This window comes from Cupriavidus sp. 05N39 (assembly GCF_056397325.1).
This window is the reverse complement of record NZ_JBFTNE010000050.1, coordinates 1-57,226: the sequence shown is the minus strand read 5'-3', so window position 1 is coordinate 57,226 and position 57,226 is coordinate 1. Positions and strand designations below refer to the sequence as shown.

Below are 57,226 nucleotides of genomic sequence, written 5' to 3'. Positions count from 1 at the left end.
ACGTGGCAATCCGCATGGGGGAATCCGAAAGCTCGCAGTTGATCGCACGCACGCTGGCCTCGCTCACGCCATACCTCTATGCCTCGCCGGGCTACCTGGAGCGATCGGGCGAGCCAGCCAATCCCGCCGACCTGGCACGGCATGAGTGCCTGGGCATCCTGAAGGCGGGATCATGGACATTGCACGATGGCGAGCGCGCCACCACGGTGTCGGTGGGTAGCCGCTTCACGCTCAACAGCGTTGGCATGATCCGCCGGCTGGCGACGCTCGACATGGGCATCATCCTGATGCCCGAGGAAATCGTTGCCGATGACCTGGCCAGCGGGAAGCTGCGGCGCATCATGCGGGCATGGCACGGCATGCCAATGCCGGTCTATGCCATCACCGAGACCCGCCTGCTTCCCGCGAAGACTCAGCGCTTCATTGAGTTCCTGCGGGAGAGATTGGGGCGATAGCTCGGCAGGGTCCAATAGTCGCCGAGCATCGGGATGATTCGGCCCTCAAGCGCAATGGGGATCAGTCCCGAAGAAAGACCGCTTAAACCATGGTCAAACCGCAAGACTTCTCGCGTTCGATCCACCCAAGGCGTGGTTCCTCAGCCATTTCCCTCCATGCAATGGCGAATGTCCGTAGCTCGGTGCCATAACCGCCGTTCAACCGCGCGCGCACAACGGCCGTGATGGGTCAACCGGCCATTGAGCGAGCCACACGACGCGCGGTGGAGCGACCGCCTTGCTCCCCAAACTGTCGAGATGTCAGCAAATGCTAGGCAAGCAACCGCAAGGCATCAGCGAGCGAGAGCACCGTTGTGCGCGAATCGAACGCCGTTGAAAAAAGATGATCGTGCACGACCTGATCCGGGTCGTAGCAGCAATCCTTGACCGTGAATAAACGGAAGTCCGCATCGCTCGCGTACGCGACCGACGACAGCACCACACCGGTCGAAGCAATGCCCACCATGAGCAGGGTATTGATACCCTGCGCGGAAAGCCGTACCTGCAGGTCGGTACCAAAGAACACGCTGGCGCGATGCGCGACGATGAGTGGCTCGGTGGCCTGTTGGCCGAGTTCCGGCGAGATCTGGTCGTCGACGAAAAGACCCAGTTGCTTGATTCCCTGCCCATTCCTGTTCAACGGACTGACTTCCGGATAGCCTGGACGGAAGTGGATCTTGGCGAAATAGACGCTGACGCCCCTGGCCCGCGCAGCGTCACACAGCTTGCGCGTATTGGAGAGCAAAGTGGGTGCGACCGATGGAAATAACGCCAGGATGTCGGTCTGATAGTGCATGACCACCAGAGCGGCTTGCGCTGGAACAATTGCCGGAATCCGCATGGTCACACTATGTGCATCAGCGGCGCTTTCCATGCCCTGTCGATGGTCTGCTGAACCGACGGGTCCACGTTCAACGGGTGGCGGCATAAGGCTACGCGATCAAGAATGATGATCGACTCTACCACGACCAATCGGTTGACCGTTCAGGGTCGGGGACGGACAGCCAGCAGGGATCTCACAATGCCTGCGCCCGGCCAATAGGGGACCGTCAGCTCTCGGTCCAACTGGCCGCTTGAGCGTCCGTAACGACGCTTCAAGCGGACACAGGCTGGCAACGCTGATGCCGCTTCATCGACCTCAAAGGCAAGGACCGCACGGCGACCTGTAAGGCGGCGGCAGTGATGCCTGTGGCACGCGTTTCACCACCGTCAAGCTTTCTCGGCTCGTCCCGGCGAATTCTCGGATACGTTGAACCAACCTGGCGTTGCATCGATGACAGCCCATAGCTTTTGCGGGATGCCAACCCGCGAAACGTCGCTAGCGGAAACAGAAAGGCGGATGCTTTCATCGCGACCTTCACGCCCCTGCGCCATCCAGTCTGGGTTGATTACGAGGCCCTGACCTACGGCCGCAAGCGCGAGCCCCATCTTTATCCCGGCTTCGGCTTGCTCCGGTGTCCTGATGCCGCCCGCCGCAATTAAGGGGACCCGACCACTAATGTGATCCCGCAGAATGTTGACGATCGACTTGTCAGAATTGGCCATCGCGGGCCTTTGATCCAACGCACTGCCGAGCGAAGCATGGATATAAGTCGCTCCGGTATCGATCAGGCGCGTGACCAACTGGAGGGAATCACTGATGCCCAGTCCTCCGTCTACGCTTTCTTCTACTGATATCCGATAACCAAGCGCGAAGGGACGATCGGCATGATCTGCGATGGTTCGCTTCACAGCCTCTACAACTGCGAGTGGGAACCGCATACGGTTTTCGAGCGAACCGCCCCATCGATCAACGCGTCGATTCGAATGGGGGGAGAAGAAGTTCTGGATCAAAAAACCGTGTGCGCCATGAAGCTCAATGCCATCGAAGCCGGCAGCGATAGCGCGTCGCGTGGCGGCAGCGAACGCCTCAATAACGTCCAGGATTTCCTCTTCCTGAAGCTCCCGCGGCACGAGGGCTGAGGCAAACGGGCCTGCGTCACCTTCAACGTCGCTTGCTGCTACTACGTCGCTGACGAGCGTCGGCAACGTCTTCACGCCAGCGTGAAAAATCTGCAGGATCGCATGGGCACCGCCGCTTTTAGCGGCCTTTGCTGGTTTTTTCAGACTTGGAATGAAGCGATCCTCGTACGCGGCAAATTCTCCAGTGAAACCAACCCCATTCTCTTGCACATGCGTGCAGCCGGTGATGACCAAACCGACGTCCTTCACCCGAAGGCGGTAATAGGCGTCCTCCTCGTCGGAGACGGTGCCATCGTCGTTGCTAGCCCAGGTTGTCATTGGGGCCATCGCTACTCGATTGCGTACGGTCAGGCCAGGTGCCAGCACTATTGGCTCAAAAATCTTGCTGTATTTCACGTAACTTTACTTCGGGTTCTGGTGGCTCGGGGACACAATGGCGGAATGTTGACCACCACCGCGTTATGGAAATCAAACCGTATAGTCGATCTGACTCATGTGTTCTTTGCCCATACGGTCGCCGAAGACAGGGTATTTTGAAAGCTTGGTGTCGATTTCCTGAATGTCAGCGCCCGTAAGTTGGAGGCGCTGGGCACCGAGGTTTTCGAGCAGATGCGCCTCGGTACGCGTACCCGGAATAGGAACGATATTGGATCCTTTCGCAAGCAACCACGCCAGCGAAACCTGCGATGGTGTCGCCCCTTTGGTAGCTGCGTACTCCTTGAGCCATTGGATGATGGGCATATTCAACTTCAAGAATTCCTTCGAGAAGCGAGGGAACCCAGCGCGAAAGTCATTTTTTTCGCCGAACTTCGTGTTCGTATCGAAGGCGCCGGCCAGAAAGCCTTGGCCCAATGGTGACCACGGCACGAAGCCGATTCCGAGTTCTTCACACGTCGCCAGCACACCATTCAGTTCGACGTTGCGGGTCCACAGCGAGTATTCCGTCTGGACTGCGGCAACTGGTTGCACGGCATGCGCGCGACGGATGGTCTTCACACTCGCTTCGGAAAGCCCGAAATGCAGAATCTTTCCCTGGCTGATCAGGTCCTTGATCGCTCCGGCGACATCCTCGATCGGGACACTCGGATCGACGCGGTGCTGGTAATACAGATCGATGCGATCGGTTCGCAGGCGTTTCAGAGACTCCTCAACCACTTTGCGGATATGCTCCGGGCAGCTGTTCAGCGCAATCGTTCCGTCAATAGCAAAGCCAAATTTGGTGGCGATCTGCACCTTGTCACGGAACGGCGCAACCGCTTCGCCAACGAATTCCTCGCTCAGGTACGGTCCGTAGACCTCGGCGGTATCGAAGAATGTGACGCCATGCTCGAAAGCCGTTCGGATTGTCTTTAGAGCTTCGTTTTTCGGGACGGGGGCATTGTAGTTGCCAGCGAAAGTCATGCAGCCTGCGCCGATTTCCGAGACCTGCAGTCCTCCTAACGTGCGCTGTTTCATACCTTGTCCTTGTGTGGGTTGAGTGTCATGTTTGCGTTGGGAATATGCCCTGCCAATACCGAGGGTGAGTTCGGCGGCTGCGACCGCGCCCAGTGCAATCGCGTGCTTTACGAAGGTGCGCCGGCTGTCGCTTCGGAGACTGAGACGATGCGGTGGCTGCTGCGGTAGTCCAGCGTCTTCGTCACTAACAAGCATGGTCATGCCTCGTGGTTTTTGCGGATGTGCGTTCCGCCGGCTGCGTACTGTCAATCTATCACCGTGAAACTCATACGATTAGATGGCACAATCCTCTTGCTGTTATAGGAAGGGGTTATAAATATGAAGGTGAGCCTGGATGACCTTGCCGCGTTCCTCACGGTGGCTTCGAAAAAGAGCTTTACGCGAGCGGCGGCGCAACTGGGGATCTCGCAGCCTGCATTAAGCGCGAAGATGACGTCTCTCGAACAGAGATTGGGCGTCCAGCTTCTGACGCGCACGACTCGCAGCGTCTCCACGACCGAGGCAGGCGAACGGCTGCTCAGATCGATCACGCCTCACTTCGAAGGTATTGCCTCTGGCCTTGCCGATCTGAACGCGCTGCGGGACAAACCAGCCGGGAGCCTGCGGATAACATCTGTCGAGCACGCTTCGCAAAAAATCCTGGTGCCGACGTTGGCAAAGCTGCTGCCTGAATACCCCGATATCAGCGTGGAGGTCATCAACGATTACAGGCTGGTTGACATCGTGGCGGAGCGGTTTGATGCGGGTATTCGTCTTGGCGTGCAGGTAGCGCAAGACATGGTTGCCGTGCGCATTGGCCCAGACTTCGAACAGTGCGTGGTCGGCGCGCCAACGTATCTCCAACGGTATGGCACACCCACGACCCCGGACCACCTGATGGGGCATCGCTGCATTTCCCTGCGCCTGCCGAGTTCCGGCGGCGTCTGGTCGTGGCCGTTCGTAAAGAAAGGGAACGAGCTGAAAGTACGGCCGGGTAGCGAGTTGTCGTTCAACACGATCACGCTACAGCTGGACAGCGCCCTGGCCGGGCTCGGCCTCGCATACTTGCCGGAAGACGTCGTGAGCGACTATGTCGCGGCTGGGAAACTCGTGCGCGTATTGGCCGACTGGTCGATGCCGATGCCCGGTTACCACCTCTACTATCCGAGCCGTCGCCAGCCGAGTCCGGCATTTACTGTTCTCGTTGATGCTTTGAGATTTCGAGCAACAGCAGCCCCGGTGAGATAGACGGGAGAGCCTGTGCGTCGCGCAGGCGCTGAGGGTGCACCCCAATGGGAAAAGGTGTACACCGTCGAATGGTCAATACGGGTAAGGCAGTGGCGGCTTCGCTATATGAGTCGGCGCGTCTTCAGGACGCTTGGCTCACGAACAAATGAAACGGAGCGTCGGTGTTTTCCTACGGCGCAAGCGACCGTCCGTTATAGCTTGAAAGCCGACCTGGATGCGGCGTGTCGCCGATCGTCCCCTGTGGGTCGGGAAGGGACGACCGGGTAGCGGCCGGTCGAGGTCCCTTCCCGGCCAAGTATGGATGTTCCGCCGACACGCGTCGGCGGCCGCGGCAGAATCGAAAACGGCCCATCAAGGGTGCTTGCCGGAATTCGACGTCTCCGCAAGACTGACTTGCATAGGTTGCGTTTCGCAACTATATTGCTTGCGAAGCGCAACTTGTGAGAGCCCGTCATGGATCTTGTCGACATGCCAGCCAAGCCCCGGGAAACTACGATACTGGAGCTCCGGGACTTTTCCCGAAGACTGGTTCGTGAACTCGGTTTCATGCGAACGACGCTGGCCGAGAGTGATCTTGCTCCGTCGGCTGTCCACGCGATCATCGAGATCGGGGCGACGCCGGGCATCAATGCGAAGGATCTGGGCAATATCTTGCGCCTGGACAAGTCGAACACCAGCCGGCAGGTCGCGAGGCTGGAGGCGAGCGGACTTGTGGAGCGCCAGACTGCAAATGAAGATGCGCGTTCGTCCGAGCTGTATCTGACGGACGCAGGGCAGAAGCTCCGGAGAAAGATCGACCGATTCGCGACGGATCAGGTCTCCAACGCGCTTCGACGTATGGTTCCTGCCGACCAGCAAGCCTTGGTCCGCTCTCTCGCGCTGTACGCCGACGCACTTGCAAGGGACAACTCGGCCAAAGCCACTTCCGAAGATGCCTCGCCCACACGGATTCTGGAAGGCTACCAGCCTGGCTGCATTGGCGACGTCGCGAGCTTGCACGCCCGCTTCTACTCGGAGCACTGGGGCTTCGGCGCTTTTTTCGAGAAGAAGGTGGCAACGGAGCTTGCCGAGTTCGCCGGTGCGCTGCCGGCTAGCGGCAAGGCGCTATGGCTCTACGCAGAAAATGGCCGATTTCTCGCCTCGTTGGCAATCGACGGGGATGACAACGCGGGCGTAGCCCATTTGCGATGGTTCATTGTGGACGATTCGTTGCGTGGCTCCGGTATCGGACGGCAACTGATGTCTCGCGCGATGAGATTTGTTGACGAGCGCTTTAGCGAGACATACCTCTGGACGTTCAAAGGTCTGGATGCGGCGCGCCATCTATATGAGTCATTTGGCTTTCGGTTGACCGGCGAATCGGAGGGGGCGCAATGGGGAACGGAGGTCATCGAGCAACGGTTCAGTCGTCGCTCGGCCAGACCCTGACACTAATTCGAAAATGGACGACAGCGAGAGGCCAGCAAGCCATGCGCTTGCGGCAGGGACCAGGCCGCTCATGCCGAGCGGCCTGGTAGTCAGTCTTGCGCAGTGGCCCCGGGAAACCCCTTCCAAAACCGGTCAAAAAATAAACCGTGTATTGATAAACGTGTCGCTGGCGTCGCGGCGTTCGGCAAGTAAGGGCTTTCGCCGCTGCGGGGGGGCCGGCCTATTCGGGCTGGATGCCGGCGATGGCGATCAGGCGTTTCCAGATCTGCTGGTCTTCCATGATCGCCTTGCTGACCTCCGGCCCGGCGGCCGGATACGGCGCGCTGCCGCGGCTGGCGTAGTGCGCGACGGCTTCCGGCGAGTTCACGAACTCCAGCGTCAGGCGGGTGAGCCGGTCCACGATCGCGGGGGGCGTGCCGGCCGGCGCGAACAGGCCCGTCCAGTTGATCATGGTGAGTTCCGGCAGGCCGGATTCCGCGATGGTCGGCACGTCGCCAAGGACCGATACGCGGTTTGGACCGACAACCGCCAGCGCCCGCATCTTGCCGGAGCGGATATGCGGCGCCACGGCGGATGCATCGACGCCGGCGTAGTCGACCACGCCGGCCATGACATCGGTCAGCAGATTGCCTTGCGTCTTGTAGGGGACGTTGACGGTCCGGATCTTTGCTGCTTCCCCGAACGCAGCCATGATCGTCTGGTAGCCGGAACTGCTGGTGCCGTAGTTCAGGCTTCCCGGCCTGGCTTTGGCGGCCGCGGTCAGATCGGCGATGGTGCGCAAGGGCGAAGAACCCGGCACCACGATGGCGGCCGGCAACGCGGACATGCGCGCCACGGGGACGAAGTCCTTGCGCGGGTTGTAGGGCAACTGCTTGTACAGGAACGGATTGGCTGCCATCGCGCCGGAGCCCGCATAGAGCAAGGTGTAGCCGTCCGGCGCGGCTTTCGCCACGTAGTCGGTGCCGATGATCATGCCCGCGCCGGGCCGGTTCTCGATCACGACACTCTGGCCGAGCTTCTGTCCAAGGAACTTCGCCAGCAGGCGGGAGTAGTCGTCCAGGCCGGTGCCGGGGCTGGTGACCGAAACGATCTTGATCACCCGTTCGGGATAATCCCGGGTCTGAGCGCTCGCCGGCAAGCCAAGGCCGTACAGGGTGCCGATGACAGCCAGGCCGATGAGGCGGCGCCTGGCCGGTAAGGGAATCATTGTCATGCTTGTCTCCTGCATTCTTGTTTGTTTTGATGGCAGCATCGAGCCGGCCGTAGCCGGCGTGTCAGGCCGCGCTGGCCTGGGGCTTTGCAATCAGCGCGTCCACCGCGACGACGCCGTCCGCGCTGCAGATGAGCGGATTGACATCGAACTCCGCGATCACCGTGCGTTGGTCGGCGGCAAACTCCGAGAGCCGGACGATGGCGTTGGCGAGCCCATCGATATCGACCGGCGGGGCGCCGCGGAAGCCCTGCAACAACGGATAGCCGCGCAGCTGTTCGAGCAGGCGGTGTGCCTGCTGCGTGGAGCACGGCGCCATGGTGGTGACCGTGTCCTGCATCAGTTCCACCAGGACGCCGCCCATGCCGACCACAAGGAGCGGGCCGAGTTGCGGATCCACCTGCGCGCCGACCAGGATCTCCACGCCGGCCGGGACCTGCCTTTGCACCAGCACGCCTTTGATGGCGGCCTCGCCCGCCACCTTACGCGCGTTCGCCATGATCTCGCGGTATGCCGTCACCACGGCGTCGGCATCGCGCACACCGATGCGGATCACGCCTGCCTCGGACTTGTGCGGGATGTCCGCGCTTTCGACCTTGAGGACCACGGGATAGCCGCAGGCCGACGCCGCCTCGATCGCTGATGCCTCGCTTGTCGCCAGGTGTTCGCCAACCACCGGTACCCCATACAAGGCCAGCACGTTCTTCGATTGCCGCTCGGTCAGTACCCTGGCCGGCGTGGCCTCGATCATCCCGCGCGCATCGCGAATCACGGATTCGTGTGTCAGGCGGGGCGGCCGTTCCTCGTCGCGCTGCGCCAGCCATTGCTCGCGGGCGTGCCAGGCTGCCAGCGCGGCGAAGCAGTCCGACGCCGAGCGGAACAAAGCGAGCCTGGGAAGGTTCTCGGCCATCGCGGCATTTGGCCCTTCCAGCCATTCCGACAGCCACAGCCCGCAGGCCATCTTGTCGTGCCTCGCCGCCAGGTCATTGAACAGTTGCAGCCGCCTGACATTGGGCTCGCCCGTGACCGGCAAGGGCAACACCACCGCGCCATAGGCCGGGTCGCTGAACATGGCTTCGCCGCATTCGACAAAGGAGGTGAAGTTGTTGGCTGCCTCCGCGGTGACGTCGCACGGGTTGCGGGCCGCGCCGAAATCCGGGATGCAGCGCTCCACCACGGCACGTGTCTGTTCGGCGGGCTGGGGCAGGGCCACGTGATGGTGCTCGGCTTCGTCCGCCGCGATGATGCCTGCCCCGCCGGAGATGGACACGATCGCGGTGCCGGCGGCGCTGGGCCGTGGCGCCTTGGCAAAGAACGCGGTCGTGGGAATCAGTTGTTCGAGCGTTTCGACCTGCACCACGCCCGCGTGGCGGAACGCCGCGGCATAGGCGCTGTTGGAGCCTGCCATCGAGCCTGTGTGCGACAGTGCCGCCTCGGCCCCCAGTTTGCCGCGGGCCGTCTTGTAGACCACCAGCGTCTTGCCGGCGTCGGCGCAGGCTTGCGCCGCCTGGACGATGCGGTTTGCGTCGGACAGTCCCTCGAAGATGCAGGCAATCGCGGCGCAGTGCGGATCGCCGGCGAGAAAGGAGATCTGGTCCGCCACGTCGATGTCCCCCGCATTACCGCAGGAAAACACATGGCTGAAAGCCGTACCGTGGTTGACGGCCTCCTGCATGGCGAAGGCGAGCGCGCCGGACTGGCTCACCACGCCGATCGCATGCGCCGGCAGCGGTGTCGTGCGCGGCGCCAGGTCGGCAAAGGAGACGATGGCGTTGTCGACGTAGCTGGCGTAGCCAATGCAGTTCGGTCCGAGCAGCCGTACGCCGCTCTCGCGCGCCAGCCGGATCAGCCTGAGCTGCTCTTCGACGTGTTCGGACTTGCCCGTCTCGGCGTACCCGGAGGCGAACACCACCACGCCGCCGACGCCAAGCGCGCCGCACTGGCGCACGATCGGCTCGACCGTGTCGCGTGCCGTGGCGATCAGGACGCAGTCCGGGGTCTCGGGCAGGTCGGCCAGCGAGGGATAGCAGACTTGCTCCCCGATACGGTCGTACTTCGGATTGACGAACATCCTTTGCCCGCCGAAGCCGCGCAGGTTACCCATGGCGCGGCCGGCGAAGGCGCGTTCGTTGGGCGTCGCGCCGACGATCGCGATGCTGCGGGGATGAAATATGCGCCGCAGATCGGCATGGGTGTACAGCGTGCGTGAAGCCATCGATTTTTCCATGTTCAGAAGGACTCCGGAAGGCCATCGCGCCCGGCAAGGCGGCCGGCGCGGCAGCAGGTCGTTATTGCGCGCCAGCGCGCCGGTGTTCCGGCCACAGCACCTTGACCGCTTCGCCGTCGATGCGGTGGGTGTGGCAGCTGTCGACCAGCGACGGCCGTGGCATCGGGCTCTGCCCGTCGGCAGGCCGGCGGCCGCCGCGCTCGGTGCGCTGCATCGCAAAGAGGGTCTGCATGGCGGTAGTGGCGAGTACGCTGACCAGCTCCGTCAGGTGCGTGCACCCTTGCACGCCGCCCAGACGCGCCTTGACCTCGCGTTTGAAGCCCGGGCCGATCCGCATGCCGCGCAGTGCCGCGTAGGCCGTCTCGATCTCGGGACAAAACTTGGTCGGACCGCTCTCGATGCGCGCCGTCGCAGCCTGGATGACCAGATCGCGGTCCACCGTCAGCACGATGCGCATGTCATGGATAGGCGTGCCCGGCGGCACCGTCTTGAAAATAAGGTCGGTGCCATCCGGACTGATGTCCTGCAACTGTCCTTCGATATCGAACAGTCCATCGCTGCGCGCAAAGCCGGAGGTGGCGATGTGGCGGTAGTGCAGCGGTTTTCTCCAGGCCGGAGTCGATGTGGATTGACTCATGAGTGCTTCGCCCCATATTGGTTGGAATCCGTTGGCGTCCTCCCTTGCCATCCGCGGCCAGGGAGGACGCACGCTGACAGGCACTGGCGTGCCAGGCGGTTCAGGGCAGGCGGCGCATGATCGATTCCGCGACGCAAACCGGCTTGTCCAGGCCCTGGCACTCGACCGTCATCTCGACCTTCATCTGCGCGCCGCCACCGGCAAGCGGATCCCAGGCCAGCAGCTTGAAATGCGCGCGAACGAGGCTGCCGACCCGCACGGGGGCGGGAAAGCGGACCTTGTCGAGCCCATAGTTCACCCCGGTGCGGGCGTCCAGGATCTTGTAGGCGGTCGCGGTAAGGACCGGCAGCAGGCTCAGCGTCAGGAATCCGTGGGCGATGGGGCCGCCAAACGGGCCGCCCTTGGCGCGTTCCGGGTCCACGTGGATCCACTGGTGATCGCCGGTCGCATCGGCAAACAGATTGATGCGCTCCTGCTCCACGGCAAACCAGTCGCTGATGCCGATGCATTCGCCGATGCGGCCTGCGAGATCCGTGATCTTTTCATAGGTCTTCATGTTTATTGTTCCTCCGGCGTCAGCGACGCCTGCAATGCCGCCGCACAGGCAGCTTCGTGCCGGTCGGCGCTGCCGAACAGGAAGTCGGCGACGACGGCACGTTTGTAGTAATGGCCCACGGCGTATTCCTCGGTCATGCCGATGCCGCCGTGCAACTGGATGGCCTGGCCGCACACGGCCTTGGCGGCACGCCCGATCAATGCCTTCGCCTGGGACAAGGCGCGCCGGCGCGCGGCATCGTCGTCGTTGGCGAGGGACGCGAGCAGGGCGTACAGCATCGAGCGGGAGACTTCCATCTCCGTCGCCATGTCCGCGATACGGTGCTGCAATGACTGGAAGGTGCCGATGGGCACGCCGAACTGCTTGCGGATCTTCAGGTAATCCGCGGTGAGTTCGATGGCCTTTTCCATGACGCCGACCAGCTCGGCGCACAACGCAGCGGTGGCGTGTTCCAGGCCATGCCGGAGCGCGGCCGCACCGTTGCCAGGCTCGCCGAGCACGGCGGCCGGGCCCACCTGGACGCCGTCGAAGACCAGTTCCGCCGCGTGGCTGCCATCGTGCAGCCGCATTCCGCGCACGACGAGGCCCGGGCTGTCCGCGTCCACGAGGAACAGGGTCGTCCCGGCATGTCCCGCCAGCGATGCCGACACGATAAAGGTGTCCGCCACGGTGCCGCCCAGCACCAGCGTCTTGGTACCATGCAGCGCATAGCCGTCGGCGCACAGCTCGGCGCGCAGCGCAACCGGCTCTGGAAAACCGCCCGATTGCGCTTCGCTGTACGCCAGGGCGAACCGGCGCCCGCCCTCCGCCACTAGCGGCATCAGCCGGGCCAGTTGCGCGGGGCGGGCGGCCGCCACCAGCGTCTGGGCAGCGAGCACGGCGCAGCCGATATAGGGCTCCACCACCAGCCCCCGGCCCAGCTCGTGGCAGATCAGCGTGGTATCGATGACCGTTCCGCCAAGGCCATCGTGGTCTTCCGGCAAGGCAGCCGCCAGCCAGCCATTGCCGGCAAAGGTGCGCCAGTGGGCCTCGCTGCAGCCGGTGCCGCCCTTGAGCAGCTCGGTGCGCTGTTCGAAGCTGTAACTCCTTTCGACGAAGCGGCGCACGCTGTCCTGCAGGAGTTGCTGCTCGGAATGCAAATTGAAGTTCATGATCGCTCGGTTCTTAGAGTTGGAACAGCGTCTTGGCGATAATGCCGCGCTGGACCTCGCTGGTGCCGCCGTAGATGGTCGAGGCCCGGCGGAAGAACATCTCATTGGCCAGTCCGCGCCCGGGCCACTGCGCCGGCATGCGCGCGCCGTCCGCTTCTTCCTGCGCGCTTGGGAAGGCCACCGCGCCATAGTCGCCGAGCGACTCCACCACGAAGGTGCTCATCCTCTGCTGCAGCTCGGTGCCGCGCACCTTGAGCATCGAGCCCATCGCGTGGGCGCCCGGGCTGTGATCCTGCTCCAGGGTGGCGACGCGCTGGACCATCATCGCAATGGCGCTCACTTCCGCCTCGAAGCGCGCCAGCTGCAAGGCGAACTCGTGCCGGCTCCCCAGCGTGCGCGTGCCGGCGCGCTGGCTGCCCGCGAGCTGCCTGAGCTGCGTCAGGTAGCGCCGCAGGGTCGGCAGATCCGCCGCCGACGCGTGTTCGTTGTTGAGCAGGAACTTGGTGATCTTCCAGCCTTCGCCTTCCTCTCCGATGCGATTCGCGACGGGCACGCGCACGTTGTCGAAGAAGGTTTCATTGAGGTGGTGGCGGTCGTCGATGCTGCGGATCGGCCGCACCGTGATGCCGGGTGTCTTCATGTCGGCCAGCAGGAAGGTGATGCCAGCCTGCTTTTTCACCTCGGTATTGGTCCGCACCAGCAGGAAGATCCAGTCGGCCCGGTGGGCATAGCTGGTCCAGATCTTCTGGCCGTTGATCACATAGTCATCGCCATCGCGCTCCGCGCGGGTGCGCAGCGACGCCAGGTCCGAGCCCGAGCCGGGCTCGGAGAATCCCTGGCACCAGGTGCGATCCGCATTGAAGATCGGCGGCAGGTGCTCGGCCTTCTGCGTCGGTGTGGCGAATTCGTTCAACACCGGCCCGATCAGTTTCTGCGCGGCGCCATCCTGCGACGGTGCGCCGGCGGCCATGCACTCCTCGTCGAAGGCCAGCCGCTGCAGCACCGACCATCCGGTGCCGCCGTGCTCCTTGGCCCAGTAGGGCGCGCCCCAGCCCTTCTGGTTCAAAATGCGCTGCCAGCGCACCAGGTCCGCGTTGGGCGAGCGTGTGCCGCTGCGTACGGGCGCCACCAGGTCGGCCGGCAAGTGATCGCGCAGGAAATCGCGCACCTCCTGCCGGAACGACGCGAGGCCCGGATCGGGTTGAAAATCCATTTCGGTTCCTTCTCATCTGAAATCCATCGCGAAGGCGCATGAACCAGCGCCTTCGCCCGCCGCGCGGCGCGCGGCTCTTCACACCACTCAGACGTGCAGGATGGTGGCGACCGCAGCCGCCCCATCCAGGCCTATCTGGCCGCCGCCGTTCTCGGCCAGGGCGAGCCTGGCATTGTCACGTTGGCGCGGACCGGCTTCGCCACGCAGTTGCTGCGTCAGTTCGACCAGTTGCGCGACGCCGGTGGCGCCGATCGGATGGCCCTTGCTCAGCAGGCCGCCGCTCGGGTTGACGGAGATCTTGCCGTTCAACCCGGTTGCGCCGCTGCGCAGCATGCCAAGGCCATCGCCGGGACGGCACAGCCCCAGGCTTTCGTAGTACATCAGCTCTGAGGGCGCGGAGGCGTCGTGCACTTCCGCCACATGGATGTCGAGCGGATCGACGCCGGCCTGCTCATACACTCCGTACGTCGCGCGCACCGCGCAATGCGCGAGGCTGGCGTCGGGCGTGCCCGAAACCAGTACCGAGCCGCCCACCCAGACCGGGCGCGCGGTGGTCATGCGCTTGAGGTAATCGGGCGAGCACAGCACGACGGCGCAGGCGCCGTCGCCGATCGACGAGCACATCTGCAGGGTCAGCGGGTCGCTGATCATGCGGCTTGCCAGGACCTCTTCGACCGTCGTTTCGGTCCTGAACTGGGCGTAGGGATTGAGCGAGGCGGCCTTGCGGCTCTTGACGACGATCTGCGCGATATCCGCAGCGGTGGCGCCGGTCTCGGCCATATACTTGCGCGTCTTCTCGGCGTAGATGTCCATGAAGATCGAGCCGCTGCCCGATCCGACATGGGCCGGCTTTTCTTCCTCGAGGTCGACCGCCTTGGCCAGCGCGCCGAAGGAAACGCGCTTGTCCTCGTGCGTCATCCGTTCCGCGCCCACCACCAGGGCCACCTGGGCCTGGCCGCTGCGCACCGCGTTCCACGCGAGATGGAAGGCCGTGCTGCCGGTTGCGCAGGCGTTCTCCACATTGAATACCGGCTTTCCCATCAGGCCGGTGAAGCGCAGCGCGGCCTGGCCGCGGATCATTTCCTGGCCGGTGATAAGGCCGGCCACGGCGTTGCCGAAATACACCTGGTCGACGTCCTGCGCCTGCAGGCCGGCGTCGTCAAGCGCGGCCTTGACCGCGCTTGTCGCCAGCATCCGTACCGTCTGGTCGGGGAACTTGCCGAAGCGGGTCATGCCGACGCCGACGATTGCACAAGTCTTTTTCAATTGGATTCTCCACTAAGTGAAACGAAGGTCGTCAGAAGATGTGCCGCATCCCGAGGGTGACGGCGAACTGGCTGTTCTTGCCGGCGCCGAGGTAGTAGCCGGTGCCCAGGCCGCCCACCGAGGTGTCGAAATTCAGGCCGGCGTTCTTCGAGTAGGCGGTGGCGAGATACAGGCTGGTGCGCTTGGTGAAGAAGTACTTCGTCGTGAACATCACCTGCCACGGGTTCTTGATGTCGCCGAGCATGGCCCCGTTCACCGGATTGGTGACCTGCCGCACGTCGTCGTAGTAATAGGCTAGCGTGGATTCAAGTTGCGGCGTGAAGGCGTAGGTGCCGCCGACCCAGTAGTAGTTGTCGCGCAGGGTCTCGACGCCCGCCGGATTCTGGCTGCGGCCCCAGCGGTAGCCCGCCACCAGGCGCACCGGGCCTGACGCATATTTGCCCGCCACCGCGGCGCGTTTCRCCTTGCCCGGGGGGCCGCCGGCCGTCGTGGCGGCGTCGACCTCATCGTAGGCGACGCCGACGCCGAACGCGCCGGCCGCGTAGCTTGCCGCCGCGCCATAGGCAGCACCCGAACGGAAATTCCCCGGCACTTCGCCTGCCGTTGCGGGCACGGTGGTATCGACGCCAAACGACCAGTGCGCGGCGACTTCAAGCGGACCGAAGTTGGCGCCGTACTTGACGACGTTGTCCTCCCGGTAGTACCGGCCCAGGTACGCCACCACCGGCTCGTACTGAGGCTGGTAGAAGCCGGCCTGGTAGTTGGCCAGTACGTCGAAGATGGAGGTGTACTGGCGGCCGAAGGTCAATTTGCCATACGGGCTGTCGAAGCCGACGTAGGCCTGCCGTCCGAACAGCCGGCCGCTGTTGGCCATCTTGCCGTCATCCGAACTGAAGCCGCTTTCCAGCACAAATACGCCCTTGAGCCCGTTGCCGAGATCCTCCACGCCGCGCAAGCCCCAGCGCGACCCGCCGATGCCGCCGGTCAGCATGGCGACGCGATGCGCCGCCGGGCCCGCCGGTATGGTCGCACCGGTGCTCGACTGGTTGTTGACGTACTCGATGTTGGTATCGATCAGGCCGTAGAGGGTCACGGACTGCGCGCTTGCCGTTCCGGCAAGCGCCGCGCCGGCTGCCAGCAGGGCAACCCGGGCGCACTGCATGTGTTTGGTCAGCTTCATGAATGTCTCCATTTCCATTTTTTTATTCACCGCGCCTGACGCTGGTTTGGGTCGGGCTCTGGATCACTGCATGCCGATGCCGGCTGCAACACGGTGCACCCGCATCGCGGCCGGCGCTCAATGGGGGTCAGACCGGATCCCACGGAAAAACGTCACGCGACAGTTCCAGCGGATAGAAGGAACCCTGCAGCATGGGAATGGCGCGCTCGATGCACGACTGCACGGTCCAGCCTTCGCTGGCATGCGCGGTGCGGATCGGGCGCGGTTGCGAGAACAGGTAGATTTCGTTGTTGCGCACGCCAAAGACCTGCCCGGTGATCTGCTTGCCCTGGTTGCTCAGCAGCGCCAGCGTGAACGGCGCGATCTTGCCGGCTTCCAGCGTCATGTTGATCTTCATGCGTTCCGCGGCCTCCGGCGTGTTGGTCGGGATGCTGCCGACCATGCGCGTGAAGGCGAACGGCGCGATGCAGTTCGAGCGGACATTGAACTTCTGCATATCCACGGCGATGGACTTGGACAGGCCGACGATGCCCAGCTTGGCGGCGGCGTAGTTGGCCTGGCCGAAGTTGCCGATCAGGCCCGATGTCGAGGTCATGTGCACGAAGGCGCCGCCTTCCTGCGCCTTGAAGTGCGGCGCCACCGCGCGCGACACGTTCCAGCTGCCCTTGAGGTGCACGCGTACCACCGCGTCGAATTCTTCCTCGCTCATCTTGTGGAAGATGACGTCGCGCAGGTTGCCGGCATTGTTGACCACGGCATCGACGCGCCCGTACAGGTCGAGTGCCTGCTGGGCAATCTTCTGCGCCGAGCTCCATTCCGCCACGCTGTCGGTGTTGGCGCTGGCCTCGCCGCCTGCTGCCTTGATCAGGTCGACGGTCTCCTGGGCCGGGCCGGCGCTGCCGCCGGAGCCGTCCATGTTGACGCCGAGATCGTTGACGATCACGCGGGCACCCTGGCGCGCCGCCTCCAGAGCGATGCCGCGACCGACGCCCGCACCGGCGCCGGTGACGATGATGACTTTCCCTTGAAGCAAACTCATGGTTGAAACTCCTCCAAAAACGAACAAGAAATGGACTGGCCGGCTTTAATGGTTCAGGCCCAGGATGCTCACCGCCGCAATGCCCTGGTAAGGCACGCCGCCCAGGTTGTGCGTCAGGCCCGTGGTGGGATTGGCGAGCTGGCGCTCGCCGGCCCGGTCTTGCAGCTGGTTGTAGATTTCGTAGGCCATGCGCAGGCCGGAGGCCGCGATCGGATGGCCGAAGCATTTCAGGCCGCCATCGACCTGGCACGGCACGCCGTTGCCATCGCGGTCGTAGAAGCCGTCGAGCACGTCGTGCACTGCGCGGCCCGGTTCGGAGATGAACAGGTCTTCCATCGTGACCAGCTCGGTGATCGAGAAGCAGTCGTGCACTTCAATCAGCGACAACTGCTTGCGCGGATCGGTGATGCCGGCTTCCGCGTAGGCGCGCTGGGTGGCCATGCGGGTATTGCGTACGTGGCTGCCATCCCAGGCGTTGGTGGTGGACTCGATGCCCGAGCTGATGCTGAGCTGGATCGCCTTGATGGTGACCATGTCCTTGCGGCCGAGCGCGCGGGCGATCTCCGGCGTGGTGACGATGGCTGCCGCCGCGCCGTCGCTGACGCCGCAGCAGTCGAACAGGCCGAGCGGGTCGGCGATCATCGGCGCGGCCAGGATCTGCTCCATCGACACCGGCTTGCGCAGGTGCGCCTTCGGGCTGAGCGCGCCGTTCTGGTGGCTTTTCCAGGAAACCCGTGCCAGCGCGCGCTTCAGGTCTTCCTTTGAAATGCCATGCTTTGTGCGATAGCCGTCGGCCAGCTGCGCGAAGCCCGCGGGCGCCGATCCCAGCGGCAGCCACAGGTCGTTCATGGTGCCCTTGTACGAGAACGGCAGGCCGCCATAGCCGGTGTCCTTCAGCTTCTCCGCGCCGATCGCCAGGGCGATATCGACGGCGCCGGAGGCAACAGCGTAGGCCGCGCCCCGCAGGGCCTCGGTGCCCGTGGCACACATGTTCTCGGTGCGGGTGAACGGAATGCCGTCGAGCCGCAGCGCCAGCGAAGCGGGAATGGCGGAGTTGCCGATGTTCACCGCGTCCAGGCAGGAGCCGAACCAAGCTGCCTCGATTTCCTTGCGCCCGATGCCGGCATCGAGCAGCGCTTCGTCGAAGGCCTCGGCCAGCAGCTCGTGGGTACCCACGTCCCAGCGCTCGCCGAAGCGCGAGCAGCCCATGCCGATGATGGCGACCTTGTCCTTGATACYGTTTGCCATGATGTTGATTCCCCTTATGCCGACACCGGCGTGGCTTTCCAGAAATAGCGCGGATAGTTGCGCGCCTTGTCGACGTCCTTGATGCGGAACGCCATCCGCAGCGGTGTGCCGACGTCCAGTCCCTGCGGCCCGACATCGACGATTTCCATCAGTACCCGCGCATCGTTGTCGAACTGCACAAAGCCGACGTAGAGGGGCGGCGAGGGGTGATAGGACAGCCAGTCCGCGGTACTGGTCAACACCTTGGCCGGCACGTCGTACAGGTGCGCGCGTGTGAATCCGGCCGCCGGCGCGTTGCAACCTGCCTTGACGCAATAGGCCAGCTGCGGGAACTGCAGCGTGCCGCAATGAGGGCACTTGCCGGCGACAAAGCTGGCGAGCTGGTGCGCGCAGCGGTACTGCTCGGTGAAGGCGGTCTTGACCGGCTTCTCGGCGCGCATGCCCCATTCCAGGTCGATGGCGCCGCCATACGACAGCATGCGCAGGTAGGCGTCGTGGATCTGGCCGTCGGCGATGGCGCAGGCCACGCCGCGGCGCGGCCTGAATCCGAGAATGGCTTCGGTCACGCGCAGCACCAGCACGTCGCAGCCCTGGCCGAAGCCGGCGACCACGATCACCTGGCCTGGCTGCGCGCGCTCCAGCACATCGGCCAGCATCAGGCAGGCGTGCGCCGCGCCGGCATAGCCACAATGCTCGTCCAGGTGTGCGCTGACGGCTTCAGGCGCGAAGCCGCAACGCTTGGCCACCATCGCGGCAGCACCCTTCAGGGCCGATGCCAGGATGAAATGGCTGACGCCCGCGGGCGCGACGTTGGCGTCGGCCAGTGCCTGGGCCACGGTGCCCGGCACGACCTTGCCGTAGCCCTCGTCGCGGATCCAGCGCTCCTCCCAGTAGTAGTCGTACTTCCCGTCGGCGGCGCGGAAGTGGTCCACGAACAGGTTGGTGCAGCTGGCGCTGCCAATCAGGCTGGCCAGGATGTCCTCGCTGCCCAGCGTGAACGCCGCGGCGCCGGCGCCATAGGTCAGCTCTTGCGTGCTGGCAGGCTTGCCGGCAGGGTTGTCGCTCGCGACGAACAGCGCCTTGCCGTCCGCGGCGCGCAGCTGCGCCAGCAAGCCGGACACCCCGGCGCGCTGCGACAGGCCGACGTCCTGCGTGCGGACATTGGCCGGCAGGTCGAGCGCGCCCGCCACGATGCTGGCGCTTTGCAGGTCGCCGAAGGCGGGCCGCGTGGTGGCCAGCGCGAGCGCGGAAAAGTCGTGGCGAGGGCGGTGGTCCAGCGCGTCGCGCGCGGCTTCCACCGCCATGGTCACGCTGTCCTCGTCCCAGTTGCAGAAAGCGCGGTGGCCTTTGGCCAGCGCGGCATTGCCGGGCGCCATCCAGCGGTGAGCCGCGGCGATGGCGGCGCGCTGCATGCGCAGGCGGGGCACATAACCGCCGTATCCGGTGATTCCGTAAGGTGTCGTCGTCTTGGTCATGATGTCGGTGCTGTGGTTGCGGCGCTTGGTGAGTCCCGTTGAGGGTCGCAATTCCTGTGGTCTGGCGTTAGCTGCAAGTAAGCTGGCAAATCAGCGGGCAAATGGCAGCAAGAGCGTGTCGCCCCGCACGACTGCCTGGTGCAGCGAAGCGAGGCTGGCCATGCCGCCTGGCGAGGCGGGCATGGCACGGTCCGCCATGCGCGCGAAGCCCCGATGGCTGAGGGTCGTGGCGCCGGGCTGGCCCGGGCCATCCGGCGCATGCAGCAGCACGGCCGGGTCCGGTCCGCTCGCCACCATGGGCACCGGCCCGATACCTGCGGCCAATGCATCCGCGAAATCGTGCACGACGGCAGGCCGAGCCTTGCCGGGCGCCTTGCCGTGCGCGCTGCCGGAAAGGCCGGACGGCGCCGGGCACGCGGCGACAATGCAGCCACGCAGTCCGCCCTCGCCGAGCAGGGTCGTCACGGCGGCCCGGGCTTCCTGCGCGGCGATGGCAACCCGCGCGCCGGTATCGCTGGCGCAGCGGGCCATGGCCACCGGCGTCATGGCCGGGTTCATCGCCACGACCACGGCATCGCAGCGCAATACGGCATACCAGGCGACCGCGAGCTGCGGGCCGTCCCGCATCGCCAGCAGCACGGGGTCGCCGCGCCGCACCGCAAGGTGCTGCTGCAGATAGCCGGCCAGGCACAGGGCGGCGCGGTGCAGGTCGCCATAGGTGATGCGTTGGCCCTGGTATGCAATCGCGCAGCTGTCGTGGTCGCGCTGCGCGCGGGCCTCGAGGTATCCGAAGAGGTGGCAGTCCCGCGCGCCGGACGCATCTTCGGCGCCGGCGGACGATGCCGCGGGGAAGCAGGAGAGGACGGACATGTCGTTCGCCAGAGTCATCGGGCCGGATCCCGTGATCACTCGGGCTGGATGCCGGCGAGGTTGATCAACCGCTTCCACATCTTCTGGTCCTCGACGACGCTCTTGCCAAGCTCGGGACCGGTGGCCGGGAAGGCCAGGCTGCCGCGCTCCGCATAGTGGGTCTTGGCTTCCGGCGAGCTGACGAATTCGAGGCTCAGGCGCGCCAGCTTGTCGATGATCGGCTGCGGCGTGCCGGCCGGCGCAAACAGGCCGGTCCAGCTCACCATCTGCACGCCCTGCACGCCGGCTTCGGCCAGGGTGGGCGTGTCGGGCAACAGGGCCATGCGGCTCGGGCTCATGACCGCCAGCGCGCGCAGCTTGCGGGCCTGGACTTGCGGCACCGCGGACGCGATATCGGTAAGGCCGTAGTCCATGGTGCCGCCCATGAGGTCGGTCATCATGTTGGCCATGCCCTTGTATGGGACGTTGACCGCCTTGATGCCGGCGGCCTCGTTGAAGGCGGCGACGGCGACCTGGGAGGGCGCGCTGGCCGTGCCGTAGTTCAACTTGCCGGGCTTGGCGCGCGCGCCGGCTATCAGTTCGGCCACGTTGTGATAGGGCGAGCTGGCGGGCACCACGATGGCCACCGGCAGCATCGACAAGCGCGCGATGGGCGCGAAATCCTTGCGGGCATCGTAGGGCAGGTGCTTGAACAGGTTCGGGTTGGCCGCCATGGTGCCGGAGGTGGCCAGCAACAGCGTGTAGCCATCCGGCGCTGCCTTGGCCACGAACTCGCCGGCCATGATCATGTTGGCGCCGGGGCGGTTGTCCACCACGAAGCTCTGCCCGAGCTTCTCTGCCAGGTACTTCGCCAGCAGGCGCGTATAGGCGTCAGCGCCGGTGCCTGCGCTGGAGACGGACACCACCCGCACCATCCGCTCGGGGTAGTGCTGCGCGGTGGYCGGGACAGCCAGTGCCAGCAGGGAGCAGAATGCCGCGATGCGTCGACGGGCGAGTGAGGTGAAGGGGGTCATGCGGGTCTCCTGTCATTCGTTGTTTTGTGGATAGGCGCTGCGGGCAGCGCCGGAACCGGTTCCCGTATCCAGCATGGCGGGGACGACTCTTTCGGCGGAGTCACCGTGTTCTCGTGTTGGCTGAATGATTGCCGTGCCAGGGGGGGAGGGCACTCCCCGGGCCGGGGGGGCGGCGCGTGCGGGGCGCCGTTCGGGTGGCGAGGGTGTTTCGTATGAAACGGCAAGGCGGCCAGGTTTGCACGACGCCGGCAGGCTTGCCGTGCGTCAGGGATGGTGTCGCGGATTCACAGCTGATGTGCTGCCGGCCGCGCGTGAGACGCGCGGATCCCGCAACCGCGGGCCGCCGGCCTGGCGCTTATGTGCGCTGCGCGGGTGGTTGTGTGCCGGCCAGGTCGCGCAGGCGCGCGGCGGCACCGCCACGCCCGGTCACGCCGAGCTTGGCGTAGATGTTCTTCAGATGCCACTTCACCGTCTCCGGCGACAGGTTCAGCACCAGCGCGATCTTCTTGTTCGGCATGGCTTGCGCAACCAGGCTCAGTATCTCGTGCTCGCGCTCGCTGAGTGCTTGCGAGGCTGAGGCCGGCATGCCCTTGCGGGGGCCAGCATCGTGGGGCGCGGCGGCGGCGGCCGATTGCAGGCGCTGCGCATAGAAGGTCAGCACGGGATCCAGCGCTTGCGTGTCGAGGAGCGCGCCCAGAACCCGGGGCAGGTCGCTGGAAACATCGAGCAGGGTGCGCACCAGGCCGAGCCGGTGGCCGATCCGCAGTGCCTGGCGCAAGTGCGGCAGCGCCGCCTGCGCGTTGCCGAGCTGCTGCCGGGCGATGCCCAATTGCAGCCACAATGTGGCGACCCGCACCTGCTGGCCACGTTGCTCGCAGGCGCGGATATAGGGCTCTATGCGGGCCACGGCGCCGGCGAAATCATGGACGTAGAGGCACATCTCGATGCGGGCGCGCTCCACGCCGTAGGTGACGCGCAGGGATTTTCCGGCGTGGCGGGCGCCAAGCGCCTCGAGACGTTGCAGCACGGCACCGGCCTGCACCATCTGGCCCTGGTCCAGGTGGTGCCGCAAGCGCAGCCCGAGCGCGCTCACCAGCAGCCTGTCCAGCCCGAAACGCACGGCATAGGTCTCGAGCCGGTCCAGGCAGGTACCCGCCTCCGCGCGGCGGCCCGTCAGCCATTGCGCCTCCGACAGCACCAGCAGCGCGCGCATCACGGTGTCGGGCAGCGAGACGCGCTCCAGCACGTCAATGCGCGGCTCCAGCAGCCGCAGCGCCCCCTCGAAATCGTTCAGCTCGTATAGCGTATCCGCAAGCAGCCCGGCGGCCATGCACGACAGGCCCGCATAGGGGGCGCCGCGCTCGTCGGCCTCGCGCAGCACCTCGCGCACGATCCGCTCGGCCGGGACGATGCTACCTTCCAGCGTCAGGCTCATGGCGCTGATGCAGCGGCCCAGCAGGCGGCTGCGCGGCGCGCCGGGGCGCTCGCCGGTGTCATCGAGCACCGCCCGCGCGCGATCGTACTGGCCACGGTAGACGTAAGCCCACGCCAGGATGTTGCTGCGGCCGGTCCAGGCAAAATCGCTGGCATCGCGAGGAATGTCGCGCACGGCCTCGAGCAGGGCGTACACCGTATCGGTATCGTCCTGCTGCAGCGCCAGGCCGCAGCGCAGCAGGGTGATGGCGTAGCGCTGGCCAGCGTCAAGCATGGCGTGCTGCGATTCCATCCGTGCCAGGCTTTCCCGCAAGGCGTCGAACTTCCGCGTGTACAACTGCAGGTAAGCCGAGGCGACAAGAATGCCGAAGCGCGCCTGCACCTGCTCGGCCGGCAGCCGGCGCAGCAGGCTGGCCAGCTGGCCGAGCTCGCCCCCGGACAGCAGCTCGTAGGCGCAGGTCTCCACCATGGCGGCGGCCGCGCCCGCGTCGCCCGCGAGCACGGCGTGGCGCACGGCATCGTCGATATGTCCGCGCTCGCCAAACCAGTGCCATGCGTCCACGTGGAGCGCGCGTCGCGCATCGTCGGACCACCCTGCCACGCGCGTCAGCAAGACCTCTCGCAGCAGCGGATGCAGGCGATACCAGGTTTCCCGGTCGTGGCTGCCGATCTGCGTGATGAACAGGTTATCGTTCTCCAGCCGCGCCAGCCGGCCCTCCATCTGTGCGGCGTATTGAGGCTGTCCCAGCACGCTGGCGCACAGTGGGGCGCAGATGCGGTTGCAAACGGCCATGCGCGTCAGCATGTCCAGGTCGTCGGGCGCCAGGCGCACCAGCACTTCCTGCTCGAAATAGCTGGCGAATGTTCGCGCGTCGCGCACCTGGACGAGCGGGTAGGTGCCGCCGCCCCGAGCCCGCAGGTCCACGGCAAACAGCTGCAGGCCCGCAACCCAGCCGTCGGTGAGCGCGTGCAGGGCGGCGGCGTCGCGCTTGCGGATGCCCCCCAGGCGTTCGCACAGGAATTGCTCCGATTCGTCGGCGGTAAAGCGAAGGTCGCGCATGTCGACCTCGGTGAGCTTGCCTTGCGAGCGCAAGCGCTCCAGCGAGAGCGGCAACGCGCTGCGGGAGCTGAGCGCCAGGTGCACATGCGCGGGCACATAGTCCAGCAGCCACTGCAGCGCCTGGTAGATACGCGCGTCGTCGATATGGTGCAGGTCGTCGAGCATCACCACGATTTCGCGTCGATACCGGGCAAGGCCCTGCACCAGGCTGATGACCCAATGCTCGATGGCGGCAGCGTCAGTGTCGCGCCCGATCAGCAAGGCGGTTTCCCGCACAATGGCGGGATCCACTTCGCCGATGCTGGCCAGCAGGCAATCGAAGAAGCGGCCCGGTTCGTTGTCCTCCACCGCCAGGGAAAGCCAGGTGACGTCGTAGTCCAGCGCCAGCAGCGACCTGCGCCAGGCCAGCAGGGTACTGGTCTTGCCACTGCCGGCCTGGCCCTGGACGACGACGCAGCGCTGGCGCCGCGCTTCCTGCAGACGCGCCATCAATGCCTCGCGCGGAATCAGGTTGCGGGCCACGCGGGGCGGCATCACCTTGGTGCTGGCAATGGCCTCCACGGCGCTGCCCGATGCTGGCATGTCCGTGGCTTCTGCTGTCGAATGGCTCCGTGAGGCGTGTTCCTGCTCCGCGGAATCTGCGAGATGTGTTGCGTCGTCACCGGAACTTAAGGCCTGCGCGAAAGCCGCGGCCGGCGTGAGCTCCTGCTCGGGCATCCAGATATACGGCCTGCCGTCGCCGCGCGGAAGGCGCGCGTCGATTGCCTCCAGCAATAGCGGCATGGAGGGCACTCCGGGCCGCCGCGGTTGCGCGGCGGTTGCGCGGAAAAAGCGCTGCAGCATCCGCAGCCATGATGCAGGGTTCGGCGCGAAGTGGGCTTCGATACGAGGGTGCCGTGCCAGCCACTTCAGCACGGCCGCGTGCTGATGCGTCGCGTAGTTGTCGGCGATCAGGTGAAGGCGCGCGCCGGCCGGCGTGCTGCGCTCGAGCTTGCGCAGGAAGGCAAGCCACTCGGTTTCGCGCTGCCGCGTCTGCATTGCCGTCTGGGTCCGCGCCGGGGGCTGCATGTCCTCCTGCATCCCCTTGAGCGCGGCCAGCAAGCGCGCGGCGCTGACAGGCCGGCCGCTGTGCGCGGCCTCTTCGGCCGGTGCTGGCATGGTCTCGCCGCCGGCATGGATCGCCAGGGCATGTTCGGACGGTGCCATATACAGGCCAACGATTTCCAGAGGCTCGCCGGCCAGGCCGAGGTCGGCGGCGACGCCGGGTTTCTGCGCGGCGGGCGGCGCCAGGCCGGCCGCCCGCCAGTGCCGCGAGATGCTTGCGGCACTCACCCCCAGCTGTTCGGCCAGCTTGCGGGTGCTCCAGGGGGCGGGTGAATCCGGCCGGCCCTGGGTGGTCAGCGCTACCAGCCGCGCGATGTCGACCTTTACCGGGGGCGCGCCGCGCGGAAGGCTGGCCTCGATGCCCGCGAGCCGCAGCTTCGCATAGCGCTCGCGCCAGCGCGAAACCTGCACGCGGCCCACGCCGAGCCGTTCGGCGATGTCCTTGTTCTGCATGCCCGCCGCGGCCAGCAGCACCATGTGTGCGCGCTGTGCAAGGCGGGTGGCGCCGCCGTCGGCATCCCGCAATTGTTCCAGTGCGGCGCGCTCGGCGTCGGTGAGAACAATGTCAGGGGCTACTCGCATTCACGCACTCCATCGGGCTTGCCGCGTTCCGAAAATCGAAGCGCAGTAGAACATAACTTCCGTTTTGCGTGCAACTCTCCGTAACCATGATAGCCGCGGAACCGGCGAGGCGGCCGGGTGCCTCCGTCCGGCCCACCCCGAACGAGTAGTGCCAGGGGCGGGGCGGACGATTAGATTGATCCTGCCGAAAGATCAACATCCACATCCACATCCACATCGACATCGACATCGACATCGAGACGGATACCCGTACATATTCCTGGAGACACACATGAGTTTTTCGCAAGCAGTGGTCGGCTCGGTTGGCTGGCTGACCTTGACCCGTCCCGACAAGCTGAACAGCCTGACCCGCGAGATGGTCGAGGGTATGACGGCGCAGTTGCAGGCCTGGCGCGACGATCCCGCCGTGCGCGTCGCGGTGCTCACGGGTACCGGGCGCGCCTTCTGCGCCGGGGCCGACCTCAAGCAAGGCGCGGCGCCGCCCGCACCTGGCGAAAAGGACTCACTCGACATCATCGTGGCTTTTTTCGACACGCTGCGTGCATTTCCCAAGCCCGTGATCGCGGCAGTCAACGGCCTGGCGCTGGCCGGCGGGCTGGAAGTGGTGCTGGCCTGCGACATCGTCCTGGCTGCCGAAAGCGCTCGGCTGGGTGATGCGCACTCGAACTATGGCGTGTTTCCCGGCGGCGGCGGTGCGGCGATCCTGCCGCGCAAGGTGCCGGACAACGTGGCCCGCTACCTGCTGTTTACCGGTGACTCGCTGAGCGCGGCCGAGATGAAGGGCTATGGCCTGGTCAACGAAGTCCTTGCCGATGCCGAACTGTGCGATCGCGCGCAGGCGCTGGGCGACAAGCTGGCCCGGAAGAGCCCGCTGGTGCTTGCGCGAATGAAGCGCGTGGCGGCACAGGCCACCGACAAGACCACGGCGGATGCGCTGCGCCAGGAGGTGCTGGAGCTGCGCGATCACAAGCGCTCGTACGACATCCAGGAAGGCCTGCGCGCCTTTGCCGAGAAGCGCGAGCCTCAGTTCCGGGGCTATTGATCGCATCGCGCCAATCCCGAATGCATTGCCGGCTTCGCCGCCGCGCCAAACCTAAAGCCAAGAGTATCGACCATGACATATCAACTTCCCACCGAAGACCAGACCCTGGCGGTCGAGAGCTTCCGCAAGTTCCTGCAGGCCGAGATCAAGCCCGTCGTCAAGGAGTATCGCGACCGCTTCATCCCCAAGGAAACCATGCGCGAGCTGACCCAGAAGATCGCGCAGTTCGGCTTGCCCGGCTGCACGCTCCCCGTCGAGCATGGCGGCATGGGCTTGTCGTTCACCACGCATTGCATGCTGTTCGAGGAACTGGTTGCCTGTTCGTGCGATATCGCGCTGACCGTGATGATCAACAACGGCATCGCCCGGCGCCTGCTGTCGGCAAAACCGGAGATTCGCGACCGCTACCTGCCGGGCATCCTGGCAGGCAAGCTGTTCGGCTGCGCCGGTATCAGCGAGCCGGACGTCGGCTCCAACGTAGCCGAGATCAAGACCCGCGCGGTGCGCGACGGGGACCACTTCATCATCAACGGTGAGAAGACCTGGATCACAAACGGCTTTTACTCCGACTTCCTGATCTGCACCGTGCGCGGCGAGAACGGGCTCTCGCACATCGTGATCGACCGCGAGGCGCATGGCTACGAGGCGCGCAATATCCAGAAGATCGGGCTGAACTCGCAATCCACCGCGCAGATCTTCATCACCGATGCACGCGTGCCCGCCACCAACCTGATCGACGACGAAGGCGCGGGCCTGAAAAACACCATGAAGATGTTCGAGCACGCTCGCGGCCATGTCGGCATGCTGTCGGTCGGCATCATGCGAGCAGCGCTCGAAGAATCGATCGCCTATGCCAAGGAGCGCAAGCAGTTCGGCAAGATCATCGCCGGCCATCAGCTGATCGCGGCCAAGATCGCGGACATGGCGATGATGCTCGACGCCGCCCGCCTGATGTGCATGCGCGTGTTTGGCATGATGGATGCCGGCGTGCGTTGTGACCTGGAGGCTTCCATGGCCAAGGCATTCGCGACCGAAGCCGCGGTCCAGGTGTGTCGCGACGCCGTCCAGCTGCACGGCGGCAACGGCATCACCAAGGAGTTCAACGTAGAGCGCTATCTGCGCGAAGCCATCATCATCCCGATTCCCGATGGCACCACGGAGATCCAGCGCTTGTTCATCTCGCGCCGGCTGACGGGGATTTCGGCGTTCTGAGAGGGGGAGGCGAGGAAGGCCGGCGCTGGGGGGCGCCGCCTTTTTTCGTTGGGCGTTCATCCGACGGCTATGCCGTCCTCGGCGCAGAAGGCAACCAGCGCTTCGGTAACGCCGAACGTGGGGCTATCCGGATCATGGACCGGCACGGAGAGGCCCAGGTCGATGCCATGGCATCGCGCACGGAACTGGTCATCCCCCCGCAGCACGTGATCGATGAAAGGTGGCCCGGAGGTGGCCGCACCGCGCCACGTCTTGGAATCACTCGGGCTGCAGGCCCGAGACTGCGATCATGCGTTTCCAGATGGCCTGATCGGAAATGACCGTCTTGCCCAGTTCGGCGCTGGTTCCAGGGTTCGGCATGGTGCCATGGGCGGCGTGATGAGCCATGGCGATCGGCGAGGTAGCGAATGCCAGGATCAGCCGTTCCAGATTGCTGACAATCGGCGCTGGCGTGCCCGCCGGCGCGAACAGCCCGACCCAGCTGATCCTTGAAATGGCATCGGCCATCGCGGCGTCCTGCATGCCGGTTTCCGCCAGGGTCGGAACGCCTGGCGCTTGCGGCAGCCGCTTGGCGCTCAGCATGGCAAGCGCGCGCAGTTTGCCGGACTGCAGGTGCGGCAGGATGTAGGAAGCCTCGACGACGCTATAGTCCACGACGCCGCTGATCAGATCGGGCAAAAGGCCGGCGGCGGACTTATAGGGAACATTGACCGATTTGATTCCTGCCGCCTCATTGAAGGCCGACACCATGACCCGATAGCCCGTGCTGACGGTGGCGCAGTTGAGCGAGCCCGGCCTCGCACGCCCCGCGGCAACCAGGTCGGCGACGGTCTTGAAGGGCGAGGTACCGGGCACAAGCAACGCCAGCGAAAGCGAAGAGACGCGAGCCAGCGGCACGAAGTCCTTCACCGGGTCGTAGGGCAGGCGCTTGAACAGGAAGGGATTGGCGGACATCGCGCTGGACGCGGCAAGCAGCAGGGTGTAGCCGTCCGGGGCGGCCTTTGCCACGTAATCGGTAGCGATGATCATGTTGGCTCCGGGGCGGTTCTCGACCACCACGCTCTGCCCAAGCGCCTCGCCAAGGTATTTGGCCAGCTGGCGGCTGTAGTCGTCGAGTACCGTGCCTGGGCTCGTGATCGAGACGATCTTGATATACCGCTCTGGATACTTCTGCGCCTGCGCCCTTGCTGGCGACGCCAGGGTCAGTAGCGCGCCGCCGGCGGCGAAGCCCATGATGCGTCTTCGGGTCCGTGAAACCAGGGTGTCCATGCGTTCTCCTCGTGCGTTGTTGTCATGCGTGATGAAAGCTGTGCGCGTGTTGGGGCATCAGCGGGCCGACATCCGGATGGCGCCATCCAGCCGAATGGTCTCGCCATTGAGCATCGCGTTCTCGATGATGTGCATCGCGGTGGCGGCAAATTCCTCAGGCATGCCGAGCCGCGCGGGATGCGGCACCGACGCGGCGAGCGCGGAGCGTACATGCTCCGGCGCCTTGGCAAAGAGCGGTGTGTCGAACACGCCGGGGGCGATGGTGCAGACGCGGATCAGCCTGTGCGCGAGGTCGCGCGCCGCCACCAGCGTCATGCCGACCACGCCGGCTTTGGCCGAGGCATACGGCGCCTGGCCGATCTGGCCTTCGTACGCCGCGACCGATGCCGTGAGCACGCATACGCCGCGTTCGCCATCGACGGGCTCATTCAGGGCCATGCGCGCCGCTGCCAGCCTCAGCGCATTGAAGGTACCCACCAGGTTGGTGCGAACGATCGACTCGTACTTCTCCAGCGAGCCCGCACTGCCATCCCTTTCGACCACGCGCACCGGACCTCCCGCGCCTGCGCAATGGATCAGCACACGCAGGGCGCCGAGCGAGGCGGCCGTATCGCAGGCGTGCAACATCTGCGCGGCATCGCAAACGTCCGCCCTGACAAAGCGCGCCAATGGCCCCAGTTCGGCCGCCGCGGCAATGCCATGGGATTCGGACAGGTCGGCTATCACCACGGCAACGCCCCGGCTGACCAGCTCGCGGGCGCACGCGAGGCCAAGCCCCGACGCGCCTCCGGTAACGACAGCAGACAATGCCGCAATCTTCATTGCCTTTGCACCATGTCCTGTTGATCGGGTGACTGCCCGGCGGGCCGATGCTTGTGCACCTGTTGGGGGTGATTCTTCAACGCCTCGATCAGGACGCGGTCCTGCGGCTTCTCCGATGCGGTCTTCGGGATCTGTTCCAGCACCTGTACAAAGGACGGCACGAAATTCGTCTCGAGACGCGCGCGGCAACTGGCAAACAGGTCGTCCACGTTGAAGGCCTTGCCGCGAGCCGGTACCACGGCCGCGACGACATCCTTTTCGCCCGGTGCCCCGGAGGCGGCTTTGACACCATAGACATAGACGTCGTCGACCAGTCCGGATTCCGCGATGGCCTTTTCCACGAATGCCGTATTGATGAAATCTCCGTTGCGCCGGATGCCGTTCCCCTTGCGGTGATCAAAGAACAACCAGCCCTGCGCATCCTCATGCACCATGTCGCCCGTGTGCAACCAGCCATCCGCGCACTTGACCGCGGACGCCTCGGGGTGGTTCACGTAGTCGACCCGATAAGGCTGGCCGTCGGCGTGCCGAAGCAGCAGCTCGCCTGACGCGCCGGCCGGTACATCGTGTCCTTGCTCGTCGACGATGCGGTGGATGAAGTTGGGACTCGGTCTGCCGATGCTCCCGACCGGGCCAGCGTCCACCGGGTTGAAAGCCATGCCGCCCTCCGCCTGGCCGTAGAATTCCAGGATCCGTGCGCCGAAGCGTTGCTCGAACGGGCGCCACAGCGCTGCCGGCATGCCCGCCGAGATGACCAGGCGCACGCGGTGATTGCGATCGCCGGGCCTTGGCGGCTCCGCGTACAGCGCCGCCGGCATGCCACCCAATAACGTGAGGGTGGTGCAACCGTATTGCCGGGCAATGTCCCACAGGCGCGATTTGGTGAAGCGGCGGGAGAACACTGCGTGCAAGCCGCCGCACAGTGCCGCTCCCAGCGTCACGGTCTGGGCGTTGCCGTGGGTCAGCGACAGTCCGGAATAGAGCGTATCCGTGCCGGTGTAGCCGAACCGTTCCAGCACCGTCTTMGCTGACGTGCAGTAGCGGCGATGGGTCAGCACAATCCCCTTGGGATCGCCGGTGGTGCCGGAGGTGAAGAGGATCTCCATGGCGCTGTCTGGTTCTGTCCCGTCATGCGGCAACTCATCCTGGCAAGGCAGGCGCAGGGCGTCCATGCCGAGTGCCGACGCCGGCCACGCAGATGGCTCTGGCCCTTCGTCCGTAGCCAGTACGAACACGTGCCTGAGGTCAGGCAGCGCGCACGGGATCTCTGCAATCTGAGGCAGGGCATAGTCCGCCATGACCAGGGCACAGGCTGCCGAATCGCGGATCATGAAGCGAAGCTTTTCGCCACGGGTTCTTGGATCAATGGGGACGACTATCGTCCCCAGGATCGCCGAAGCGATCAACAGTTCGACGACCTCGGCATGGTTGGCCATCAGCGTGGCGATGATATCGCCCCGGCGGTAGCCCATCGAATGCAAACCATGGGCCATTGCCTGCCCGTTACGCCACAGATCGCCGTAAGTCCGGACCTGATCCGGGCGTACCGATGCGCCCTCGAAGGTCAACGCAACCCGATCGGGATCGTGCTTCGCGTGGTCGCGCACCACGCCCGCGATGGTGAGATGGGGGGGAACGTGCATGAGACGGGAGACCCTCAAAGAGTGAAATGCAAAGGCGACATTCTCTTTACGCCTTCCCAACGTCAAGCTACCCGCCGCGTGTGGCCTTTCCAGTACTTCTCCCGCACCTGCCTGCGCTGTACCTTGCCGACGACGCTGACCGGCAACTCGGCGACGAAGGTGATCGCCTTGGGTGCCTTGAACCTGCCAATGCTGCTCTTGACGTGCTCGATAAGCACCGCCTCGCTGACCTCGGCGCTTTGCTTGAGCACGACCTCGGCATGCACGGCCTCGCCCCATTGCTCATGCGGAATGCCCACCACGGCCGAGATGGCAACCGCAGGATGCGAATTCAGCGCGGCTTCGACTTCGATGGCGTAGACGTTGAAGCCGCCGGTAATGATCATGTCCTTCTTGCGGTCCACGATGAACAGGAAGCCGTCTTCATCGACATAGCCGAGGTCGCCGGATTTCCAGAAGCCGTCCTCGAATTCGGCCGCCGTTCCCTCCGGATTGTTGAAGTATCCCGGAATGATCCCGCGGCCCCGCAGCCAGATTTCGCCGGTCTGGCCCGGTGGGAGTTCCTTGCCCGCTTCGTCGGCCACCAGCAGTTCGGTGCCCGCTATCACGCGGCCCGCGGAGCCCAGCCGTTCGTCCGTGGCGGTGGCGTGGTCGGCCTTGGTCAGCGCGCTCACGCGCTGGATGCACTCGGTGGAGCCGTATACCTGCACGAAGATATTGCCGAAGCGCTGCTGCAGCTGCCGCAATTTGACCGGGCTCATCGGCGCCGCGCCATAGAAGAGGGTGCTCAGGCTGGACAGGTCGTAGGCCGACGCCTGCGCCATGTCCAGCAGGCGGTAGAGCAGGGTGGGCACCATCATGCCGATGGTGATCTTCTCGGTTTCGACATTGCGGCACCACTGGTCCAGGTCGGGCATGTTCTGCGTGACCGTGCAGCCGCCGCGGAACAGCGTGGGCAGCATGCCCATGCCCGAGCCGTGGCTGATCGGTGCCATATGCATGTAACGGGTGCCGGCGTCCAGCCAGTGCTCGTCCACCGCATAGAACGAATCGCGGTTGGAGAGCCAGTTGTCCATGGTGTACTGCGCGCACTTGCTCTTGCCGGTGGTGCCGCCGGTGAAGCGGTACACCAGGATGTCGCTGGTGGTGTCGCTTTCGATGCCGGGATCCGTATCCTCGACGCCTTCGAGCAGGTCGCCGAAGCAGGACAGGCCGTCGCGCGCGGTTGCGGGCGGGTCCATGCAGACTACCTGGATGCCGCGCTCGCGCAGCATGTCGAAGTAGCGGTCGAGCAGCGCGTTCTCAAGGAATACGACCTTGGGACGGATGAAATCGATCTGCCAGCGGTGCTCGTCGATGGAATCGCGGTAGTTGGTCCAGGCGACGGCGGCCTCGCCCTTGAGCGCGGTCCAGGCGTGCAGCAGCGACAGGTTGTCGTTTTCGAGGATGCACATGTAAATGTCGCCACGGCGCAGCGACAGCCGCTCGCGCATCATGTTGACGACACGATTGGTGTAGCGATGCAGCGCCGCGTGGGTGAAACGCCGGCTACGCTCGATGTTGACCAGCGCCTCGCGGTCGCGATGGAGCATCGCCAGTTGCCCGGTCAAGCGGGCGAAGTTCATCTTCATTCTTGTCTCCGTCATGCAAAGGTGGCGCATGCCTGGCGTAACATGCGCCGAATAGTCTGTTGGCAGTGCCCTGGCCCTTCTGGCGCCGCGCCCGTGCCGTCAGCGCGCGAGCCAGTCGGCGAGCACGGCATCGGTATGCTCGCCGCGATGGGGAATTGCCCCCGGCGCGCCGGCGGGTGTCCCGGAAAAACGCGGCGCCGGATTCGCCTCCAGCACGCCGCGCTCGCGCGTGTAGACGCCGCGCGCCTGCATATGCGGATGGTTCGCCGCTTCCTCCGGGCTGAGCACAGGCGCAAAGCAGACGTCGGTGCCTTCCAGCTGCGCGCACCAGGCATCGCGGTCGCGGCTGGCAAAGAGGATAGTCAGGCGCTCGCTGAGTTGGGGCCAGATGGCACGGTTGTACTGATCATCGTAGGTCGGATCGGCATCCAGGCCGAGCTTCTCGCGCAACTGCTGGTAGAACTGCGGTTCGACCGGGCCGATGGAGATATGGCGGCCGTCGGCGCAACGATAGGTCTTGTACCAGTGGGAACCGTCCAGCAGGCTCGTTCCGCGCGGGCCATCCATCCTGCCGGATGCCATCAGCCCGTGCAGCAGCGTCATCATGTGGGCGCTGCCATCGACAATGGCAGCGTCGACGACCTGGCCCTTGCCGGTCGTGCGCGCGCTCGTGATGCCCGCCAGCAAGCCCACGGCGAGATACATGGCGCCGCCGCCAACATCCCCGACCAGGCTTGGCGGCGCCACCGGCGCTTCGCCGGGCTGGCCCGCATACCAAAGCGCGCCGGACAGCGCGATGTAGTTGATATCGTGTCCGGCGGCACGGGCGAGCGGGCCATGCTGGCCCCAGCCTGTCATGCGTCCATACACCAGGCGCGGATTGCGCTGCAGGCAGAGTTCCGGACCCAGCCCGAGCCGCTCCATCACGCCGGGGCGCATGCCTTCGATCAAGGCGTCGCACTGTGCGGCCAGGTCCATCACGGTGGCCACGCCAGCCGGCGTCTTCAGATCGATGGCCACGGCGCGTTTGCCGCGCCGCGACAGCGCATGTTGGCTCAGGTCCGGCTCCTGCGCGCCGGCCGGCACGCGATCGACCACGACCACGTCCGCGCCCAGGTCGGCCAGCAGCATGCCGCAGAAGGGGCCGGGACCGATCCCCGCCATCTCCAGAACACGGATGCCGGCCAGCGGGCCCGCCCTGTTTGATTTCATCGTGTTGTCTCCGTACTTGTCTTGCAGGGCCCTGGAACAGGGATTGCGCCGCCTGTCAACCGGTCAGCGGAAGGACGGCTCGGGCATGGGGCCCGGCATGCGGGCCCGTGCCACGCCGAGCATGCGGCGATGCGCCGCCCAGAACAGGACGCGCAATGAGAAACCCCGAGCCCCCGTCATGGCCTGCTTGCATTCATCCGCATGCAGCTCCACCGCAATCCCGAGTTCCGCCGCCGCCGCGTAGCAGAGGATCTTCAGGCGCGGGTCGCTGGCGCGAATGCGGCTGTCGATCATCTGCCGCAGCGTCAGGTTGTAGGCATGGGGGTCGCCGCCACGCGCCGAACTGGCGGCGCACTGCTGCAGGTGCCGGCTGAACTGCCGGACTTCCTGCCGCAGGTCGATGAGCCCTTCCATGCGGGATGGGGATAGCTGTGGCATATCGTCAATCCGGCATCGGCGCCATGCCGCGGGCAACAGGGAGCATGGGGAGTGCCGTCATGGCAGCACGTTGCGCGGGTCGTCCTTCAGCACCAGTTGCCAGGCTTCCCGCGCCATGGGCGCGCTCTTTTCTTCCATCACGTGCGCAAGCAAGCCAGCCGAGCGGCCGACCAGCGACAGGCCGCGCGCGATCAGCGGATCGAGGCCCATGGCCGCGACCACGGCCGCGATCGCACCCACCGCATTGAGCGGCAGCGGCTTGTTCTGTTCCTTGGTCAGCACCTGGCCGATGGCGTCCATCAGGCGCCAGTGCACGCCGTAGTAGCCATTGGCGCGCGACAGTTCGCGCAGTGTCGGCACGCGCGGATCGCCATCGACGTGGATCGGGTGGCCGACGCCGTAGATCGGCTTGCGCAGTTCCTTGTGACGGCGGATCACGGTCCGCGCCGCCTCGAGGATCTGCTCATCGGTGGCGTCGCTGGTCAGCTCGCGGGCGCCCTCGATCAGCATCTCCGCGCCATTCTGCATGGTGCCGAGGAAGACGCTGCCGGCGCCCAGCAGGCCCGCGGCAACCGCGCCCTGGAGCGCCTCGGGCGCGCCAATGTAGGTCAGGCGCGCCGCCAGCGAGCTGGGCGTGATGCCGTGGTCGGCCGTGGTCACCAGCAGGGCGTTGACCATGACCTTTTCCTGCTGGCTGGGCAGGCGCGCCAGGGTGGTGTGGAAGATCATGTCGACGAAGTCGAACTTGCCGATGATCTCGGTGGCCAGGTTCAGGCCACGCACCATGATGGTGTCGGTGGTCGTGTAGCCGATTTCAGTCTTTACCATTGGGAAGGCTCCATTCCTTGATACGAGAGGACAGCGTCCAGCGCGGTCACTCCTTGTCCTTGCGGCCGGACCGCAAGCGGGTTGATTTCCAGCTCGTCGACCTGGCCGGCATGCCTGACGACGAAGTCGCTCAGCTTCACCAGCGTATCGACCAGCGCGTCGATGTCGCACGCGGGCTGGCCACGATGGCCCTTGAGCAGTTCGTGGCAGCGTGTCTCGGCGATCATCTGCCGGGCCGACTTCGGCGTTAGCGGCAGCAGCCGCCGGCTGACGTCCTTGAACAGTTCGATGCTCACGCCGCCCAGCCCGAAAGTGCAGACGTGGCCGAACACGGGATCGCGGTGAATGCCGACCACGGCTTCCACGAAGGGTGAGGGCAGCATGGGCTCCACCAGCACACCTTCGATCTCGCCGGGCGCGCACGCCTTGCAGCCGTTGGCATGTATCGCCTCAAACGCGGCCTTGGCGTTGCTTTCGGATGCGATGCCCAGGCATACGCCGCCGATATCGGTCTTGTGAGTAATCGCGGGGCTGACGATCTTCATCACCGCCTTGCCGTTCGCCACGTCGCGGAAGGCCTGCGCGGCTTCGTCGGCGGAGCGGGCAACCACGCCGTCGGGTACGGGGATCCCCGCCTTTTTGAGCAGAGACTTGGTCCTGGCTTCCGACAGGTTCGCGGTGGCTTCGGCCTCGCCCACGCTGCCCAGCGGCAGCCACTTGTGGTCGAACTCGGCGCGCCAGCGGCCATACGCGATGAAGCGCTTGATGGCCAGCACGGTGTTGCCGATGGCGCGCATGGGCATCAGACCGCCATCGATCATCTTGCGGTGGCCTTCGCCCGTGCGGTCGCTCATCCAGACCGGCACGATGGGCGTCGTCACTTCGCCCTGCACCTTGACCAGGCTTTCGCCGAGCAGGACGGTGGTCTGGCCGTACTCGACCGGAATCGGCACCATCACCAGGTCGGTATTCGGATCGCTCGCCGTCGCCTTCAGGGTGGCGTAGCTGACTTCCGAATTGACCAGCACTTCCGCCGTGACGTCGACAGGATTGTCGACGGCGGCATAGCCGGGCAGGGCCTTCTTCAGCGCGGCGACCGTCTCGGGCGCGAACTCGGCCAGCTTCAGGCCGGCGGTGCCGACCATGTCGGAGGCGAGCGCGGCGGTGCCGCCCGAGAAGCTATATACGGCAAGCTGTTCGCGGCCGGTGGGCGTCGCCCTGGACAGCAGCGAGGCGACATCGATCAGCTCGTCGATGTCATCGACCTCAATGATGCCCAGCTCGCGGAATACGGCGGTGTTGATCTCGGCGGAACCGGCAATGGCGGCCGTATGCGACTGGGCCGCCCTGGCGCCGTACTCCGACTTGCCGACCTTGATCGCCACGATCGGCTTGCCGCGGCGGGCCGCGTGCAGCGCGGCGGCCATGAAGCGCGGGCCGTTGCGCACGCCTTCCAGCGTGGTGACGATGACCTTGATATCCGGGGCGTCAGCCATGTAGTGGATGAAGTCGCTGACCTCCAGATCCACTTCATTGCCGCCGGAGCACCACAGCCCGATGCCGACGCCGCGATCCATCGACTGGATGAACGAGCGTCCGAGGCCGCCGCCCTGCGTGGCCACGCCGATCGGGCCGGGACGGCGGTCAATGCGCCAGGCCGGCGAGAACGTCAGGCCAAGGCGCGCGTTCATGTTGTTCAGTCCCGGGCAATTCGGACCGTAGATCCGCATGCCGGTGCTGTGCGCGATCGCGCGCATCTGCGCTTCCACGGCACGGCCGGCTTCGCCGGTTTCGCCGAAACCAGAGGTGAAGACGATGGCAAACTTGACGCCAATCTTGCCGCAGTCGCGCAGGGTGTCGAGCACCGTGTCCGCGCGCACGGCCAGGATGGCCAGGTCGGGCGCCGCCTTCAGGTCCAGCACGGAAGCCACGCAAGGCCGGCCATGGATCTCCGTGCGGCCCGGGTTGACCAGGAGCAGTTCACCAGTGAATTCCGAGTACTTGGTCAGGTTCTCCAGCGTGCGTCCGCCGATGCTGTCCGGCTTCTCCGAGGCGCCGACCAGCACAATCGATTGCGGCAGGACCAGCCTGGACAGGTCGGTGAAGCTCGGCGGCGAGGGATCGTTGCCTGCGCTCATTGTGCTTCCCCGGGGTGGCGGCGCTTGAACAGGCAGGTGGCGGCCATTTCGGCCACCACTTCGCCGCGTTGGTTGATGCCCTTGCGCAGGAAGCCGACGATGCCGCGGTCCGGGCGGCTGGTGGCCTTCTGCTCCACCACTTCGATGTCCACGCGGATGGTGTCGCCGATGAAGGTGGGCTTGGGGAACTTCAGCCGGTTCTCCAGCACGCTGAATAGCGAGCCTTCGAAGAATTGGTTGGGAATCGAGCGCGAAGTCAGGCCGGCCATGAACGACGCCACCAGCATGCCGTGGGCAATGCGCTGGCCGAAGATGGTGCCCTTGGCGTATTCGGCGTCGACGTGCACCTTGTTGAAGTCGCCGGTCAGCGCGGCGAAGGCAGCCACATCAGCCTCGGTGATGGTGCGCGACGAGGTCGAGTACGTCATGCCGGGAGTCAGGTCTTCCCAGTAAAGCGTGGTATTTGCGATCTGTTCGAGGATGGCGGGTTGGGTCATGTCTGGTGTCTCCGTATAGCGTGCCAGGGCTCAGGTCAGGGCGCTGATGCCCAGGATTTCGCGGCCGATGATGAGGGTCTGAATTTCCGTGGTGCCCTCGGGGATCATGCCGCCGCGGGTGTCACGGAAGATGCGCTCGATGGGGTATTCGGTGGCGTAGCCCATGCCGCCATGGACCTGCAGCGCGAGGTTCGCGACTTCGAAGGCGGCTTCCGTCGCATACAGCTTGGCGATCGAGCATTCCGTGCGCGAGTTGCCGTTCTGCATGGAACGCGCGGCGCGGTAGCCGAGCGCGCGCGCGGCCAGCGTCTTCATGGTCATGTCGACGATGTGCTTTTGCACCAGCTGGAACGAACCGATGGGGCGGCCGAACTGCTTGCGCTGCAGCGCATACTCGGTCGACAGGTCCAGCGCGGACTGCGCCGCGCCCACGGCGCCCATCGCCACGTTCAGTCGCCCGAAGTTAAGGCCGATGAGGATCTGCTTGAGGCCCTGGCCTTCGCGGCCGAGCAGGTTGGCGGCCGGCACTTCGGCATTGTCGAAGGAAAACGCGGCCGTGCCGGTACTGCGCGCGAACATCGTCTCGACCGGGCGGATTTCATACGGCGTTTCGTCCCGTTCGACCAGGAACAGCGACAGTTCGCCATTGCAGGTCTCGCTGAACGTGCGCGCCACGACGATGCCGAAGTCCGCGAACAGGCCGTTGGTGATCCACAGCTTGCTGCCGCTCAGCACGTAGCGGTCGCCGCGCTTGTCGGCCCGGGTCCTGATCTCGGCGACATTGGAGCCGACGTCCGGCTCCGAGATCGACACGAAGGTCTTGCGCTCGTTGCGCAGCAGCGGACGCATGAAGCGCGCCTTCTGGTCTTCCGTGCCGTAGGCGTTGATGATTCCGGAAACGATGTTCAGGCCGTTGAGCAGAATGCGCAGGGACAGCCAGCAATAGCCGGCTTCTTCCATCATCACGGCCCATGTCAGGTAGTCCAGGCCAAGGCCGCCGTCGGCTTCCGGCAGGTAGCCGCCGAGATAGCCGAAGTCCGCCAGGCCGCCGATCAGCTCGTGCGGGAAGCGCTTGTCGGCTTCGGCCTGCTGGATGCGCGGCGTGAAGTTCTCTTTCAGGTAGCGGCGGATGTTGTCGCGCAGCAGTTGCTGGCTGGCATCCAGTCCGTCGACGTCGAGCATCGGCTCAGCCATAGCGGCCTCCGGTCACGAAGAGGGTGGTGCCGGTGATGTAGCGGGCGTGCTCCGACGCCATGAAGGCCACCGCGCCGGCGATGTCGCTGGTCTGGCCGGGGAAGGTCACGGCGTTCTTCGCCATCACGTTCTCGAGGATGGTGTCGTAGTTCGGCAGGCTCTTGATGTATTCGGTCTCGATATAGCCCGGGGCGATCGCGTTGACCGTCACGCCTTTGCGCGCCTGCTCCAGCGACAGCGCGCGGGTGAAGCCGACCAGCCCCGCCTTGGCGGTGGAATAGTTGGCCTGGCCCGGGTTGCCGAACAAGGCGCGCGAGCTGATGTTGATGATGCGGCCCCAGCCCTTCGCATGCATGAACGGCAGCGCGGCGCGGCAGCAGTGGAACGCGCCCTTGAGGGTCACGCCCAGCACCAGGTCCCAGTCGGCCTCGTCCATCTTGAGGATGGTGCGGTCCTTCACCAGGCCGGCGTTGTTGACCAGTACGTCGATGCCGCCGAAGGCTTCGTTGCCCGCCGCCATCATCTTGCGTACCTGCTCTTCATTGCGCACATCGCACTGCACCGCGATGGCCTTGCCGCCAGCGGCCTCGATGCCGCGCGCGGTCGCGTCGGCCGCGTCGAGGTCAAGGTCGCTGATGACGACAGCCATGCCTTCCTGCGCCAGCATGCGCGCGGTCTCGGCGCCGATGCCTCGCGCCGAGCCGGTGATGACCGCGACACGGTCTTTCAGTCCTAGGTCCATCTCTTTGTCTCCATTCTCTATGGGTTGGGTTCAACTGTCGGCCAGCAGCGAATTCCGGACTTCGCGCAGTGCCGCCAGGTAGGTTTCACGATGCTTTGCGATGCGTTCCGCCGGGCCCGCCAGCGAAATCCCGACCGGCTGGTCGCCCAGCCATCCCGCGACCGCCAGCGCGGTTACGCCCTCGGTGCCTTCGTCGTGCGCCTCGTACCAGCCGAGTTCGCGCCCGTGCGCCAGTTGCGCCATCAGCGGATCGATGTCGACCACCGTATGCGGGGTGATGGCCCTGCGTTCGATGCCTTCCAGCCTTGCGCGCGCGGCCTCGGGCGGAATCAGCCCAAGCAAGGCCTTGCCCAGCGCGGAGGCGTGCAGGGCAACGCGCTCRCCCACGTCCAGGATGTAGCGCAGCGGCAGCCGGCTTGGCTGCGCTGCGGCGACCTTGACGGCGGCGGATTCGAGCACGCCGAAAAAGGCGCTTTCATTGGTTTTTTCCGTCAGCTGTTCGACCGCCTCCTGGGCCAGCGTGGTCAGCGGGTCGTTCTCCCGGATCTGGCGCGCGGTCTCGAACAGGCGGCCGGTGGGGTAGAAGCGGCGCGTGCGCGACGTCCGCATCAGGTAGCCAAGCGAATGCAAGGTGTGCAGCAGGTCGGAGGAGCTGCTCTCGGCGACCGCCAGCAGGCGCGCCATGTCGGAGTTGGAGAGCTCGCGTTTTTCGCGGGCAAACACCTCAAAAACGGCCATGGTTCGGCTGGCTGCCGGGATCGCGGTGGGCATGCTCGGGTTCCTGGAAGATTTATGTCTACGACATATGGGATAACTATACGGGATTTCGTAGCTCGGTCAAGAAATAAAACTGCTTGTAAATACGAAATGCAGAAGTACACTACGGCAATCCGTAGGAAATGGGCTATCCATTTGCGAGAAAAGAGGTGTTGTTAGCACATTTAGTGACGTAAATGCCACATATAGGAGGCTGACGAATGATTTGCCATTTCAAACTGAGCTCGCCACGTCCGGTGGGCCGCGCATGGGGCGTTGCCCTGGCCTTGTTCACAACAGGCTTGTGCTGGTCAGCTTCGCCGGCGTCGGCGCAGGCGGCTTACCCGTCAAGGCCGGTCACGCTGGTCGTGCCCGGGCCGCCGGGCGGCATCACCGACCAGCTGGGCCGGCTGGTGGCGGCCAGAATGACGAGCGATTTCGGTGTCAGGGTCATCGTGGACAACCGCCCGGGCGCTGGCGGCAATGTCGCAAGCGAGATCGTTGCGCGGGCAGAGCCCGACGGCTACACGATCCTGCTGGGTACGCAGGGCACCATGGCGACCAACCAGTACCTGTACAAGTCGCTGCGCTTCGACCCGGCCAAGGATTTCGTTGCGGTCCAGGGCTTGATGTCCGTGCCGAACATCCTGGTGGTCAACAGCCGCTTGCCATACCAGTCCGTCCAGGAACTGGTGACGTTTGCAAAAGCGCATCCCGGCAAGCTGACGGTGTCATCCGCGGGCAACGGCACGGGAACGCACCTGGCCGCCGAACTGTTCCAGGCGCAGGCCGGCGTAAAGTTCGTGCATATCCCGTACAAGGGCAGTGCGCCATCGATCAACGACCTGCTCGGCGGGCAGGTCGATATGACGTTCGACTACCCGGTGTCGACGCTTGCCCAGGTCCAGGCCGGCAAGCTTCGCGCACTCGCCGTGACCGGGTCAACGCGTTTGCCGTTCCTGCCGCAGGTACCTACCATCGCGGAGGCCGGCTATCCCGGTGCGCAGTCCACCTCCTGGATCGGGTTGTTCTTTCCCGCACGCACGTCGACCCCGGTTGTCATGAAATGGCAGACGCAGGTTGGGCGCTTGCTGGAAGACAGCGCGGCCGTGGAAGCGATCAGCAAGATGGGGGGAATGCCGCTGCCCCTGAGCGGCGAGCGGTTTGCCAGCTTTGTGCAGGCGGAGCGCATCAAATGGAAGGCAACAATCCAGCATTCCGGTGCGACCATCGATTAAGGGCGCAAGCGCCGGCTGGCTGCCGGTGCCTGGCTGGTTCGGGCCGGTTTGAACGCCGGCGCCACGAAGTGCCGAATGCCCATCGCACCGGGGTTCGGTCTATCTGTTTATCCGCTGCGCCAGTCCGCTGCTCCGGGAAGCGCCGCGGGAAGCGGAGTCCTTTATGGACGGACCCAGGCGCTACCGGATCGCGCCCACGCCGCGCATCGTTTCAATGTCTCCCTTCCCATAGCCGGCTGCCAACAGGATTTCGTCGGTATGCTCGCCCAGCATCGGCGCGCGCTGGCGCACGCCGCCCGGCGTACTGCTCAGCTTGATCGGCACGCCGGCAATCTTCACCGGCGCGGCCGAGCCCGGCTGTTCCACGTCGACCAGCATCTCGCGCACCCGGTAATGCGGGTCCTCGAAGATCTCCGCCGAGGTGTAGACCGGGCCGAACGGCACCTTGCCGCCCAGGCATTGCGCGATCTCCTCCTTGGTGCGCACGGCGGTGAACGTCTCGATGGCGTCGATGACGCGCTGGGCGTTTTGCACGCGCGCCGCGTTGGTGGCGAAGGCTTCGTCGCCGATCAGTTCGGGGCGGCCGATCGCCAGCGCCAGCTTTTCCCAGAAGGCGTCGTGCGCGCAGGCGATGGACACATAGCCGTCGCGCGAGCGGAACAGCCCGAAAGGGCAGAGCAGCGGGTGGYGGTTGCCTTCGGGCGCCGGCACCGCGCCGGTGTAGGAGGTCTGGTAGACGATCCGCTCGCACATGGCCAGCACGCAGTCCGTCATGGCCACATCGACGAACTGGCCTTCGCCGCTGGCGCGGGCGCGATGCACGGCGGCGAGGATGCCGATGCACAGCATCAGCGCGGGTACGGTGTCGCCCACGCCGGGGCCGATCTTGGTGGGCGTATCCCGGTCGGGGCCGGTGATGCCCATCATGCCGCCCATGGCCTGGGAGACCACATCGTAGGCTGGCCAGTGCGCGTAAGGGCTTTCGCCGCTGCGGGGGTCGCCGAAGCCGCGCACGGTGCCGTAGACGAGCCGGGGGTTGGTCTCGCGCAGCACCTCATAGGACAGGCCGAGCCGCTCCATCACGCCGGCGCGGAAGTTCTCCACCACGATGTCGGCGCCGTCTACCAGCCTGCGCACGATGTCGCGGCCGGCGGCGCTCTTCAGGTCGACGGCGATCGAGCGCTTGTTGCGGTTGACGCTCTGGAAGTAGCCGCCGAAATCACGCAGGGCATCGTCGTCCCGGAACGGGCCGGTGAGCCGCGTGCCGTCGCCGGCCATCGCTTCCACCTTGATCACCTCCGCGCCGTGGTCGGCGAGGATCTGCGTACAGAAGGGCCCGGCGAGCATCTGCGTCAGGTCGATGACGCGCAAGCCGGTGAGGGCGCCGGTCGCCTGTGCGGGTTTATCCATACTGGGTTTGGCCATGTTTTGCTCCACTGCGCTTATCACGCGGCAACCTTGCCCAACAGCGCATCGGAAATGATGCGCATCTGGATCTCGGACGTGCCTTCGAAGATTTTTGTCAGGCGGGCATCGCGCCAGTAGCGTTCCGCCGCGAAATGCGTGGTGTAACCGGCGCCGCCGTGGATCTGCAGGCCTTCGCTGGTGACGCGCTCGGACATCTCGCTGGCGAACAGCTTCACCATGGCGGCCTCGGTGTCGCAGCGCGTGCCCTCGTCGATCTTCTCGCAGACCGAGTAGAGCAGGGCGCGGGAGGCTTCGATCTGGGTKGCCATGTCGGCCAGCTTGAAGCGGATCGCCTGGAAGTGGCCGATGGGCGAGCCGAACTGCGCGCGGTCGCGGGCGTATTGCAGCGCGTCTTCCAGGCTGCCCTGCGCCAGCCCGACCGAGCGCGCGGCGGTGTGGGCGCGGGCGGTTTCCAGCCCGGCGGTGGTGAGGTAAAAGGCCTTGCCTTCCTCGCCGACCATCTTCGAGGCCGGCACGCGGCAGCCGTCGAATGCCAGTTCCCAGGTGGTCCAGCCGTGGTAGCCGATCTTGGGAATCACGCTGCCCTTGACGCCCTCGGGCAACTGCCCGCGCGGCTTCTCCACCATGAAGGCGGACAGGCCGCGGTGGCGGGCCTTGGGGTCGATGACGGGGTCGGTGCGGCAGGTGACGAGGATGAAGTCGGCCTCGTCGGCGAAGGTGCACCAGTACTTGCTGCCGGTGATGACCCACTCGTCGCCGTCGCGCACGGCGCGGCAGGAGATATTGGCCACGTCCGAGCCGGCATTGGGCTCCGACAGCGAGAAGGCGCCGAGGAACTCGCCGCGCGCCATGCGCGGCAGGTAGTCCGCCTTCTGCTCGGGCGGCAGGCCCTTGAGCGCGCCGATCAGTCCGTTGCCGCGCGCGATCAGGCTGCCCACGCTCATCCAGCCCCGCGAAAGCTGCTCCGCCACGAGGCAGTACTCGTAGGCGCCGAGACCCAGGCCGCCGTACTCCTCCGGGATCAGGATGCCGAAGTATCCCAACTCGGCCATTTCATCGATCAGGTCGCGCGGGATCTGGCCCTTCTCGGGATCCAGCTTGTTGGCGATCGGCAGCACACGCTCCATCGTGAATTGCTGTGCGGCTTCCTTGATCATGCGCCGCTCTTCGGTCAGTCGTTGCACCTTGCGCTCCTTTTGGTGTTTGGTTTGCTGTGATGTCGTCAGTTTGTACGTACATAATGTGCCATTGCCATGCCGGAGGTCAAGACAAATGACGACCATCCCTCCATTTAATGCTAGTTTTTATAGGTATTTAGCCGGATGTGCCTTGGTGCTCCAGGCTTGACAATGCTGAATTTGCGAATCACTATGTACGTACAAAACGAATGGCAAATGTCACAAGTGACGGTTTTGCCGCCTGGAGAGCGCGATGGGTAAGAACAGATCTGGCAACTACTTCGAGGACTTCCGGCTGGGGATGACGTTGCGTCACGCCACGCCGCGCACGCTGACGGAAGGAGACCGCAGCCTCTACATCGGGCTGACCGGCAGCCGCGGCGCGCTGTACACCGCGGACACCAGCGCCAGGCTGGCGGGACTGGAGCGGCGTCCGCTGGAAGACCTGCTGGTCTTCAACACGGCCTTCGGCAAGACCGTGCCGGACATTTCCCTGAATGCCGTGGCGAACCTCGGCTATTCGGACGTGCGCTTCCTGGCCCACGTCTACGCGGGCGACACGCTTGCCGTGGAAAGCGAGGTCATCGGCCTGAAGGAGAACTCGAACCGCAGGAGCGGCGTGGTCTATGTGCGCTCCACGGCGAAGAACCAGTCGGGGCGGGATGTGCTGACCTGGATCCGCTGGGTCATGGTGCACAAGCGCGATCCGGCCGCGTCATGCGGCGCCACCGTGATCCCGCCACTCCAGGCTGTGGTGGCGCCGTCGCGCCTTGCGCGGCACGGGTACACGGCGGGCGTGCAGGACATCTGCATGACGACCGGCGTATCCGACTTGTGGGAAGACTATGAATCCGGCGAGCGGATCGACCATGTTGCCGCAATGACGGTCAACGATAGCGATCACAGCATCGCCACGCGGCTGTACCAGAACACGGCAAAGGCCCATTTCGACGGCTTCGCCATGGCATCCACGCCCGGCGGGCAGCGGCTGGTCTACGGCGGCCACATCATTTCGATCTGCAAGGCGCTGTCTTATGACGGCCTGGAGAACGCACTGTCCATCCTCGCCGTCAACGGCGGCAGCCACGTCAATCCCACCTATGCCGGCGACACCATCTGCTGCGCGACGATGGTGCTGGACAAGCTGGATCTTGCCAGCGCCCACGTTGGCGGGCTGCGGCTGCGCACGATCGGTGCAAAGAACATCCGCGGCGCCGCGGAAATCCGGTTTCCCGGCATGGAGGGCGGCAGGGCGGAGCATCCGTCGAATGTGGTGCTCGATCTCGATTACACCATCGCCATCCCTCGAACCGCACAGTAAAAACACAGCAACTGGAGAACGTCATGACCACTGCCACCCATCCGAAACTTGCGCTCTTTGCCGGCGAAAAGGCATTCCCCGCGCTGTCGGCCTGCGAACACTTCGCCGGCAGCGAAAAGCTGATCGGCAAGGCCATGGACCTGCAGGTCGAATACGGCCCGGTGTTCGATATCACCTGCGACTGCGAAGACGGCGCCGCCGCCGGACAGGAGAAGGAGCACGCGGCCATGGTCGTGCGCATGATCAACTCCGGGCGGAACCGCTTTGACAAGGCGGGGGTCCGCATTCACGATCCCGCGCATCCCGCATGGCGGCAGGACGTGGACATCGTCATCGGGCAGGCCGCAAGCCGGGTGGCCTACATCACCATCCCCAAAGCGACGAACCACGAGCAGGTGAGGGAGGTGATTGACTATATCGGCCGCAAAACCCGCGAAGCCGGTGTGAACCGCGTGGTGCCGGTCCATGTCCTGATCGAAACGCACGGTGCGCTGCGGGACGTATTCCACATCGCAGCGTTGCCGCATATCGAAGTGCTCGACTTCGGCCTGATGGACTTTGTCAGCGGCCATCATGGCGCCATTCCCGCCGCGGCCATGCGCAGTCCGGGCCAGTTCGAGCATGCGCTGCTGGCCCGCGCCAAGGCCGACATGGTGGCCGCCGCGCTGGCCAACGGCATCGTGCCCGCGCACAACGTCTGCCTGAACCTGAAAGATGCCGAAGTCATCGCCAGCGATGCAAGCCGGGCGCGCACGCAATTCGGCTTCCTGCGCATGTGGAGCATCTATCCGGCGCAGATCCAGCCCATCGTCAACGCCATGCGGCCCGACTTCACGGAAGTGGCCGATGCGTGCGAGATCCTGATCGCCGCGCAGGATGCCGACTGGGGGCCGATCCAGTACAAGGGTGAACTGCACGATCGCGCTACCTACCGCTACTTCTGGAGTGTCCTGGAGAAGGCCAGGATCACAGGCATGCCGCTGTCGCCCCAAGCCGAGGCGCGCTTCTTCGGGGACGGCGCCGGCGCTTAGCGCAAGGGGCGATGGCGCAGGCGAATGTGCGTACAATGTGCGCACAGTTTGCGATGCAAACGCCTCACCAATACTGCAATCCGTTTATGAGCGCCAGACCCAAAGACACCCGGCCCGAGCCCACCGGCTCCCACACGCGCTACGCGGAACTGGCCAGCACGCTGGTCACCGATATCGTGGACGGCCGGCATGTGGTCGGCAGCCTGCTGCCCACCGAGCACGAACTGGCGCAACTGCACGGCGTGAGCCGCCACACGGTTCGCGCCGCACTCCAGCGGTTGCAGGACCTCGGCTATATCTCCCGCAAGAAGTCCGTGGGGACCATGGTCGAGAGCGTCAATCCCAAGGCGTCGTTCACGCAATCGTTCGGCACCGTGGAGGACCTGGTACGGGTCGCGGCCACGGAAGTCCGCGCCATCGAGGACGTGCGCACCGTCACGCTGGATCGTGCCGCCGCCAGGCACTTGCAGGCGCCGGTCAAGAGTGAATGGCTGGTGTTCTCCGGCACGCGCGTTGCCGCGAAGAAGGGCGGCACGCCGGTGGCATGGGCCGAGATCTACGTCGACACCGCGTTCTCCCGCATCAGCCAGGCGATCCGCGACAACCCCGACGTCCTCGTCAGCGCGCTGATCGAGCGGGAATGCGGCCAGTCCATTGCCGAGATCCGGCAGGTCGTGACCGGGATGCTGATCGGGGAACCGCTGGCCGGCAAGCTGGGCGTGCCCGCGAATTCCGCCGGTTTGCGCCTGATCCGGCATTACAAGGATGCCGGCGGGCGGATCCTGGAAATTACCGATACCGTCTATCCCGCGGATCGCGTTTCCGTGGCGTTTCAACTCAGGCGCACCCAAGGCTAGCGGCTGTCCCCGAAGCCATGCAAAGCGATCCGGCGGCCTGGAGGCGCGGGGAGCTAACAGACCACACTGCGGGAAGATTCGCGCACTATACTTTTCCTGCACCCGACGACGAAGCCGCTTCCAGGCAGGTTGCCGGGCGCAATGCGCTGGCAGCCGCCGTGCCGGCAAGAGCACTGCATCGCGCGTGGTGATGAGGTTACGCAATGAACCGCATTGTGACTCGGGTATTTGCCGCAGTTGTCATTGCCGGCTGCGCCGCGCCCCCACCGCCGCCGCCCTTGGCCGCACTCGACTACAAGAGCCGTGCCCTGAGCCGTACCGACGGCGGCTTGCGGGTGTCGGCCGCCGTTCTTTCGAATGAGGAAAGCGCGGACGTGTATCGGGTTCCGCTGGAGAGGCTGCAGATGCAGCCCGTCTGGATCGAGGTCACCAACAACGACGACCGGGGCTATTACCTGATGTCGTCGGGTCTTGACCCGGGGTTCTTTCCGGCATCCGAGGCAGCCGAGGCATTTTCCCAGGGCGGCTCGCCTGACGAAAAGGCCAGCGTCGACCAGCGCTTCCGCCAGCTCGCCTTCCGCAATCCGGTCCAGCCCGGACAGACCGTGTCGGGGTTCGTGCTGACAAACGCCAGCGAGGGGGCGAAGCTCGTCCAGCTGGACCTGGTGGCGAGCGGGCGCGCCAAGACATTCTCGATCCTCATGGTCGTGCCAGGCTTCCATGCCGACTACCATACCAGCGAAGTCTTCCGGCGCGAGATCTATCCGCCCGAGGAAATCGTGGACTACACGGATGACGAGGCCTTCCGCGCGGCACTCGAAGCCCTGCCGTGCTGTGTCACCAACAAGGATGGCTCGAAGAACGGCGACCCGCTCAACCTGGTGGTCGTGGGCGGCATCGACGATGCGTTTCCCGCGTTCGTACGCCGCAGCTGGCGGCCGACCGAGCAGAAGTGGTCGGGTGCGATCACAAAGATGATCACCTCGGCGCTCAAGGGCGAGCCCTATGTCAACGCGCCGGTGAGCGATCTGTACCTGTTCGGACGCGCGCAGGACCTGGCATTGCAGAAGGCGCGCGACAACATTCACCAGCGCAACCATCTGCGTCTCTGGCTTAGTCCGATGCGCTATCACGGCAAATCGGTGTGGGTGGGCCAGATCAGCCGCGATATCGGCGTGCGTCTCACCATTCACTCGCCAACGCTGACGACGCACAAGGTCGATCCGGACGTGGATGAAGCGCGCACGGCGCTGGCGGAGGATATGGCCTATTCCCAGAGCCTCAACAAGATCGGGCAGGTGAAAGGCGTGGGCGCGGCGCCGCGAAGCGCCCCGCGCGAGAACCTGACCACGGATCCGTATTTCACGGACGGCTATCGCCAGGTGCTGGTATTCGACCGTAAGCCCACATCGCTCTCGGCGATCGAGTTTTTCCCGTGGAGCGGGATCTATCAGACCGATGGCGCGCGCCAGGGAGCGAAACAATGAGCGTGTTGCCGCTGTTGCATCCTGCGCTACGGTACGCGGCGGGCATGGCGATCCTCTCGCTTGCCGTGGCCGGCTGCGCGACATGGCAAGCGCCCGCCAGTGCCGACGACGCCCCGCTACGCGAGCGCGCGGTGAGCGAAACCAAGCAGGGCGTGCGCGTGAGCGCGGCAGTGCTGGGCACGGAAGACAGCAAGCGCATGTTCGGCGCCGACATCAACAAGGCCAACGTGCAGCCCGTCTGGTTCGAGGTGCATAACGGGACCTCGCATCCGTTATGGCTGTTGCGCTCGGGAACGGACCCCGACTACTTTTCGCCGCTCGAAGTCGCGTGGTCCCTGCATGGCACGTTCAGCGGGGCAACCAATGCGCGCATTGACGACTACTTCAATAAACTCGGGTTCAAGAATCCGATTCTGCCTGGGACGACACACGAGGGCATCCTGTTCACCAATCCCGACCGCATTACGAAACTCGTCAATGTCGATTTGTTCGGGACCAGGACGCTGATCCCGTTCAGCCTCTTCGTGCGCGTGCCCGACGATATCTCGGATGCGGGTTTTGCGCGGTATATCTTCCAGTATCCGGATTCCGCGGTCACGGACTACAGAGACCTTGCCTCGCTGAGAGCCGCACTCGAACGATTGCCGTGCTGCGCCACCGATGCGGGCGGGGCGGCGCAGGGCGATCCATTGAATGTACTGATTGTCGGTGAACTCGGCGACATCGGCGCGGCGGGGGTGCGGCGTAATTACCGCCGCGATTTGCGCGAGGGTGATACCGAGCAGCGGGTCTTCGGCCGCGCGCCGGACGCCGTGCTGCGCAAGCAGGCGCAAGGCGGCGCGCCGGCGACCTGGATACGCGTGTGGCTCGCGCCGGTCCGCTTCCAGGGCCAGCCGGTTTACCTCGCTCAGGCAGGCCGGCCTGTCGGCGGACGTTTTGCGTCCGCCAAAACGGCAAAGATCGTCCTGCACGGGGATGTCGACGAGGCCAGGAACCTCCTGATCCAGGACATGATGTACTCGGGCGGTCTCGACAAGCTCGGATTCGTGAACGGTGTCGGCCCGGCGCCGCAGGCGCAACCACGGACAACGCTGGATGGCGCTCGCTACTTTACCGACGGGCTGCGCGCGGTGCTCTTCTTCGCGCCGCGGCCGCTGAGTCTTTCCGACGTGGAAATTCTCGACTGGGTACCTTACCTGGAGGGGCGCGGAGCCGCTTCACGCGAGGAGAGCGGCAATGCGCGCAAGTGATTCGGTCCCGGAGCCGCCGCAGGCCGTAGCCGGGCAGCCGGCTGGCGGCTTCCGCGCGCGGTTGACGGGCGGCGTCTTGCCGGGTGTCATCGGGGCTTGCCTCGTGCTCGGCGGATGCGCGTCGAAGCCGCTGATCCCTTACTCCGCCGATACGCCGCCTTTGGCACTGCTTCCCGCATCGCAGTCCGGCGTGCAGGACAAACGGGCGCGTTTCCGCGAGATCTACTGCGCGGTGCTGCAGGCGCGCGGACCGGAGCTTCCCGATTACCGGCACTGTGAAGACGCGCTGAACCGCATCGGCGCCGAGCCCGCCGGCGCTGGCAAGCCCGTCGATCTGGGAGAGTCCCGGCGGCACCTGATCGCAGTGGTGGTGCCGGGCATCGGCTATGAGTGCTTCGAGCCGTGGCTGAATGCGCCCGGTACTGTCCCGCAGCACCTGCGGGAATTTGGCTATGACGGCATGCTGCTCAAGGTCGATGCGCTGTCGAGCTCCGCGAATAATGCGCGCCAGATCCGCGACGCGATCATGGCCATGCCGCTGGCGGCGGGGGCGCCGCGCCTGGTGCTGGTCGGATACTCGAAGGGCGCGCCCGACATCCTCCAGGCAGTGGTGGAGTATCCGGAGATCCACAGCCGCGTGGCGGCGGTGGTCAGCGCAGCCGGCGCGGTCGGCGGCTCGGCGCTTGCCAATGACGCCGAGCAGTACCAGGCCGACATGCTGCGGCATTTCCCGGGCGCAACCTGCAAATCTGGAGATGGCGGCGCGGTGGAGAGCCTGCGGCCCGCGATACGCAAGGCATGGCTGGCGGGAAACCGGCTGCCCCGCGACCTGCGTTACTACTCGCTCGTCACGCTGCCGCGGCCGGACCGCATCTCGTCGATCCTGACTTCGAGCTATGACAAGCTCGCGCGTATCGACGGGCGCAACGACAGCCAGGTGATCTTCTACGACCAGATCGTGCCCGGCAGTACGCTGATGGGCTACGTCAATGCGGATCACTGGGCGCTGGCAGTGCCCATCGCCCGGACGCATACCACCATCGGCTCGATGTTCGTGACGCAGAACGCCTATCCGCGCGAGGCGCTGACGGAAGCGGTGTTGCGCTTTGTGGAGGAGGACCTGGCGGCGCCGGGACCGGCACCCGGCGGCATGTGACATATGGTGTACCGTCTCGCGAAGCCGGACACCGCCATCCCCGCGGACTCAGGCTGGCAGCGTGCTAATTGTCTCGGCAGGGGACGGCACCAGGAAGCCATGCAGGGGTGCCAGCCATTCGATGTCTTGGTGGGGCAGTACGACCAGGGAGTCGATGTGGACGCCCCTATCGCCGCCGGTGAACAAGGTCCTTTCCTCTTCGAGCAGGTAGCACAGGTGGCCGGAGTCATGGCCGGTGATATGCCATGCCCGTAGCGTGCAGCCCTCGCCAATGGCCAGGCGCGTGCCGTGCCGCAGCTCGCCCCCGGCCAGTTGCGCACCGGTGGCCTCATTGAGCTTGCGCGCGGCGGGCGAGTGGCCCGCGTGTATCTGGGTGGACAGGATCCAGCGGATCGGCCCCGGCGCCGCAGCGAGCACCGCCTGGATATGCGCGTCGTCATCGGGGCCGGGGTCGATCACGGCCCATGCGTTGTCGTTGCCGCCTCCCACCAGATAGGTGTTGGTGCCGAGGCCGCCAGCCACGCTACCGCCATCGCGGGCGGTGATCCGCCGGATGCGCGCGCCGAGGCGCACCGCAACGCCGGGCTCGATGATGCAGCGCGCGTCGCCACGCCCCTCTGGATCGATATGGCCGAGTTCGGCGTAGCAGGGCTCGTCCGGCATGACCGCGCGCAGGCCGCTCTCGCCGCGCCCCAGGCGGGGCATGATGCGGGCAATACCGCTTAGCGCCGCGGCATGCTGGTAGCAATCCTGGGCACGCCCGAAGCGGGCAATGGCTGCCAGGGTGCGCCGCGTGGGCGGCTCCAGCTTGAGACCGCTGGCAGGGTCCAGAAGCTCCGTCGGACGCTTCCAGCAATGGCCGGAGGCCTCCTCGCCGTCGTGCGCGGCGGTCTGGCCGGTGGGCGCGATCGCCACGAAGAAACGGGTGTCGAAACGCTTGGGCAATCCCGGTGGCGTCAGCCAGTGGCTGAAATACGCCAGACGGTCGACGGCGAGCCGCAGGCCCAGCTGGGCGCAGGCGTGCGCCAGCCCGAGTCCATCGTGCCTGGCGGCGTCGCGCAGCAAGGCGCGCTGTGCCTCCTCCAGTTGGTCCAGCGCCAATGGCTGTCCCGCACTGTCGCGGGCGAACAGCAGTCCAGCTTCCTCGAAGCATTCCCGTACCGCCGCCAGATAGAAATCGAGCCCGCCCGCGTCGACGCCCAGGCGCTGGCTTGCCGCGTGGTCATCGAGACCATCGGCGTAGGCATGAAGCCGCCTGTCCTGCGCATCCAGCGTGCCGCCGGGATACACATAGGAGCCGCTACTGCGATCGCCGGCACGTTCGGCGCGGCGAACCATCAGTACTTCTATCCCTAGCGGGCCGTCGCGCAGCACCAGCAAGGTCGCGGCATTGCGCAGCGAGGGGGAAGGCGCAGCGGGTGGTGCGCTTTCGTGGGATTGACTCATGGCGGGGGAGATCCTCGATTCGGTGTTGCGTGGCAATGCCTCGGGGGCGTGGTATGGCAGGGCGGCCGCCAGGCCACGCCTGCCGCATAGTCAGGATAGGTCCTTGAGTTCGATCAGCAGGTCCTTGGCGGCAACGCGGTCGCCGGGGCGCACGTGCACCGCGGCGATTTCGCAGTCGCGTTCGGCGGCGATATGCGTCTCCATCTTCATCGCCTCCAGCGAGACCAGCGCGCTGCCGGCGGAGACCCGCTGCCCCGGCTGGACCGCTACCGTCACCACCGCGCCCGGCATGGGGGCGGCCACATGCAGCGGATTGGTGGGGTCGGCCGCCGGGCGGGCCTGGCGCGACGGCCCCGCCTGCGCCACGCCGCGCCGCTCGACGCGGGCGGTGCGGGACTGCCCGTTAAGCTCGAACTGGACCTTGACGATGTTCTCCTCCGTGTCCGGGTGCGCCCCCTGCAGCATGATCAGCAGCGTCTTGCCGGGCGCGATGTCGACCGCCACCTCCTGCTGCGGTTGCGGGCCGTAGAAGAACGCGGGAGTGGGCAGGACGGATGTGTCGCCATAGGCGCGCCTGTGCTGGAAGTACTCGCTGGTCTGCCTGGGATACATCAGGTAGGACGCCAGTTGCCGGTCGTCCAGCGCGTGTTCGCAGGCGGTTTCGCCTTGCGCGCGGGCTTGTTCCAGGTCGACCGGGGCGAGATGGTCGCCGGGACGGTAGGGTTCGGGGGGATCGCCCCTGAGCACCTTGCGCGACAAGCCGGCGGGGAAGCCGTCGGGCGGGAAGCCCAGCTCGCCCTTGAACAGCGAGACCACCGACTCGGGGAAGGCGATCTCCCTGGCGGGGTCGCATATCTGCGCGGCGCTCAGGTCGTTGGCGACCATCATCAGCGCCATATCGCCCACCACCTTGGAGGTCGGGGTGACCTTGACGATATCGCCGAAGAGGTGGTTGACCTCGGCGTAGGCGCCCGCGATCTCGCTCCAGCGATGTTCGAGCCCCAGCGAGCGGGCCTGTTCGCGCAGGTTGGTGTATTGCCCGCCGGGCATTTCGTGGCGGTAGACGTCGGCGGTGCCTGCGCGGATCTCGGACTCGAAGGGGGCGTAGTAGCGGCGCACGCCTTCCCAGTACATCGATGCTTCGTGCAGGCGATCCAGGCTAAGGCCGGGATCGCGCTCGCTGCCGGCCAGCGCGGCGGCCATGCTCGACAGGTTGGGCTGCGAGGTCAGGCCGCTCATGGCGTCGAGCGCGCCGTCCACGGCGTCGCAGCCGGCGCCGATCGCGGCCAGCACGGAAGCCGCGGAAATGCCGCTGGTGTCGTGGGTGTGGAAATGGACCGGCAGGCCGGTCTCGTCCTTGAGCGCCCTGACCAGTGCCGCGGCGGCCTGCGGGCGGCAGATCCCGGCCATGTCCTTGATGCCCAGCACATGCACGCCGGCGCGCTGCAGTTCGCGCGCGATGCCCACGTAGTACTTGAGGTCGTACTTGGGCCGTGCCGCGTCGAACAGGTCGCCGGTGTAGCAGATCGCGCCTTCGCACAGGGCGCCGCTCTCGCACACCGCGTCGATCGCCACGCGCATATTGCGCACCCAGTTGAGCGAGTCGAACACACGGAAGAGGTCAATGCCGGCGCCGGCTGCCTGCCGGACGAAGAAGCGCACCACGTTGTCCGCGTAGTTGGTGTAGCCCACCGCGTTCGAGCCGCGCAGCAGCATCTGGAACAGGATATTCGGCACCCGCTCGCGCAATTGCGCAAGGCGCTGCCAGGGGTCCTCCTTCAGGAAACGCAGCGCCACGTCGAAGGTGGCGCCACCCCAGCATTCCAGCGAGAACAACTGCGGCAGTTCGCGCGCATAGAAGGGCGCGATGGGGAGCATGTCGGCAGTGCGCATGCGGGTCGCGAACAGGGACTGGTGCGCGTCGCGCATGGTGGTGTCGGTCAGCAAGACCTGCTTCTGGTCCAGCATCCAGCGGGAGAATTTCTCCGGCCCCAACTCGCGCAGCCGGTCGCGCGTGCCGGGCGGCATCGCGCCGGCACTGTCCACCCTGGGGCGCTGGGGCCTGGGCAGCGGCAACTGGGGCGGCGTGCCCATGCGGTGACCTTGACCAGCAGGGAGTCATAGTAGGGTGTGATGACGGCGCCGCCATAGGCGGTGCCGGCGTCCAGCCTGATGCCGAAGCCCGCCGCGCTGCGGTAGGCGGTGAGTTGCCCGTAGTCTGGCAGGAAGCCGTTCTCTGGGTCTTCGGTGGTGATGCGGCATTGCAGGGCGTGGCCGTTGAGCGGGATCAAGTCCTGCGCCGGGACACCCGTGGCGCGCACCACGGTATGCCCGTGCTCGTCCAGTTCGTCTTCGATCCGGCCGATCCGGCCGCCTTCGGTAATGCGGATCTGCGCCTTGACGATGTCCACGCCGGTGATCACCTCGGTCACGGTGTGCTCGACCTGGATGCGCGGATTGACCTCGATGAAGTAGCTCTGCCCGGTGTCGGCATCCATCAGGAATTCGACGGTCCCGGCGTGGCTGTAGCCGACCGCGCGCATCAGCCGCAGCGCCGCCTCGCACAAGGCCTCGCGGCCCGCGTGGTCGAGATAGGGGGCGGGCGCGCGCTCGACTACCTTCTGGTTGCGCCGCTGCACCGTGCAGTCGCGCTCGTACAGGTGCACCAGGTTGCCGTGGGTATCGCCCAGGATTTGCACCTCGACGTGGCGCGCCCGGCGCAGCAGTTTCTCGACATAGACCTCGTCGTTGCCGAATGCGGCCAGCGCTTCGCGGCGGGCGGCGGCCAGCGCGGTGGCGAGATCGCCTTCGCTCTCCAGCACCCGCATGCCGCGTCCGCCTCCACCCCAGCTCGCCTTGAGCATCAACGGATAGCCCACTTCCGCCGCCAGCCGCTTGCATTCGTCCRGGTCATGGGGCAGCGGCGTGGTGGCGGGCATCACCGGCACGCCGGCGGCGATGGCCGCATTGCGGGCGGCGACCTTGTTGCCCAGCGTGCGCATCACGTCCGGGGACGGGCCGATCCAGCGGATGCCGGCATCGATCACGGCTTGCGCGAACTCGGGGTTTTCGGAGAGGAAGCCGTAGCCGGGGTGGATCGCGTCGACCCGGGTCTGCCGGGCGATGCGCAGGATGTCGTCGATGTCCAGGTAGGCGGCCAGTGGCTTCTTGCCCTCGCCAACCAGGTAGCTCTCGTCGGCCTTGAAGCGGTGCAGGGCGAGGCGGTCTTCCTTCGAGTAGATCGCCACGGTGCGGATGTTCATCTCGGCGGCGGCGCGCATTACGCGGATGGCGATTTCGGAGCGGTTGGCGATGAGGAGAGATGTGATGGGGGCGTGCTTCATGGCGGTGCCTTTGGGGGGAGCTTGTTTTTTTGTATTTGGTGGTGGGTTATTGGTGGATGACTGCAACTGCAACTGCAACTTCAAAGGCTTAAAGTCAAAGGCGGTTTCACCCCCCTGCGGGGGGCGACCTACTTTCTTGTCTTGCCAAGAAAGTAGGCAAAGAAGGCGCGCCGGATGGGGCGACACCCCCTCGGGATCCGGCGAAAAGAGCGGCCGGGACCCAAACTCGCATCGC

The 57,226-nt window shown here is 65.5% G+C and carries 44 protein-coding genes and 1 pseudogene; 12 read left to right on the top strand and 33 right to left on the bottom strand.

Annotated features, from left to right (window positions below):
- The coding region (locus AC1DN0_RS23285) for a substrate binding domain-containing protein (RefSeq protein ID WP_477146038.1) at window positions 1-455 on the top strand (455 nt) is incomplete at its 5' end.
- A 310-nt stretch (window positions 456-765) separates the two neighbouring features.
- Here AC1DN0_RS23285 and AC1DN0_RS23280 read toward each other — a convergent pair.
- From AC1DN0_RS23280 to AC1DN0_RS23270, 3 genes are all read right to left on the bottom strand, one after another.
- Window positions 766-1,368, bottom strand: a complete 603-nt coding sequence (locus tag AC1DN0_RS23280; RefSeq protein WP_477111794.1) for a cysteine hydrolase family protein — start codon at window positions 1,366-1,368, stop codon at window positions 766-768.
- 335 nt (window positions 1,369-1,703) lie between these two features.
- Window positions 1,704-2,852, bottom strand: a complete 1,149-nt coding sequence (locus AC1DN0_RS23275) for an NADH-dependent flavin oxidoreductase (RefSeq protein ID WP_477111795.1) — start codon at window positions 2,850-2,852, stop codon at window positions 1,704-1,706.
- 72 nt (window positions 2,853-2,924) lie between these two features.
- The gene (locus AC1DN0_RS23270; RefSeq protein ID WP_477111796.1) at window positions 2,925-3,911 is read right to left on the bottom strand and encodes an aldo/keto reductase; all 987 of its coding nucleotides are present in this window, start codon (window positions 3,909-3,911) and stop codon (window positions 2,925-2,927) included.
- 318 nt (window positions 3,912-4,229) lie between these two features.
- Here AC1DN0_RS23270 and AC1DN0_RS23265 point away from each other — a divergent pair, with 318 nt between their 5' ends.
- Entirely contained in the window at window positions 4,230-5,138 is a 909-nt protein-coding gene (locus tag AC1DN0_RS23265) for a LysR family transcriptional regulator (protein WP_441629536.1), read from the top strand.
- 453 nt (window positions 5,139-5,591) lie between these two features.
- Window positions 5,592-6,566: a GNAT family N-acetyltransferase gene (locus tag AC1DN0_RS23260; protein ID WP_441629537.1), complete on the top strand. Its 975-nt coding sequence runs from the start codon at window positions 5,592-5,594 to the stop codon at window positions 6,564-6,566.
- A 220-nt stretch (window positions 6,567-6,786) separates the two neighbouring features.
- On the opposite strand, the gene AC1DN0_RS23255 is transcribed toward AC1DN0_RS23260, so the two are convergent.
- The 14 genes from AC1DN0_RS23255 to AC1DN0_RS23190 all read right to left on the bottom strand — a co-directional run bounded on the left by AC1DN0_RS23255 (window position 6,787) and on the right by AC1DN0_RS23190 (window position 25,831).
- Window positions 6,787-7,779 (bottom strand): Bug family tripartite tricarboxylate transporter substrate binding protein, encoded by a 993-nt coding sequence (locus tag AC1DN0_RS23255; RefSeq protein WP_441629538.1) that lies wholly within the window; start codon window positions 7,777-7,779, stop codon window positions 6,787-6,789.
- A gap of 61 nt (window positions 7,780-7,840) precedes the next feature.
- Window positions 7,841-9,991, bottom strand: a complete 2,151-nt coding sequence (locus tag AC1DN0_RS23250) for an acetate--CoA ligase family protein (protein ID WP_477111797.1) — start codon at window positions 9,989-9,991, stop codon at window positions 7,841-7,843.
- A 73-nt stretch (window positions 9,992-10,064) separates the two neighbouring features.
- Window positions 10,065-10,640 carry a DUF2889 domain-containing protein gene (locus AC1DN0_RS23245; RefSeq protein ID WP_477111798.1) on the bottom strand — a complete coding sequence of 192 codons (576 nt, stop codon included), beginning with the start codon at window positions 10,638-10,640 and terminating at the stop codon, window positions 10,065-10,067.
- Between the two features lie 100 nt (window positions 10,641-10,740).
- Window positions 10,741-11,196 (bottom strand): MaoC family dehydratase, encoded by a 456-nt coding sequence (locus AC1DN0_RS23240; protein WP_441629541.1) that lies wholly within the window; start codon window positions 11,194-11,196, stop codon window positions 10,741-10,743.
- A 2-nt stretch (window positions 11,197-11,198) separates the two neighbouring features.
- On the bottom strand, window positions 11,199-12,347 hold the full coding sequence (locus tag AC1DN0_RS23235; protein WP_477111799.1) for an acyl-CoA dehydrogenase family protein: 1,149 nt from the start codon (window positions 12,345-12,347) through the stop codon (window positions 11,199-11,201).
- A 13-nt stretch (window positions 12,348-12,360) separates the two neighbouring features.
- Window positions 12,361-13,560, bottom strand: a complete 1,200-nt coding sequence (locus AC1DN0_RS23230) for an acyl-CoA dehydrogenase (RefSeq protein WP_477111800.1) — start codon at window positions 13,558-13,560, stop codon at window positions 12,361-12,363.
- Window positions 13,561-13,647: 87 nt separating this feature from the next.
- Window positions 13,648-14,826, bottom strand: coding sequence for a thiolase family protein (locus AC1DN0_RS23225; RefSeq protein ID WP_441629544.1), 1,179 nt, complete (start codon window positions 14,824-14,826; stop codon window positions 13,648-13,650).
- A 31-nt stretch (window positions 14,827-14,857) separates the two neighbouring features.
- Window positions 14,858-16,006: a porin gene (locus AC1DN0_RS23220; protein WP_477146037.1), complete on the bottom strand. Its 1,149-nt coding sequence runs from the start codon at window positions 16,004-16,006 to the stop codon at window positions 14,858-14,860.
- A gap of 127 nt (window positions 16,007-16,133) precedes the next feature.
- Window positions 16,134-17,045 (bottom strand): SDR family NAD(P)-dependent oxidoreductase, encoded by a 912-nt coding sequence (locus AC1DN0_RS23215; RefSeq protein WP_477103716.1) that lies wholly within the window; start codon window positions 17,043-17,045, stop codon window positions 16,134-16,136.
- A gap of 45 nt (window positions 17,046-17,090) precedes the next feature.
- Window positions 17,091-18,293 carry an acetyl-CoA acetyltransferase gene (locus tag AC1DN0_RS23210; RefSeq protein ID WP_477146036.1) on the bottom strand — a complete coding sequence of 401 codons (1,203 nt, stop codon included), beginning with the start codon at window positions 18,291-18,293 and terminating at the stop codon, window positions 17,091-17,093.
- A 14-nt stretch (window positions 18,294-18,307) separates the two neighbouring features.
- Window positions 18,308-19,768 carry a 3-oxoacyl-[acyl-carrier-protein] synthase III C-terminal domain-containing protein gene (locus tag AC1DN0_RS23205; protein ID WP_477111801.1) on the bottom strand — a complete coding sequence of 487 codons (1,461 nt, stop codon included), beginning with the start codon at window positions 19,766-19,768 and terminating at the stop codon, window positions 18,308-18,310.
- A 90-nt stretch (window positions 19,769-19,858) separates the two neighbouring features.
- Window positions 19,859-20,638: an AMP-binding protein gene (locus AC1DN0_RS23200; protein ID WP_477111802.1), complete on the bottom strand. Its 780-nt coding sequence runs from the start codon at window positions 20,636-20,638 to the stop codon at window positions 19,859-19,861.
- A gap of 35 nt (window positions 20,639-20,673) precedes the next feature.
- Window positions 20,674-21,651 (bottom strand): Bug family tripartite tricarboxylate transporter substrate binding protein, encoded by a 978-nt coding sequence (locus tag AC1DN0_RS23195; RefSeq protein WP_477146035.1) that lies wholly within the window; start codon window positions 21,649-21,651, stop codon window positions 20,674-20,676.
- Between the two features lie 355 nt (window positions 21,652-22,006).
- Window positions 22,007-25,831, bottom strand: coding sequence for a LuxR C-terminal-related transcriptional regulator (locus tag AC1DN0_RS23190; protein ID WP_477111803.1), 3,825 nt, complete (start codon window positions 25,829-25,831; stop codon window positions 22,007-22,009).
- Window positions 25,832-26,102: 271 nt separating this feature from the next.
- Between AC1DN0_RS23190 and AC1DN0_RS23185 the strand changes: the two genes are divergently transcribed.
- Complete coding sequence (locus tag AC1DN0_RS23185) at window positions 26,103-26,873, top strand: enoyl-CoA hydratase/isomerase family protein (RefSeq protein WP_477103718.1); 771 nt, start codon at window positions 26,103-26,105, stop codon at window positions 26,871-26,873.
- Window positions 26,874-26,945: 72 nt separating this feature from the next.
- Window positions 26,946-28,085: an acyl-CoA dehydrogenase family protein gene (locus tag AC1DN0_RS23180; RefSeq protein ID WP_441629553.1), complete on the top strand. Its 1,140-nt coding sequence runs from the start codon at window positions 26,946-26,948 to the stop codon at window positions 28,083-28,085.
- Between the two features lie 258 nt (window positions 28,086-28,343).
- Here the strand turns inward: AC1DN0_RS23180 and AC1DN0_RS23175 are convergent, their stop codons facing one another.
- The 12 genes from AC1DN0_RS23175 to AC1DN0_RS23120 all read right to left on the bottom strand — a co-directional run bounded on the left by AC1DN0_RS23175 (window position 28,344) and on the right by AC1DN0_RS23120 (window position 41,270).
- Window positions 28,344-29,354 (bottom strand): Bug family tripartite tricarboxylate transporter substrate binding protein, encoded by a 1,011-nt coding sequence (locus tag AC1DN0_RS23175; RefSeq protein ID WP_477111804.1) that lies wholly within the window; start codon window positions 29,352-29,354, stop codon window positions 28,344-28,346.
- 57 nt (window positions 29,355-29,411) lie between these two features.
- Window positions 29,412-30,176, bottom strand: coding sequence for an SDR family NAD(P)-dependent oxidoreductase (locus AC1DN0_RS23170; RefSeq protein ID WP_441629555.1), 765 nt, complete (start codon window positions 30,174-30,176; stop codon window positions 29,412-29,414).
- A complete protein-coding gene (locus tag AC1DN0_RS23165; protein WP_477111805.1) occupies window positions 30,173-31,885 on the bottom strand; it encodes an AMP-binding protein in 1,713 nt (570 codons plus the stop codon). Before AC1DN0_RS23165 ends, AC1DN0_RS23170 begins: the two co-directional genes overlap by 4 nt.
- A complete protein-coding gene (locus AC1DN0_RS23160) occupies window positions 31,882-33,450 on the bottom strand; it encodes a class I adenylate-forming enzyme family protein (protein WP_477111806.1) in 1,569 nt (522 codons plus the stop codon). The genes AC1DN0_RS23165 and AC1DN0_RS23160 overlap by 4 nt, the downstream gene beginning before the upstream one ends.
- 99 nt (window positions 33,451-33,549) lie before the next feature.
- The gene (locus tag AC1DN0_RS23155; RefSeq protein WP_441629558.1) at window positions 33,550-34,662 is read right to left on the bottom strand and encodes a CaiB/BaiF CoA transferase family protein; all 1,113 of its coding nucleotides are present in this window, start codon (window positions 34,660-34,662) and stop codon (window positions 33,550-33,552) included.
- Between the two features lie 63 nt (window positions 34,663-34,725).
- Window positions 34,726-35,100, bottom strand: coding sequence for a hypothetical protein (locus tag AC1DN0_RS23150; protein WP_441629559.1), 375 nt, complete (start codon window positions 35,098-35,100; stop codon window positions 34,726-34,728).
- 57 nt (window positions 35,101-35,157) lie between these two features.
- Window positions 35,158-35,928: a citryl-CoA lyase gene (locus tag AC1DN0_RS23145; protein ID WP_441629560.1), complete on the bottom strand. Its 771-nt coding sequence runs from the start codon at window positions 35,926-35,928 to the stop codon at window positions 35,158-35,160.
- On the bottom strand, window positions 35,922-38,066 hold the full coding sequence (locus AC1DN0_RS23140) for an acetate--CoA ligase family protein (protein ID WP_441629561.1): 2,145 nt from the start codon (window positions 38,064-38,066) through the stop codon (window positions 35,922-35,924). The genes AC1DN0_RS23145 and AC1DN0_RS23140 overlap by 7 nt, the downstream gene beginning before the upstream one ends.
- On the bottom strand, window positions 38,063-38,563 hold the full coding sequence (locus AC1DN0_RS23135; protein WP_441629562.1) for a MaoC family dehydratase: 501 nt from the start codon (window positions 38,561-38,563) through the stop codon (window positions 38,063-38,065). The genes AC1DN0_RS23140 and AC1DN0_RS23135 overlap by 4 nt, the downstream gene beginning before the upstream one ends.
- Window positions 38,564-38,593: 30 nt before the next feature.
- On the bottom strand, window positions 38,594-39,757 hold the full coding sequence (locus AC1DN0_RS23130) for an acyl-CoA dehydrogenase family protein (protein WP_477111807.1): 1,164 nt from the start codon (window positions 39,755-39,757) through the stop codon (window positions 38,594-38,596).
- Window positions 39,750-40,499 carry an SDR family NAD(P)-dependent oxidoreductase gene (locus tag AC1DN0_RS23125; protein ID WP_477111808.1) on the bottom strand — a complete coding sequence of 250 codons (750 nt, stop codon included), beginning with the start codon at window positions 40,497-40,499 and terminating at the stop codon, window positions 39,750-39,752. Before AC1DN0_RS23125 ends, AC1DN0_RS23130 begins: the two co-directional genes overlap by 8 nt.
- Window positions 40,500-40,529: 30 nt before the next feature.
- Window positions 40,530-41,270: an IclR family transcriptional regulator gene (locus AC1DN0_RS23120; protein WP_477111809.1), complete on the bottom strand. Its 741-nt coding sequence runs from the start codon at window positions 41,268-41,270 to the stop codon at window positions 40,530-40,532.
- Between the two features lie 206 nt (window positions 41,271-41,476).
- On the opposite strand from AC1DN0_RS23120, the gene AC1DN0_RS23115 reads away from it, so the two are divergent.
- Window positions 41,477-42,493, top strand: a complete 1,017-nt coding sequence (locus AC1DN0_RS23115) for a Bug family tripartite tricarboxylate transporter substrate binding protein (protein WP_441629566.1) — start codon at window positions 41,477-41,479, stop codon at window positions 42,491-42,493.
- A 180-nt stretch (window positions 42,494-42,673) separates the two neighbouring features.
- Here AC1DN0_RS23115 and AC1DN0_RS23110 read toward each other — a convergent pair whose 3' ends face one another.
- Window positions 42,674-43,918 (bottom strand): CaiB/BaiF CoA transferase family protein, encoded by a 1,245-nt coding sequence (locus tag AC1DN0_RS23110; protein WP_477146034.1) that lies wholly within the window; start codon window positions 43,916-43,918, stop codon window positions 42,674-42,676.
- 20 nt (window positions 43,919-43,938) lie between these two features.
- On the bottom strand, window positions 43,939-45,105 hold the full coding sequence (locus AC1DN0_RS23105) for an acyl-CoA dehydrogenase family protein (protein ID WP_441629568.1): 1,167 nt from the start codon (window positions 45,103-45,105) through the stop codon (window positions 43,939-43,941).
- Between the two features lie 247 nt (window positions 45,106-45,352).
- Here AC1DN0_RS23105 and AC1DN0_RS23100 point away from each other — a divergent pair, with 247 nt between their 5' ends.
- From AC1DN0_RS23100 to AC1DN0_RS23075, 6 genes are all read left to right on the top strand, one after another.
- Window positions 45,353-46,420 (top strand): MaoC family dehydratase, encoded by a 1,068-nt coding sequence (locus AC1DN0_RS23100; RefSeq protein ID WP_441629569.1) that lies wholly within the window; start codon window positions 45,353-45,355, stop codon window positions 46,418-46,420.
- A gap of 23 nt (window positions 46,421-46,443) precedes the next feature.
- The gene (locus AC1DN0_RS23095) at window positions 46,444-47,451 is read left to right on the top strand and encodes an HpcH/HpaI aldolase/citrate lyase family protein (RefSeq protein ID WP_441629570.1); all 1,008 of its coding nucleotides are present in this window, start codon (window positions 46,444-46,446) and stop codon (window positions 47,449-47,451) included.
- Window positions 47,452-47,537: 86 nt separating this feature from the next.
- Window positions 47,538-48,308 (top strand): GntR family transcriptional regulator, encoded by a 771-nt coding sequence (locus AC1DN0_RS23090; RefSeq protein ID WP_441629571.1) that lies wholly within the window; start codon window positions 47,538-47,540, stop codon window positions 48,306-48,308.
- Between the two features lie 203 nt (window positions 48,309-48,511).
- Window positions 48,512-49,795 (top strand): LssY C-terminal domain-containing protein, encoded by a 1,284-nt coding sequence (locus AC1DN0_RS23085; RefSeq protein WP_441629572.1) that lies wholly within the window; start codon window positions 48,512-48,514, stop codon window positions 49,793-49,795.
- Window positions 49,792-51,045, top strand: coding sequence for an LssY C-terminal domain-containing protein (locus AC1DN0_RS23080; protein WP_477111810.1), 1,254 nt, complete (start codon window positions 49,792-49,794; stop codon window positions 51,043-51,045). Before AC1DN0_RS23085 ends, AC1DN0_RS23080 begins: the two co-directional genes overlap by 4 nt.
- On the top strand, window positions 51,032-52,201 hold the full coding sequence (locus tag AC1DN0_RS23075) for a lipase family protein (protein ID WP_477111811.1): 1,170 nt from the start codon (window positions 51,032-51,034) through the stop codon (window positions 52,199-52,201). Before AC1DN0_RS23080 ends, AC1DN0_RS23075 begins: the two co-directional genes overlap by 14 nt.
- A gap of 48 nt (window positions 52,202-52,249) precedes the next feature.
- Here AC1DN0_RS23075 and AC1DN0_RS23070 read toward each other — a convergent pair whose 3' ends face one another.
- Together AC1DN0_RS23070 and AC1DN0_RS23065 are read right to left on the bottom strand one after the other, a co-directional pair.
- Complete coding sequence (locus AC1DN0_RS23070) at window positions 52,250-53,647, bottom strand: MBL fold metallo-hydrolase (RefSeq protein ID WP_477111812.1); 1,398 nt, start codon at window positions 53,645-53,647, stop codon at window positions 52,250-52,252.
- A 90-nt stretch (window positions 53,648-53,737) separates the two neighbouring features.
- Window positions 53,738-56,991: pseudogene (locus AC1DN0_RS23065) on the bottom strand (pyruvate carboxylase).
- Window positions 56,992-57,226 lie beyond the last annotated feature (235 nt).

What these genes read in the sequence shown, in the direction of transcription:
- AC1DN0_RS23280 (WP_477111794.1), bottom strand. Translation starts at nt 1,368, where the DNA reads ATGGAAAGCGCCGCTGATGCACATAGTGTGACCATGCGGATTCCGGCA.
- AC1DN0_RS23270 (WP_477111796.1), bottom strand. Translation starts at nt 3,911, where the DNA reads ATGAAACAGCGCACGTTAGGAGGACTGCAGGTCTCGGAAATCGGCGCA.
- AC1DN0_RS23265 (WP_441629536.1), top strand. Translation starts at nt 4,230, where the DNA reads ATGAAGGTGAGCCTGGATGACCTTGCCGCGTTCCTCACGGTGGCTTCG.
- AC1DN0_RS23260 (WP_441629537.1), top strand. Translation starts at nt 5,592, where the DNA reads ATGGATCTTGTCGACATGCCAGCCAAGCCCCGGGAAACTACGATACTG.
- AC1DN0_RS23255 (WP_441629538.1), bottom strand. Translation starts at nt 7,779, where the DNA reads ATGACAATGATTCCCTTACCGGCCAGGCGCCGCCTCATCGGCCTGGCT.
- AC1DN0_RS23250 (WP_477111797.1), bottom strand. Translation starts at nt 9,991, where the DNA reads ATGGCTTCACGCACGCTGTACACCCATGCCGATCTGCGGCGCATATTT.
- AC1DN0_RS23245 (WP_477111798.1), bottom strand. Translation starts at nt 10,640, where the DNA reads ATGAGTCAATCCACATCGACTCCGGCCTGGAGAAAACCGCTGCACTAC.
- AC1DN0_RS23240 (WP_441629541.1), bottom strand. Translation starts at nt 11,196, where the DNA reads ATGAAGACCTATGAAAAGATCACGGATCTCGCAGGCCGCATCGGCGAA.
- AC1DN0_RS23235 (WP_477111799.1), bottom strand. Translation starts at nt 12,347, where the DNA reads ATGAACTTCAATTTGCATTCCGAGCAGCAACTCCTGCAGGACAGCGTG.
- AC1DN0_RS23230 (WP_477111800.1), bottom strand. Translation starts at nt 13,560, where the DNA reads ATGGATTTTCAACCCGATCCGGGCCTCGCGTCGTTCCGGCAGGAGGTG.
- AC1DN0_RS23215 (WP_477103716.1), bottom strand. Translation starts at nt 17,045, where the DNA reads ATGAGTTTGCTTCAAGGGAAAGTCATCATCGTCACCGGCGCCGGTGCG.
- AC1DN0_RS23205 (WP_477111801.1), bottom strand. Translation starts at nt 19,768, where the DNA reads ATGACCAAGACGACGACACCTTACGGAATCACCGGATACGGCGGTTAT.
- AC1DN0_RS23200 (WP_477111802.1), bottom strand. Translation starts at nt 20,638, where the DNA reads ATGTCCGTCCTCTCCTGCTTCCCCGCGGCATCGTCCGCCGGCGCCGAA.
- AC1DN0_RS23190 (WP_477111803.1), bottom strand. Translation starts at nt 25,831, where the DNA reads ATGCGAGTAGCCCCTGACATTGTTCTCACCGACGCCGAGCGCGCCGCA.
- AC1DN0_RS23185 (WP_477103718.1), top strand. Translation starts at nt 26,103, where the DNA reads ATGAGTTTTTCGCAAGCAGTGGTCGGCTCGGTTGGCTGGCTGACCTTG.
- AC1DN0_RS23180 (WP_441629553.1), top strand. Translation starts at nt 26,946, where the DNA reads ATGACATATCAACTTCCCACCGAAGACCAGACCCTGGCGGTCGAGAGC.
- AC1DN0_RS23175 (WP_477111804.1), bottom strand. Translation starts at nt 29,354, where the DNA reads ATGGACACCCTGGTTTCACGGACCCGAAGACGCATCATGGGCTTCGCC.
- AC1DN0_RS23170 (WP_441629555.1), bottom strand. Translation starts at nt 30,176, where the DNA reads ATGAAGATTGCGGCATTGTCTGCTGTCGTTACCGGAGGCGCGTCGGGG.
- AC1DN0_RS23160 (WP_477111806.1), bottom strand. Translation starts at nt 33,450, where the DNA reads ATGAAGATGAACTTCGCCCGCTTGACCGGGCAACTGGCGATGCTCCAT.
- AC1DN0_RS23155 (WP_441629558.1), bottom strand. Translation starts at nt 34,662, where the DNA reads ATGAAATCAAACAGGGCGGGCCCGCTGGCCGGCATCCGTGTTCTGGAG.
- AC1DN0_RS23150 (WP_441629559.1), bottom strand. Translation starts at nt 35,100, where the DNA reads ATGCCACAGCTATCCCCATCCCGCATGGAAGGGCTCATCGACCTGCGG.
- AC1DN0_RS23145 (WP_441629560.1), bottom strand. Translation starts at nt 35,928, where the DNA reads ATGGTAAAGACTGAAATCGGCTACACGACCACCGACACCATCATGGTG.
- AC1DN0_RS23140 (WP_441629561.1), bottom strand. Translation starts at nt 38,066, where the DNA reads ATGAGCGCAGGCAACGATCCCTCGCCGCCGAGCTTCACCGACCTGTCC.
- AC1DN0_RS23135 (WP_441629562.1), bottom strand. Translation starts at nt 38,563, where the DNA reads ATGACCCAACCCGCCATCCTCGAACAGATCGCAAATACCACGCTTTAC.
- AC1DN0_RS23130 (WP_477111807.1), bottom strand. Translation starts at nt 39,757, where the DNA reads ATGGCTGAGCCGATGCTCGACGTCGACGGACTGGATGCCAGCCAGCAA.
- AC1DN0_RS23125 (WP_477111808.1), bottom strand. Translation starts at nt 40,499, where the DNA reads ATGGACCTAGGACTGAAAGACCGTGTCGCGGTCATCACCGGCTCGGCG.
- AC1DN0_RS23115 (WP_441629566.1), top strand. Translation starts at nt 41,477, where the DNA reads ATGATTTGCCATTTCAAACTGAGCTCGCCACGTCCGGTGGGCCGCGCA.
- AC1DN0_RS23100 (WP_441629569.1), top strand. Translation starts at nt 45,353, where the DNA reads ATGGGTAAGAACAGATCTGGCAACTACTTCGAGGACTTCCGGCTGGGG.
- AC1DN0_RS23095 (WP_441629570.1), top strand. Translation starts at nt 46,444, where the DNA reads ATGACCACTGCCACCCATCCGAAACTTGCGCTCTTTGCCGGCGAAAAG.
- AC1DN0_RS23090 (WP_441629571.1), top strand. Translation starts at nt 47,538, where the DNA reads ATGAGCGCCAGACCCAAAGACACCCGGCCCGAGCCCACCGGCTCCCAC.
- AC1DN0_RS23085 (WP_441629572.1), top strand. Translation starts at nt 48,512, where the DNA reads ATGAACCGCATTGTGACTCGGGTATTTGCCGCAGTTGTCATTGCCGGC.
- AC1DN0_RS23080 (WP_477111810.1), top strand. Translation starts at nt 49,792, where the DNA reads ATGAGCGTGTTGCCGCTGTTGCATCCTGCGCTACGGTACGCGGCGGGC.
- AC1DN0_RS23075 (WP_477111811.1), top strand. Translation starts at nt 51,032, where the DNA reads ATGCGCGCAAGTGATTCGGTCCCGGAGCCGCCGCAGGCCGTAGCCGGG.
- AC1DN0_RS23070 (WP_477111812.1), bottom strand. Translation starts at nt 53,647, where the DNA reads ATGAGTCAATCCCACGAAAGCGCACCACCCGCTGCGCCTTCCCCCTCG.